Annotated in this window: 50 protein-coding genes, 1 tRNA gene and 2 pseudogenes; 20 read left to right on the top strand and 33 right to left on the bottom strand. The window is 66.8% G+C overall.

Going from position 1 to position 52,450, the window contains the following annotated elements; genetic code table 11:
* Positions 1-111 precede the first annotated feature (111 nt).
* Positions 112-621 carry a GtrA family protein gene (locus tag ACTQ49_RS12050; protein ID WP_441828082.1) on the top strand — a complete coding sequence of 170 codons (510 nt, stop codon included), beginning with the start codon at positions 112-114 and terminating at the stop codon, positions 619-621.
* A gap of 60 nt (positions 622-681) precedes the next feature.
* Positions 682-1,641 (top strand): ADP-ribosylglycohydrolase family protein, encoded by a 960-nt coding sequence (locus tag ACTQ49_RS12045; RefSeq protein WP_441828081.1) that lies wholly within the window; start codon positions 682-684, stop codon positions 1,639-1,641.
* Positions 1,642-1,658: 17 nt separating this feature from the next.
* Here the strand turns inward: ACTQ49_RS12045 and ACTQ49_RS12040 are convergent, their stop codons facing one another.
* The 13 genes from ACTQ49_RS12040 to ACTQ49_RS11980 all read right to left on the bottom strand — a co-directional run bounded on the left by ACTQ49_RS12040 (position 1,659) and on the right by ACTQ49_RS11980 (position 16,957).
* On the bottom strand, positions 1,659-4,856 hold the full coding sequence (locus ACTQ49_RS12040; RefSeq protein WP_441828080.1) for an efflux RND transporter permease subunit: 3,198 nt from the start codon (positions 4,854-4,856) through the stop codon (positions 1,659-1,661).
* Positions 4,857-4,950: 94 nt separating this feature from the next.
* Entirely contained in the window at positions 4,951-5,874 is a 924-nt protein-coding gene (locus ACTQ49_RS12035; protein ID WP_441828079.1) for an NAD(P)-dependent oxidoreductase, read from the bottom strand.
* A gap of 59 nt (positions 5,875-5,933) precedes the next feature.
* Positions 5,934-6,476 carry a hypothetical protein gene (locus tag ACTQ49_RS12030; protein WP_441828078.1) on the bottom strand — a complete coding sequence of 181 codons (543 nt, stop codon included), beginning with the start codon at positions 6,474-6,476 and terminating at the stop codon, positions 5,934-5,936.
* Positions 6,477-6,489: 13 nt separating this feature from the next.
* Positions 6,490-7,782 carry an ATP-dependent Clp protease ATP-binding subunit ClpX gene (gene clpX, locus ACTQ49_RS12025; protein WP_441828077.1) on the bottom strand — a complete coding sequence of 431 codons (1,293 nt, stop codon included), beginning with the start codon at positions 7,780-7,782 and terminating at the stop codon, positions 6,490-6,492.
* A 94-nt stretch (positions 7,783-7,876) separates the two neighbouring features.
* Positions 7,877-8,542 carry an ATP-dependent Clp protease proteolytic subunit gene (locus ACTQ49_RS12020; RefSeq protein ID WP_441828076.1) on the bottom strand — a complete coding sequence of 222 codons (666 nt, stop codon included), beginning with the start codon at positions 8,540-8,542 and terminating at the stop codon, positions 7,877-7,879.
* An 8-nt stretch (positions 8,543-8,550) separates the two neighbouring features.
* Positions 8,551-9,117 carry an ATP-dependent Clp protease proteolytic subunit gene (locus ACTQ49_RS12015; protein WP_441828085.1) on the bottom strand — a complete coding sequence of 189 codons (567 nt, stop codon included), beginning with the start codon at positions 9,115-9,117 and terminating at the stop codon, positions 8,551-8,553.
* Between the two features lie 128 nt (positions 9,118-9,245).
* Positions 9,246-10,493 (bottom strand): AI-2E family transporter, encoded by a 1,248-nt coding sequence (locus tag ACTQ49_RS12010; protein WP_441828084.1) that lies wholly within the window; start codon positions 10,491-10,493, stop codon positions 9,246-9,248.
* Positions 10,494-10,726: 233 nt separating this feature from the next.
* Positions 10,727-12,376, bottom strand: a complete 1,650-nt coding sequence (gene tig / locus ACTQ49_RS12005; protein ID WP_441828075.1) for a trigger factor — start codon at positions 12,374-12,376, stop codon at positions 10,727-10,729.
* Between the two features lie 230 nt (positions 12,377-12,606).
* Positions 12,607-12,677: transfer RNA gene (locus ACTQ49_RS12000), tRNA-Gly, on the bottom strand.
* Positions 12,678-12,777: 100 nt separating this feature from the next.
* Positions 12,778-13,716, bottom strand: a complete 939-nt coding sequence (locus ACTQ49_RS11995; protein ID WP_441828074.1) for a hypothetical protein — start codon at positions 13,714-13,716, stop codon at positions 12,778-12,780.
* Positions 13,713-14,651, bottom strand: coding sequence for a hypothetical protein (locus ACTQ49_RS11990; RefSeq protein WP_441828073.1), 939 nt, complete (start codon positions 14,649-14,651; stop codon positions 13,713-13,715). The genes ACTQ49_RS11995 and ACTQ49_RS11990 overlap by 4 nt, the downstream gene beginning before the upstream one ends.
* A 91-nt stretch (positions 14,652-14,742) precedes the next feature.
* Complete coding sequence (locus ACTQ49_RS11985) at positions 14,743-16,134, bottom strand: DUF2130 domain-containing protein (protein ID WP_441828072.1); 1,392 nt, start codon at positions 16,132-16,134, stop codon at positions 14,743-14,745.
* Between the two features lie 121 nt (positions 16,135-16,255).
* Positions 16,256-16,957, bottom strand: a complete 702-nt coding sequence (locus ACTQ49_RS11980) for a GAD-like domain-containing protein (protein WP_441828071.1) — start codon at positions 16,955-16,957, stop codon at positions 16,256-16,258.
* Between the two features lie 158 nt (positions 16,958-17,115).
* Between ACTQ49_RS11980 and zupT the strand changes: the two genes are divergently transcribed.
* From zupT to ACTQ49_RS11965, 3 genes are read left to right on the top strand one after another with little or no spacing between them, the layout of a single operon-like run.
* On the top strand, positions 17,116-17,901 hold the full coding sequence (gene zupT, locus ACTQ49_RS11975; protein WP_441828070.1) for a zinc transporter ZupT: 786 nt from the start codon (positions 17,116-17,118) through the stop codon (positions 17,899-17,901).
* A gap of 33 nt (positions 17,902-17,934) precedes the next feature.
* Positions 17,935-18,600: an alpha-ketoglutarate-dependent dioxygenase AlkB family protein gene (locus ACTQ49_RS11970; protein WP_441828069.1), complete on the top strand. Its 666-nt coding sequence runs from the start codon at positions 17,935-17,937 to the stop codon at positions 18,598-18,600.
* A 30-nt stretch (positions 18,601-18,630) separates the two neighbouring features.
* A complete protein-coding gene (locus tag ACTQ49_RS11965; protein ID WP_441828068.1) occupies positions 18,631-18,975 on the top strand; it encodes a TraR/DksA family transcriptional regulator in 345 nt (114 codons plus the stop codon).
* A 20-nt stretch (positions 18,976-18,995) separates the two neighbouring features.
* On the opposite strand, the gene ACTQ49_RS11960 is transcribed toward ACTQ49_RS11965, so the two are convergent.
* The 5 genes from ACTQ49_RS11960 to ACTQ49_RS11940 all read right to left on the bottom strand — a co-directional run bounded on the left by ACTQ49_RS11960 (position 18,996) and on the right by ACTQ49_RS11940 (position 23,140).
* Positions 18,996-19,694 (bottom strand): DeoR/GlpR family DNA-binding transcription regulator, encoded by a 699-nt coding sequence (locus ACTQ49_RS11960; protein ID WP_441828067.1) that lies wholly within the window; start codon positions 19,692-19,694, stop codon positions 18,996-18,998.
* A 22-nt stretch (positions 19,695-19,716) separates the two neighbouring features.
* Positions 19,717-20,889, bottom strand: coding sequence for a nucleotide disphospho-sugar-binding domain-containing protein (locus tag ACTQ49_RS11955; protein WP_441828066.1), 1,173 nt, complete (start codon positions 20,887-20,889; stop codon positions 19,717-19,719).
* 59 nt (positions 20,890-20,948) lie between these two features.
* Positions 20,949-22,346, bottom strand: coding sequence for a class II fumarate hydratase (gene fumC / locus ACTQ49_RS11950; protein ID WP_441828065.1), 1,398 nt, complete (start codon positions 22,344-22,346; stop codon positions 20,949-20,951).
* Positions 22,347-22,416: 70 nt separating this feature from the next.
* Positions 22,417-22,836 carry an alpha/beta fold hydrolase gene (locus ACTQ49_RS11945; protein ID WP_441828064.1) on the bottom strand — a complete coding sequence of 140 codons (420 nt, stop codon included), beginning with the start codon at positions 22,834-22,836 and terminating at the stop codon, positions 22,417-22,419.
* Between the two features lie 55 nt (positions 22,837-22,891).
* A complete protein-coding gene (locus tag ACTQ49_RS11940; RefSeq protein ID WP_441828063.1) occupies positions 22,892-23,140 on the bottom strand; it encodes a mycothiol transferase in 249 nt (82 codons plus the stop codon).
* A 47-nt stretch (positions 23,141-23,187) separates the two neighbouring features.
* Between ACTQ49_RS11940 and ACTQ49_RS11935 the strand changes: the two are divergent.
* Positions 23,188-23,841, top strand: a pseudogene (locus ACTQ49_RS11935) (helix-turn-helix transcriptional regulator); the annotation flags it as partial.
* A gap of 175 nt (positions 23,842-24,016) precedes the next feature.
* Here ACTQ49_RS11935 and ACTQ49_RS11930 read toward each other — a convergent pair.
* Genes ACTQ49_RS11930 through ACTQ49_RS11920 form a run of 3 tightly spaced genes read right to left on the bottom strand, consistent with a single transcriptional unit; the run spans position 24,017 to position 25,130 of the window.
* Positions 24,017-24,766, bottom strand: coding sequence for a DUF2599 domain-containing protein (locus ACTQ49_RS11930; protein WP_441828062.1), 750 nt, complete (start codon positions 24,764-24,766; stop codon positions 24,017-24,019).
* A 42-nt stretch (positions 24,767-24,808) separates the two neighbouring features.
* Positions 24,809-24,949, bottom strand: coding sequence for a VOC family protein (locus ACTQ49_RS11925; RefSeq protein ID WP_441828061.1), 141 nt, complete (start codon positions 24,947-24,949; stop codon positions 24,809-24,811).
* A complete protein-coding gene (locus ACTQ49_RS11920) occupies positions 24,927-25,130 on the bottom strand; it encodes a hypothetical protein (RefSeq protein WP_441828060.1) in 204 nt (67 codons plus the stop codon). Before ACTQ49_RS11920 ends, ACTQ49_RS11925 begins: the two co-directional genes overlap by 23 nt.
* A gap of 33 nt (positions 25,131-25,163) precedes the next feature.
* Between ACTQ49_RS11920 and ACTQ49_RS11915 the strand changes: the two genes are divergently transcribed.
* On the top strand, positions 25,164-25,580 hold the full coding sequence (locus ACTQ49_RS11915; protein WP_441828059.1) for a hypothetical protein: 417 nt from the start codon (positions 25,164-25,166) through the stop codon (positions 25,578-25,580).
* Positions 25,581-25,807: 227 nt separating this feature from the next.
* Here ACTQ49_RS11915 and ACTQ49_RS11910 read toward each other — a convergent pair whose 3' ends face one another.
* The gene (locus ACTQ49_RS11910; RefSeq protein ID WP_441828058.1) at positions 25,808-27,034 is read right to left on the bottom strand and encodes a hypothetical protein; all 1,227 of its coding nucleotides are present in this window, start codon (positions 27,032-27,034) and stop codon (positions 25,808-25,810) included.
* A gap of 141 nt (positions 27,035-27,175) precedes the next feature.
* On the opposite strand from ACTQ49_RS11910, the gene ACTQ49_RS11905 reads away from it, so the two are divergent.
* From ACTQ49_RS11905 to ACTQ49_RS11875, 7 genes are all read left to right on the top strand, one after another.
* Positions 27,176-27,802 carry a type IV toxin-antitoxin system AbiEi family antitoxin domain-containing protein gene (locus tag ACTQ49_RS11905; protein ID WP_441828046.1) on the top strand — a complete coding sequence of 209 codons (627 nt, stop codon included), beginning with the start codon at positions 27,176-27,178 and terminating at the stop codon, positions 27,800-27,802.
* Positions 27,799-28,431 carry a nucleotidyl transferase AbiEii/AbiGii toxin family protein gene (locus tag ACTQ49_RS11900; protein WP_441828057.1) on the top strand — a complete coding sequence of 211 codons (633 nt, stop codon included), beginning with the start codon at positions 27,799-27,801 and terminating at the stop codon, positions 28,429-28,431. Before ACTQ49_RS11905 ends, ACTQ49_RS11900 begins: the two co-directional genes overlap by 4 nt.
* A 178-nt stretch (positions 28,432-28,609) precedes the next feature.
* Positions 28,610-30,316, top strand: coding sequence for a SpaH/EbpB family LPXTG-anchored major pilin (locus ACTQ49_RS11895; protein WP_441828056.1), 1,707 nt, complete (start codon positions 28,610-28,612; stop codon positions 30,314-30,316).
* A gap of 72 nt (positions 30,317-30,388) precedes the next feature.
* Positions 30,389-31,081: a hypothetical protein gene (locus ACTQ49_RS11890; RefSeq protein ID WP_441828055.1), complete on the top strand. Its 693-nt coding sequence runs from the start codon at positions 30,389-30,391 to the stop codon at positions 31,079-31,081.
* 53 nt (positions 31,082-31,134) lie between these two features.
* Positions 31,135-34,830, top strand: a complete 3,696-nt coding sequence (locus tag ACTQ49_RS11885; RefSeq protein WP_441828054.1) for a DUF7507 domain-containing protein — start codon at positions 31,135-31,137, stop codon at positions 34,828-34,830.
* A complete protein-coding gene (locus ACTQ49_RS11880; RefSeq protein WP_441828053.1) occupies positions 34,827-35,750 on the top strand; it encodes a class C sortase in 924 nt (307 codons plus the stop codon). The genes ACTQ49_RS11885 and ACTQ49_RS11880 overlap by 4 nt, the downstream gene beginning before the upstream one ends.
* Positions 35,747-36,367 carry a class F sortase gene (locus tag ACTQ49_RS11875; RefSeq protein ID WP_441828052.1) on the top strand — a complete coding sequence of 207 codons (621 nt, stop codon included), beginning with the start codon at positions 35,747-35,749 and terminating at the stop codon, positions 36,365-36,367. The genes ACTQ49_RS11880 and ACTQ49_RS11875 overlap by 4 nt, the downstream gene beginning before the upstream one ends.
* Positions 36,368-36,721: 354 nt before the next feature.
* Here the strand turns inward: ACTQ49_RS11875 and ACTQ49_RS11870 are convergent, their stop codons facing one another.
* The 7 genes and pseudogenes from ACTQ49_RS11870 to ACTQ49_RS11840 all read right to left on the bottom strand — a co-directional run bounded on the left by ACTQ49_RS11870 (position 36,722) and on the right by ACTQ49_RS11840 (position 42,673).
* Positions 36,722-37,486, bottom strand: coding sequence for a transposase (locus ACTQ49_RS11870; RefSeq protein WP_441828051.1), 765 nt, complete (start codon positions 37,484-37,486; stop codon positions 36,722-36,724).
* Positions 37,487-37,732: 246 nt separating this feature from the next.
* Complete coding sequence (locus ACTQ49_RS11865; protein WP_441828050.1) at positions 37,733-38,011, bottom strand: transposase; 279 nt, start codon at positions 38,009-38,011, stop codon at positions 37,733-37,735.
* 482 nt (positions 38,012-38,493) lie between these two features.
* Positions 38,494-39,402 (bottom strand): nucleotidyl transferase AbiEii/AbiGii toxin family protein, encoded by a 909-nt coding sequence (locus ACTQ49_RS11860; protein ID WP_441828049.1) that lies wholly within the window; start codon positions 39,400-39,402, stop codon positions 38,494-38,496.
* Positions 39,399-40,364, bottom strand: a complete 966-nt coding sequence (locus ACTQ49_RS11855) for a type IV toxin-antitoxin system AbiEi family antitoxin domain-containing protein (protein WP_441828048.1) — start codon at positions 40,362-40,364, stop codon at positions 39,399-39,401. The genes ACTQ49_RS11860 and ACTQ49_RS11855 overlap by 4 nt, the downstream gene beginning before the upstream one ends.
* 446 nt (positions 40,365-40,810) lie before the next feature.
* The gene (locus ACTQ49_RS11850) at positions 40,811-40,888 is read right to left on the bottom strand and encodes a hypothetical protein (protein WP_441828083.1); all 78 of its coding nucleotides are present in this window, start codon (positions 40,886-40,888) and stop codon (positions 40,811-40,813) included.
* A 158-nt stretch (positions 40,889-41,046) separates the two neighbouring features.
* Positions 41,047-41,328, bottom strand: a pseudogene (locus ACTQ49_RS11845) (nucleotidyltransferase family protein); the annotation flags it as partial.
* A gap of 118 nt (positions 41,329-41,446) precedes the next feature.
* Positions 41,447-42,673: a hypothetical protein gene (locus ACTQ49_RS11840; RefSeq protein ID WP_441828047.1), complete on the bottom strand. Its 1,227-nt coding sequence runs from the start codon at positions 42,671-42,673 to the stop codon at positions 41,447-41,449.
* Between the two features lie 141 nt (positions 42,674-42,814).
* On the opposite strand from ACTQ49_RS11840, the gene ACTQ49_RS11835 reads away from it, so the two are divergent.
* From ACTQ49_RS11835 to ACTQ49_RS11820, 4 genes are read left to right on the top strand one after another with little or no spacing between them, the layout of a single operon-like run.
* Entirely contained in the window at positions 42,815-43,441 is a 627-nt protein-coding gene (locus ACTQ49_RS11835; protein ID WP_441828046.1) for a type IV toxin-antitoxin system AbiEi family antitoxin domain-containing protein, read from the top strand.
* The gene (locus ACTQ49_RS11830; RefSeq protein WP_441828045.1) at positions 43,438-44,316 is read left to right on the top strand and encodes a nucleotidyl transferase AbiEii/AbiGii toxin family protein; all 879 of its coding nucleotides are present in this window, start codon (positions 43,438-43,440) and stop codon (positions 44,314-44,316) included. Before ACTQ49_RS11835 ends, ACTQ49_RS11830 begins: the two co-directional genes overlap by 4 nt.
* 39 nt (positions 44,317-44,355) lie before the next feature.
* Positions 44,356-44,520: a hypothetical protein gene (locus tag ACTQ49_RS11825; RefSeq protein ID WP_441828044.1), complete on the top strand. Its 165-nt coding sequence runs from the start codon at positions 44,356-44,358 to the stop codon at positions 44,518-44,520.
* On the top strand, positions 44,520-45,623 hold the full coding sequence (locus ACTQ49_RS11820) for an ArdC-like ssDNA-binding domain-containing protein (protein WP_441828043.1): 1,104 nt from the start codon (positions 44,520-44,522) through the stop codon (positions 45,621-45,623). The genes ACTQ49_RS11825 and ACTQ49_RS11820 overlap by 1 nt, the downstream gene beginning before the upstream one ends.
* On the opposite strand, the gene ACTQ49_RS11815 is transcribed toward ACTQ49_RS11820, so the two are convergent.
* The 3 genes from ACTQ49_RS11815 to ACTQ49_RS11805 are packed head-to-tail and all read right to left on the bottom strand — an operon-like array spanning position 45,598 to position 48,546.
* A complete protein-coding gene (locus ACTQ49_RS11815; protein ID WP_441828042.1) occupies positions 45,598-46,923 on the bottom strand; it encodes a DUF4232 domain-containing protein in 1,326 nt (441 codons plus the stop codon). The genes ACTQ49_RS11820 and ACTQ49_RS11815 overlap by 26 nt on opposite strands.
* Positions 46,920-47,723, bottom strand: coding sequence for a serine hydrolase (locus ACTQ49_RS11810; RefSeq protein WP_441828041.1), 804 nt, complete (start codon positions 47,721-47,723; stop codon positions 46,920-46,922). The genes ACTQ49_RS11815 and ACTQ49_RS11810 overlap by 4 nt, the downstream gene beginning before the upstream one ends.
* Positions 47,716-48,546 carry a LysR family transcriptional regulator gene (locus ACTQ49_RS11805; protein WP_441828040.1) on the bottom strand — a complete coding sequence of 277 codons (831 nt, stop codon included), beginning with the start codon at positions 48,544-48,546 and terminating at the stop codon, positions 47,716-47,718. Before ACTQ49_RS11805 ends, ACTQ49_RS11810 begins: the two co-directional genes overlap by 8 nt.
* A gap of 83 nt (positions 48,547-48,629) precedes the next feature.
* On the opposite strand from ACTQ49_RS11805, the gene ACTQ49_RS11800 reads away from it, so the two are divergent.
* Both ACTQ49_RS11800 and ACTQ49_RS11795 read left to right on the top strand, forming a co-directional pair.
* Positions 48,630-50,495, top strand: a complete 1,866-nt coding sequence (locus ACTQ49_RS11800; RefSeq protein ID WP_441828039.1) for a penicillin-binding transpeptidase domain-containing protein — start codon at positions 48,630-48,632, stop codon at positions 50,493-50,495.
* Entirely contained in the window at positions 50,492-52,015 is a 1,524-nt protein-coding gene (locus ACTQ49_RS11795) for a transglycosylase domain-containing protein (RefSeq protein ID WP_441828038.1), read from the top strand. Before ACTQ49_RS11800 ends, ACTQ49_RS11795 begins: the two co-directional genes overlap by 4 nt.
* Before the next feature lie 36 nt (positions 52,016-52,051).
* On the opposite strand, the gene ACTQ49_RS11790 is transcribed toward ACTQ49_RS11795, so the two are convergent.
* A partial coding sequence (locus ACTQ49_RS11790) for an integrase core domain-containing protein (protein WP_441828037.1) occupies positions 52,052-52,450 on the bottom strand: 399 nt, incomplete at its 5' end.

Below are 52,450 nucleotides of genomic sequence, written 5' to 3'. Positions count from 1 at the left end.
GAAACGCCACCTCATCCGCATCGTGTTCACCACCCTCAAGAACCCACCCAAGACCACCCAAGCAGCCCCCGGGACTTGCATCCCACTGGCCGCTTGACATAGGAGAAACGCGTGACAGCAGTGCCGCCACCCACACGCATCGCCCGCCTGCGCGCGGCCTTCGACCGCGTGCGCGACGCACTGTGGGGTGTCCTGCCCACTCCCCTGCGTCGGCTCATCCCGGCAACCTTGGTGGGCTACTGCCTGATCAACCTGTTCACCTTCAGCACCGACATGGCTCTGCTGACCCTCGGCTATCGAGTGGTAGGGATCCCCTACGGGTGGGCGGTGAGCATCGGCTACATCGTGGCACTGGGGCTGGCCTATGTCCTCAACCGCGCCCTGAACTTCGAGTCGAAGTCCAAGGTGGGCGGCGAACTGGTCCGCTACGTCGTGGTCGTGGTGGTCAACTATTCGGTGCTCGTGCTGGGCCTTTCCTGGGCCCTGCACCGCATCGGCGTCCAGTTCCAGCTGGCTCGTCTCTGTGCAGCGACGGCCGAGGCGATCTTCATGTACACGATGATGCGCTTCGTCGTCTTCCGTCGCGCACCGCAGGCCCAGCACCACGACGTCAGCTGTTGATTCCCGGTGCTTGGTGCGGTTCGACCCGACAGGGACCTTCGGTGATGCAAACCTTGCGTCATGGAAACGCTGCCAGTCCATCCTGACCGGAAGCGTCGCATCCAGACGCTGCTGGGAATTGCCTGCGCCGATGCGCTCGGGGCCGCAACCGAGTTCCGCTCCCCCGCGGAGATCGCCGCCCAGTTCAGCCCCGATGACTTCGCCTCCTTTCAGCCGGGCAGTCCCTTCGGGTTCGAGCCCGGTGAGGCCACGGACGACACCCAGATGCTCGTGGCCAGACTGCTGCGCCCCGGTGACCCGTTGGGCGCCTATCGCCGCTGGCTGGCCGGTGGGCCCCCCGACGTTGGCAATCTCACCCGCGAGGCCCTGCAGCGCGGCGGGCTGCAGGCATGGGAGAGCTCGGGCTGTCACTCCGCCGGCAATGGCGGGCTGATGCGCGTGGCCAGCGTCTGGATCGAAGGGCTGGTGAGTGAACCGCTGATCGCCGCTGCCATCCTGGACACGGCCCTGACCCACATCGACCCGCGGTGCACTGCCGCCTCGACGGTTCTGGTCGCTGCGATGGACCGACTCGCGCATGGCGACGACTACCGAGACGCCTGGCTCGGCGCGCTCGAGGACGTGCGGCGCCAAGATCTCCCGGCCCTGCTCGCGAGCCTGGGGATCACGGGCCCCGGGGCGCAGCGGTGGCAGACCTCGGCTGAAGGTTTTGGGCTCGTCGAGAGGGCAGTGCTCGACGGGCTCGCCGGCACGCCGTGTCCCCAGAGCGGATACGTGCTGCACACGCTGCAGTGTGCTGTCCAGCACGGCGCCGCCCGCACCTGGTCGGACGGTGTGGTGCCGGTGGTGATGGGCGGGGATGACGCCGACACCGTCGCCGCCGTGACAGCAGCAGTCCTCGGCGCCCGAGGGTTGACGGCCCCAGACAGACTCACCGGCTCTGTCCGGCTGGGAGCTGACTGGGACGGCTGGCAACGCACCTGTCTACTGGCCGACCACGTCGAAACTCTGGTGCCCTGAGGAGCCCAACCCCCTCATCACTTCCCGCGGCGCGGTGGGGCGATGGGAGCATCTGCCACCGTCGACGCGCCACCTGCTCGCTCCACGCGCCGGCTCCGACGCTTCTCGATCCGGCTCTCCACCAGGTGATAAAGGACCGGAACCAGCAGCAGTGTCAGCAGGGTTGAACTGAGCAGCCCTCCGATCACGACGATGGCGAGCGGCTTGGAGATGAACACACCGCCACCGGACAGGCCAAGGCCCATCGGAACCATCGCGAAGATCGTTGCCAGTGCGGTCATGATGATCGGCCGCAGTCGCTGACGAGCTCCCTCCACCAGGGCGTGGTCGACGTCATCGCCACGCTCGCGGTAGTGGTTGACCAAGTCGATCAAGACGATGGCATTGGTGACAACGATCCCGACGAGCATCAGCAGGCCAATCATGGCGGGGACGCCCAGCGGTGTATTGGTCACCAGGAGGGCCAGGATCGCGCCGACGGCCGCGAAGGGAATGGAAATGGTCAGGATCAACGGCTGCACCAAGCTCTTGAAGGTGGCAACCATGACCACGTAGACGATCGCGACGGCTGCCAGGAGCGCCAGACCCAGCTGGCGGAAGGCCTCGCCCTGTTCGGTGGCCACACCACCCAGCTGCGCGTCGGCGCCGGCAGGCAAGGTCACCTCGTCCAGCTTCTTCGTCACCTCGCCGGTGGTGGCGCTCAGGTTGTCGCCAACCGGTGTCAGGGAAATGGTCACCGATCGCTGGCCATCGGTGTGGTCAATCTCCGGAGCGACCGTATTGCGCGTGACGGTCGCGATGTCTGACAGCTTGACCACCTGGCCCGTGGGGGTCGCCATGACAGGAACCGACTTCAGCTCATCGAGGCCCTGCGGTACGTCGCTCGCCTGCAGCACGAGGTCAATGGTGTCGCCACCGGGCTGCTCCACCTTGGCCACTGGTTGGGGTTGGAGGATGCCGCGCACCACTTGGCCGACGGCCTGCTCGCTCAGGCCGAAGCCCGCAGCCTTCGCCTTGTCCACCTGCACCTGGACCTGGGGCTGGTCCGCTGCCAGCGTCGAGCTGACATTCGTGGTGTCCGGCACCGTCTTGAGGGCCGCCAGCAGCTGGTCATTGGCCTTGCGCAGGGTCTCCTGGTCCGGCGCGGTCAGCACCACCTCGACGTCGCCGCTGCCCATGCCCTGGTTGGCGGACACCGTGATCTCACCGGTGGTCTGCAGGGGGTCCATGGCGGAGCGCACCGCACTGGCCAGGGCGCTCTGATCGGCCTCCTTGTCCGTCGTCACGGAGAAGGACGCAATACCCGCACCCGCCCCGCTGAACATGGCCTCGACACCAGAACCCCCGATGGTGGTCTGGACGGTCTCCACTCCATCGATCTCCAGCAGCGCCTTCTCAACCGCCGCCGCGCGCTTGCCTTGTTCGTTCAGGGCCAAGGCGGGCGGAAACTTCTGCTGCACGGTGAGCGTGTTCATGCCCGCGCTGCCCAGGAAGTCCGTCTTGAGGGTGCTGCCCAGGGCCACGCTGCCCGCCAGCAGGGCGAAGGCCAGCAGCACGGAGATCCAGCGGTGCCGCAGGGCCCAGCCCAGCGCGGGCAGGTAGGCCCGCTGCAGCCATCCCTTGCGCTCACGCTCCTGTGCCTGGGCCTCCACCACGTCCGGATCCACGTCGGACTGCTCGTCGCTGAGGAACCAGTAGGACAGGACCGGGACGATGGTCAGGGCCACCAGCAAAGAACCCATCAGTGCCATCGTCATGGTGAAGGCGAAGGGCCGGAAGAGCTCACCGGTCTGGCCTCCCACCAGACCGATGGGGAGGAAGACCGCCACCGTCGTGATCGTGGCTGCCGTGATGGCGGTGGCCACCTCACGCACGCCCACCAGGATCGCCTGCATCTTCGGCAGTCCGTAGGACAGGTGACGCTTGATGTTCTCCACCACGACGATCGAGTCATCGACCACACGTCCCACGGCCATGGTCAGGGCGCCCAGGGTGAGGATGTTGAGGCTGTAGCCACCCACCCGGAGCCCGATCAGGGTGAGCAGCACGGAGACCGGGATGGAGACCGCCGTCACCAGCGTCGAGCGGATGCTGCGCAGGAAGGCCAGGATGACGAGCACGGCCATGACCAGACCGAGTCCACCCTCCACCAGCATGTCCTTGATGGACTGCGTGATGAACGGTGCCTGGTCGAAGACCGTCGTGAACTCAGGCTGGCTACCCATCGCGGTGGCGATGCCGGGCAGTGCGTCATTGATGGCCTGGGACACTTCAACCGTCGAGCGGTCCGGAGTCTTGGTGATCGCCAGCGAGAGGCTCGGGGTGCCATTGGTCCGGGAGATCGACGTGGCAGGGGCATCGGCCTCGACCACCGTGGCGATCTCCCCCAGCGTCACGGCCTTCGGCGTCGCGGCCGGCGTCGCACCCGGCCCCTCGATGGGCGCTTGCGTGGGAGCCTGGGTGGGCGGCTGCGCCTGACCCACGAGCGCAATCTGCGCGACCTGCTTCGCCGAGTCGAATCGTTCACCCACCGTGACGGCCAGATCCTGGTCGCCATCCTTGAGCGAACCACCCGAGACCAACCCACCGGACGCCACGATGGCCTGCTGCACCTGCGCGCGCGTGAGCCCGGCGGCGGCCATCCGCTTGTCATCCAGGGTGACCTGCACCTGCTTGACCCGGGCACCGGCCATGGTCACCTGCCGAACGCCCGAGAGCTTCTCCAGCTCCGGGATGGCGATCCCCTGCAGACGCTGCGCCAGCTCCTCGGGGGTGCCCCCGTCGGTGACGGCCAGGACCTGGACCGGCATGTCATCGAAGCTGCCGGTGAAGACCTGCGCATCTGCCTCCTCGGGCAGCATGCCCTTGATGCGACTGACGGCGGCCTGCAACTGCTGCTGGACCTGCGCCATCTCCGAGCCGTACTCGACATTCACGGTCACCGTGGACATACCCGTCGACGATGTGGACGTGTAGCCCTCCAGACCCTGCAGCGAGAGCACCGCCTGCTCAATTGGCGTCGTGACCCGCTCCTCCACCACCTGCGGGCTGGCGCCCGGGTAGCTCGTCATGATGAAGGCGCTGGGGATCTCCAGGGAGGGGATCAGTTCCTGCTTCAGGTCCCGCGCGGTCAGACCGCCGAAGAGCATCACGAAGACAGTGATGAGCGCGATGAGCGCCCGATTCCTCAGGCTGAGTCTGGCCAAGCTGTCCATCGAGGCTCCATCGGAACTAGGGGGAGGTCAGGTCGTCGATGCAGACCCTACCGCCCCGCTCCGACAGGACTGGATGGCCGCCCCGCTTCGGTGCTCACAGGACCCGGTGCTCGAGAGGCTCCCCCGCCCGTAGGCGCTCCACCTGGGCCCGGACGAGTTCCACCACGCGGGACTGCATGCTGTTGCTCCGCCCACCGACGTGGGGAGTGATGAGGACACCCGGCAGATTCCACAACGGATGGTCCGCGGGCAAGGGTTCCGGGTCCATCACGTCGAGCGCAGTGCGGATCCGGCCGTCGCGGACAGCTGCGACGAGGGCGTCGGTGTCCACCAGGGGACCCCGGCCAATGTTCACCAGGAGGGCATCCTGCTTCATGCGGGCGATCATCTGGGCGTCGAAGAGGTGATGCGTCTGCTCGGTCAGCGGCGTGGCCAGAATGACGATGTCCGCACGGCCCACGAGCTCCGGCAGGTCCTCGGGGCCATGGATCGGACCGTGCTCGTCCTCCCGAGCCCGCGAGGCGCTGCGCACCACCTCCACCTCGAAGGGCACCAGTCGCTCACGAATCGCCGAGCCAACCCCGCCGACGCCCACCACCAGGGCGGTCAGCCCCTGCAGACCGGGGCTGAACCGCTGCACCCAACTGCCGGACTGCTGCTCCGCAAGGTAGAGGTGGAGGTCTCGCTGCGCAGCCAGCACCAGGGCCAGCGTGATCTCAGCGGTGGAGCCTTCGTGCACGCCGACCGCATTGCTGAGCGAGACACCCGTCGGCAGATAGCGGTCGGCATTGTCATAGCCCAGAGCCTGGCTCTGGACCGCGGCGACCTCCTCGTTCTCGAGCACGGCAAGCAGGCTCGCCGGGCCCATGTACGGGAGAACTGCCAGATCGATCCGGCCAAGCCCCGAGGGGCCCTCCATGGGCCAGACCTCCAGACGCACGTCGTCGGGAACGACCGCGCGCACAGCTTCACGCAGCTCATCGGTGGGCAGGGTCACGACCAGCGAGGTGTCACTCATGACGCCATTGTGCCGTGAAAGGCAAATCAGCCGGGCCGAACCCTGACCTTGCGGACCTGTCAGGTCAGGCTTCGGGCAGCCTTGTCTGCCCGACGGGTGGCGATGGCCTGCCCGACGCCATAGACCAACGCCCCCAGGACCGGCGCTGCCACCAGCAAGGCGGACAGGGGCGCCAGCCCTGACCACGTGAGCTCTTGACTACGAACCGTGACCAACAGGCCCACCAGTACGACCACATTGACCAGGACTGAAATCAGGTAGCACACCCTGAAGAGCTGATTGCGTTCCCGCATCCGTCCACTGACGATGATCGTCGAGAGCAACATGCAAACTGCGACCACGAGACCGACGATGAACCAGACCCGGCTCCCGTCGCGCAGCAGTGCCATGCCACCGGCCAGCGCCGGAAAGGCGGCCAGGCCCGCCAGCAGGATCCCGGACACGCCACTGCCGATGGAGCGCTCCTGCGCCTCACGGTGGCGGGCCTTGAGTTCCTTGCGGCTTGGCGGTCCAGACTGAACGGGCTCGGAGCGCCGCACCTCCTCGATGGGCTGCCCGTCCAGCTCGGGCTCACGATTCTCGGCAGGGGGTGTGGACGTCACCAAAGTCTCCTCGTCAGGCGCTCAGTTCTCCGCGGTGGGCCAGTCGGCTCTTGTTCCGCGCCACCAGAGTAGGGGTCGCCTCGCCCCTGACGCACGCCCCGGTCACGACGACCTGACTGATCGTCTCCTGGCTGGGCACGTCGAACATGACGTCCAGCAGGGTCTGTTCCAGGATGGACCGCAGTCCTCGGGCCCCGGTGCCGCGCTCCAGCGCCTTGAGGGCCACCGCCTCCACCGCATCCTCGGTGAACTCGAGCTGCACACCGTCCAGCTCGAACATCTTGCGGTACTGCTTGACCAGCGCATTGCGCGGTTCGGTGAGGATCCGTACCAAGGCATCCTTGTCCAGCGGTGCCACGGTGGCGGTCATCGGGAGACGGCCGATGAACTCCGGGATCAGTCCGAACTTGTGCAGGTCCTCGGGCGAGACCTGACTGAACGGGTCCTTGAGCTCCTCACGAGCAGAGGGAGCCGTGTTGAAGCCGAGCGGTCGCTTGCCGATGCGCTCGTTGATGATGTCCTCGAGGCCGGCAAAGGCGCCACCCACGATGAACAGGACATTGGTGGTGTCGATCTGGATGAACTCCTGGTGCGGGTGCTTGCGGCCTCCCTGCGGAGGAACCGACGCGACAGTGCCCTCCAGGATCTTCAGCAGCGCCTGCTGCACGCCTTCGCCGGAGACATCGCGCGTGATCGACGGGTTCTCGCTCTTGCGGGCCACCTTGTCGATCTCGTCGATGTAGATGATGCCGGTCTCGGCCTTCTTGACGTCGTAGTCGGCAGCCTGGATCAGCTTGAGCAGGATGTTCTCCACGTCCTCGCCCACATAGCCAGCCTCCGTGAGCGCGGTGGCGTCCGCCATGGCGAAGGGCACGTTGAGCATCTTGGCCAGGGTCTGCGCCAGGTACGTCTTGCCGCATCCCGTCGGCCCGATGAGCAGGATGTTGGACTTGCCCAGCTCGACCCCGTCGTCCTCCACCGAGCGACGAGCCGGCGGCGTGGTGGCCGCCGCCTGCACACGCTTGTAGTGGTTGTACACCGCCACGGCCAAGGTGCGCTTGGCGGAGTCCTGACCGATCACGTAGGAGTCCAGGAAGTCACGAATCTCAGTGGGCTTGGGCAGATCGTCCAACAAGCCGAGGTCGGCTCCCTGGCTGAACTCCTCCTCGATGATCTCGTTGCACAGATCAATGCACTCGTCGCAGATGTAGACGCCCGAGCCAGCGATCAGCTTCTTCACCTGCTTCTGGCTCTTGCCACAGAAGGAACAGGTGAACAGATCACCCGATTCACCGATGCGCGCCATGTCTTGGTCCTTTCACGTCTCCAGCCAGACTAACCGCCGCCGGGCCACGCTCGCGGGAAGTCCGCAGAGGTGGCCCGGCGCGATCAGGCGAGCGTCAGTCGAGATCCTTGAGCGAGGTCAGGATGTCGTCGACGATTCCGTACTCGACGGCCTCCTGGGCCGTCAGGTACTTGTCGCGCTCGATGTCGCGGCTGATCTTCTCGACACTCTGGCCGGTGTCATTGGCCAGCATGGTCTCCATCAGGCTGCGGATGCGCAGGATCTCATTGGCCTGAATCTCCAGATCGGAGCTCTGACCGTAGCCGCCTTCAGTGGCGGGCTGGTGGATCAGGATGCGCGAGTTGGGCAGGGCCAGGCGTCGGCCCTTGGTCCCCGCGGCCAGCAGCACGGCCGCAGCGGAGGCAGCCTGGCCGAGGCACACGGTCTGCACCTCGGGCTTGATGTAACGCATCGTGTCGTAGATCGCCGTCAGCGCGGTGAACGAACCGCCCGGGCTGTTCAGGTAGATCGTCACCGGACGCTCGGAGTCCATCTGCTGCAGGCACAGCAGCTGCGCCATCACCGCATTGGCGATCTCGTCGCTGATGGGGGTGCCGAGGAAGATGATGCGCTCCTCGAAGAGCTTCGTGTAGGGGTCCACACGACGCATTCCGTAGGAGGTGCGCTCCTCCCACTGGGGGATGTAGTAGTCCATCGACGGTCCGGCCGGGGCCATCCCGCCGGGCATCGCCGGCATGGACATGTTCATGGGCATGGTCATGCTGGTCCTCACTGGTTCGGCGCGTCGGCGGAGATCTGCGACGCGCGCTCGTAGACGTGGTCGATGAAGCCGTACTCCTGGGCCTGCGCCGCGGTGAACCAGCGGTCGCGGTCCGAATCGGCCTCGATCTGCTCCAGCGGCTGTCCGGTGTGCTGGCTGATCAGCTCCGCCATCTGCTTCTTGATGTGCAGCGACTGCTCCGCCTGGATCCGGATGTCCGAGGCGGTGCCGCCGATTCCGCCCGAGGGCTGGTGCATCATGATGCGACTGTGCGGCAGGGCGTAGCGCTTGCCCTTGGTGCCAGCGCTCAGCAAGAACTGCCCCATGGAGGCGGCCAGGCCCATGGCCACCGTGGCCACGTCATTGCTGATCCACTGCATGGTGTCGAAGATCGCCATGCCAGCGGTCACCGAACCACCGGGCGAGTTGATGTAGAGGTAGATGTCCTTGTTCGGGTCCTCCGCGTTCAGCAGCAGGAGCTGCGCGCAGATGGCATTGGCGTTCTCGTCCTTCACCTCGTCGCCGAGGAAGACGATTCGGTTGGCCAGCAGTGCCTGGTAGACGTTGTCGGTCATCCCGAAGCCACTGCCGACGCCACCAGCGGCGCGGATCGTGTGGTCAGTTGCGAAATCGTTCACCCTTGAAACCTACCCGGTGCCGGTGACAAAACAATGCACGTTGCCCCTGATCGCGGACGGCGTGCTCAATCCCACTGCGGGTGAGCAGTCTCGGGCAGCGGCTCGCCGTCGCTGACCCGGGACGAGATCAACGTGTTGACCCATCGGGCGGCGGGATCCACATCCACCAACAGTGCCTTGACCAGCAGTGAGAGAGGTAGGGCGATCAGGGCGCCCAGCCCGCCGAAGACCCAGCCCCACAGCAGCAGCGATAGGAAGGACAGGGTGGGTGTGAGCCCCACGGCATCACCCGCAACGCGGGGCTGGATGATCGATTGGATGACGAAATTCACGATGCTGTAGGCAGCCACCACCAGGACTGCGGGCTTCCAACCGCCCTCCACCAGGGCCAGCAGCGCGGGCGGCACGAGTCCGATCACGAAGCCGATGTTGGGGATGTAGTTGGTGAGGAAGCTGAACATGGCCCACACCAGAGCCAGGGGCACGCCGACCCCCACCAGGATCACGTAGTCCACGACGGCGACGATCAGGCCGAAGACGGTGCTCACCAGCCAGTACTTGCGAATGCCCTGGGCGAAGATCTGCAGTCCACGCACGAAGCTGGGATGCGTCCTCTCCGCTGCCGCCAGACGGTCCTCCACGATGATGGCGTCCATCACCATGAAGATCAGGGTTGTGAGCACGACGACAGCCAGGGTCGCGACGCCGCTCGCATTGCTGACCAGCCCCGTCACGACGTCAAGCACACTGTTCGGGTCGATTCCCTTCAGTGACTGCATCAGGACCGAGCGGTCGAAGCCCATCTGTTCGAGCAGGCGCAGGGACTCGTTGTACAGGGTGGTGAATTCGCGGTTGTACTTCGGCAGCTCTCCCACCATGGCCGCGACGCCGTAGCTGAGGCCGAAGATGATCAGTGCCAGCACCACGAGGACGGTCACGCCGGCAGCCACGGCCCCGACCCACCGTGGCGCACCCCAACGCACCAGCCGACGCTGCACGGGATAGGCAGTGATCATCAGGTTGAGGGCGAAGAAGACGGGCGCCACCAGACTGGCCAGTTCCTTCAGCTCGCGCAGACCGACGAGGGCTGCCGCGATGGCCACCAGGACGACCACCATCCGGGGGGTGACCACTCTGCCGTGGGTCCGTGAGGAGTCCGACACCTGTGCGGACCACTGCCCCGCACCCGGTTCCTGACGCGACGGGGTCGACGGAGAAGCAGCGTGCTCGTGCACCACGACCCGGCCACGCGTCGCAGCCGTGCGATCAGTGACCCGGGCCGCTGCCTGCTCGGGAGTCTCGGGACCGTACATCACACCCGCGTCGACGGCCTCGTTCCGCGTGCGATCAGCCGTGCGACCCACGGGCCGCGGTAGGCGCTGACGAAGACTTTCAAGCACGTGGAACTCCTGGAGTTGGTTCGGCATGGGGCCCGTGCAGCGGACCCGCCCGGTGTCAGGGATCAGGAATGCAACTGGGCGCCGCGCGGTGTGCGCGGCGCCCAGTCTAGGCGTCAGTGGCCCTGGTGCAGGCCAGGCCGGTCCGATCAGGCCTCGTCGGCCTTCTCCTCTGCGGCGGCGGTCTTCTTGGCAGCCGTCTTCTTGGCCGGAGCCTTCTTCGCAGCCGCCTTCTTGGCCGGAGCCTTCTTCGCAGCAGCCTTCTTGGCGGGAGCCTCGTCGGCCGCCTCAGACTCGTCGGCCTTCTCCTCCGCGGCAGCAGTCTTCTTGGCAGCCGTCTTCTTGGCCGGAGCCTTCTTCGCAGCCGTCTTCTTGGCGGGAGCCTTCTTGGCGGGAGCCTTCTTGGCGGGGGCCTTCTTGGCGGGAGCCTCGTCAGCCTCGTCTTCGTCATCGCTGTCCACGAGGGAGCCGTCCGGACCCATCTTGTTCAGGTCGATGACCTTGCCGTTGGTGTCGGCGATGCTGGCGGCATTGACCATCTCGGCCAGGGCCTTGGAACGACGGATCTCCTGCATCCACTCAGGCAGGTGATTGTGCTCCTGCATGTGCTGGATCTCCTGCTCGGGGGAGGTCCCGTTCTGCTGCGCCTTGGTGAAGATCATCTGGGTGAGCTCTTCCTGGCCCACCTCGTACTCATTCTCATCGGCCAGCTTGTCGAGCACGATCTGCGCCTTGAGGGCGTCCATCGAACGCTTCTCAATCTCGGCCCAGAACTCGTCCTCGGTCTCCGCAGTCTCGTCCTCCGCGTCCTTCAGGTACTGCTCGACGCTCAGGCCGGCGGCGCCCAGCTGGCGCAGCACCTGCTCCTTGCGGGCCTCGATCTCGGCCTCGACGATCTTCTGCGGCAGCTCGAACTCGGTCTGCGCGATGACAGCCTCGAGCACCTTGTCACGGGCATCGGCGGCCTGCTCCAGACGAGCCATGTTGTCGAGGCTCTTGCGCAGGTCGGCGCGCATCTCCTCGGCGGTGTCGAACTGGCTCACCATCTGGGCGAACGCGTCGTCGATCTCCGGCAGCTCCTGCTCCTGCACCTTGGTGACGGTCACCTTGATGTCGGCATCCTCGTCGCGGTGGGCGCCGCCCAGAAGCTTGGAGGTGAAGGTCTTGTCCTCGCCCACCTTCAGGCCGGTGATGGCCTCGTCCATGCCCTCGAGCATCCCGCCCGAGCCCAGCTTGTACTGGATGCCCTCGGCGGTGGCGTCCTCCAGGACCTCGCCATTCTGCGAGCCCTCGAGGTCGATCGTGACGACGTCGCCATCCTGGGCAGCGCGGTCCACGTCGGTATTGGTGGCGAAGCGCTGACGCAGCGTGTCGATGCGCTCCTCCAGGTCCTCGTCCTTGACCTCGGTGGGCTCCACCTCGACGGAGATGGACGAGAACTCGGGCAGGTCGAACTCGGGGCGGACGTCAACCTCGGCGGTGAACTGGACGTTCTTGCCGTCCTCGAGGTTGGTCACGTCGATCTCGGGCTGGCCCAGCGGAACCAGCTTGTGCTCGACGATGGCCTGGCCGTAGGCCTCGGGCAGCGCGTCGTTGATGGCCTCCTGCAGCACCATGCCGCGCCCGAAGCGCTGGTCGATGAGGGCCGCGGGAACCTTGCCCTTGCGGAAGCCGGGAATGGTGACCGACTGGGCGATCTCCGCGTAGGCCTTGTCCAGGCTCGGCTTCAGTTCCTCGAAGGGCATGTCAATGGTGAGCTTCACCCGGGACGGGCTGAGCTGCTCAACAGTGCTGGGCACAGGTTCTCCTGATCGTCGAAAATTGCGCAAATGGCAGACCGCACAATCCTAGCGACCGCGCGGTCATCGGCAAACCGGGCGCGCTCGGGGAGGCCCAGCAGGCTCAGTGCCGCGCCAACAGGCCTTGCCATCGACCTATTGCACGCAGCCAGTGTGGTCACCCGTGCGCCAGGCGGCAGAATGCGAAAAAGGAGGACCCGGCGCGACGTGCGCCGGGTCCTCCTGTGCGGAGCGGATGACGGGAATCGAACCCGCGTAGCTAGTTTGGAAGACTAGGGCTCTACCATTGAGCTACATCCGCAGGCCTTTGGAAAAGGCTCGGAAAGCTTAGCCCACAACACGGGAGATTGGCCAATCCCCCAGCGCCACGCCGGATCCCCCACGAATCACCGGTGGGCGAATCACCGGTGGGCGACCAGAGCCGGGGCCGCGATGATCGCATCACACTCCCCCACCACTCCTCGACGGGCCTGCGCCAGCCAGAAGGCCTGCGACTTCGCCCCCCAGTAGTCAGCTCCCCGGTCGTAGACGGTGCGTTCCTCGGCCAGTTCTGCCTGCGAGGGGCTCTGCGCCGCCCGGAGCATGCCCGAAGCCATGCATTCAACTTGCAGGGACTGGCGTCGGTTCATGACCTGCGTGTCATCATCAACGCCCATGAGCAGGACCCAGTGTCCTTCCGGGAGCCGCACCTGGTGCTGCAGGGTCGCCGCCGTCATCCTGCCCAAGGTCATCGCGATGGTCGAAGACTCCCACAGCCCCACCCCGAATCGGCGATGCAGGTAGAAGGTGCCGACGCCCGGGTCCCAGGTGACCGTGTGCTCGTCGGAGCAGGCTTGCGTCCCACGCCACTGGGCCAGGCCGCAGTGCCGCAGGTCAATGGGCTTGACGTGCTCAGTGCCGTGGGCCTCCAGCCATGGGCGCCACGCATCCAACAGGCAGTTCACGTAGACCTCCGAATGCCGCTCGATCGCGGCGAAGGTGGTTGGCGCCGCCACCGGAGCCACACAACGGTGGTTGGGGAATCGGGTTGACTTCAGGGCCAGAGCCAGCTGCTGACTGGCCACATCGACGCCGGAGTAGTCCACTTCTGGCGACCCCTTGCCGTCGTCATCCCCGAAGTCCAGTGTCTGGAAGCTGGGTCGGTATGGCGTCGGTGCGGAGGCTCCTGCCCCCACTTGGCCCCGGGAGTTCCCAGCGCCCTCCGGTGACCGTTGACCGGGCGGAGCCGCCCGCTGCGCCACGAGGCCCAGTGCGGCACAGCCGGCCAGCACCAGGGTGACCACCACGATTCGTCCACGCAGGGTGCTCCTCATCCGTCCGCGCCGTGTGCTGCCGCTCATTCCTGACTCCGGTACATGAGCAAGGCGTCGCTGGCCAGGTGGGCATTGCAGTCCCCAACCCTGTTGCGCGCGGCCTGCTGGGTCCAGAAGCGCTGACTGGTCCGGTCCCAGTGGACGTCGTCACTGCGGTAGAGCCTCTCGAGGGCCTTGCGCTGCACCATGTCGCCACCCTGCGACTGGGCCACGATCCCGACGGACATGCACTCCACCTGCAGTTCGGAGCGTCGCGAGAGGCGCTTGGGGTCCGGATCCGCAACGCCCATCAGGAGGACGAGTTCGCCACCCGCCCGGGGACGCAGCTGGAACTGCAGGCAGTGGGACAGCTCGTGGGCAATGACCATCTCGAGGTCGAAGGAGTCGTAGCGCGGCGGGCGGGCACGGCTGGCCAGGTGGATCACGTTGTCCTGCCCGGCCCGGCCGAAGAAGGTGTCCGGCTCCGAGCAGCCATCACCACCCGCATGCTCAGGGCGACCGCAGTGCTGCACTACCGGTGTTTGCAAGGCTGCCGCGCCATGTGTCATGGCCCATTGCTGCCACGGATTCATCAGGCACTCGACGTAGCGCTCGGCCTGGCCTTCCAACTCATCCACATCCGCAGACGGCGTGCCCAGTGAGCAGGTGTGGGCTGGGAACGGGGCCTGGTAGAGCTGACGCGCCAGCTCCAGTGACGCCGTATCGACGCCGCTCAGATCCCGCACGGAATTCTTGGTGCCCACCTGCCAGGTGCCCAGTGGCAGCTGCTGGAAGCTGGGCACGAACAGCGCGGTCGCATCGGGCTGGGGCGGTTCGGGCGAGTTGGACCGCGTAGGCGTGGACTGCCCAGAGGTTGACGCTGAGCCCTTCGGAACCGGAGCGGGTTGTGGCCACGGCACGGCGACCGCCACGAGGACCAGCAGCACGAGACCGGTCAGGAGGAGTACCTCATGCCTCTTCATGCCCGCCCCACCTCCAGCGTCGCCACGCCCCATTCTCCCTCGCGCGCGGAGCCTGGGGCGATGCCCTGTTCCACGGCGACACGAGTGTCATTCAGATCAACGTCTGGTCATCCTCTGCCGCCGGAAGCGCTGGCCGCGATGCCGCCAGATCGTCGAACTTCTGCTTCATGGTCGGATTCTTGCGGGTCAACTTCTTGATCGTGACGTCCTGCGCCTTGTTGTTGGCCAGTCGTAGGTTGTTGTCGGCCCCCAGGAGGTTCTCCTTGGTCTTCTGCAGAGCGGCAATGGACTTGTCGATCTGGTCGATGGCCGTCGTGAACTTGCGGGAAGCCAATTCGTAGTTGCGGGCAAAGCCCGTCTTGAAGGTCTCCAGGTCATTCTCGAAGTTGGTGATGTCAATGTTCTGGGCCTTCACCAGCTCCAGCTCCTGCTTGTAGGCCAGGGAGTTCTGGGCGGCATTGCGCAGCAACGTGATCATCGGGATGAAGAACTGCGGACGGATCACGTACATCTTCGGGAAGCGGTGCGACATGTCGACGATGCCACTGTTGTAGAGCTCGTTGTCCAGCTCCAGCATCGAGACGAGAATGGCGTACTCGCAGCCCTTCTCGTTGCGGTCCTTGTCCAGTTCCTTGAGGAAGTCCTCATTGCGGTGCTTCGTCGCGGTGGTCTCGTTCTCGTTCTTCATCTCGAACATGATCGAGACCGACTCGACGCCATGGTCATCAAGATCCCGGAAGATGTAGTCGCCCTTACTGCCGGTGCGGGCGTCATTGTCCTTCTCGAAGTAGGCGCGCGGGAAGGCGGTGTGGCGCAGCCGATTGAACTCGATCTCGCAGTGTTGTTCCAGAGTCTCACCCACCATCTTGGTGGACAGCCGCGCCTTCATGTCCCGCAGCCGTTCGATGGCCTCGTCGCGCTCCTTCAACTGGGCGTCGTAGCGCTCCTTCATGCTGCGTTCTGCCAGTTCCTTCTCGAACTTCGAACGATCGAGGTCATTGCGCAACTGGTCGCGTTCCTTCTCCACCGCCTGAACCGCCTGGGTGATCGCGAGTTCAGCCTTGGTCCCCGACGCCTGCAGCTCGGCCCGCAGTTCCTGCACCTCAGACTGCTTCTGTGACCTGAGCTCCTGGACCTGCGACTCGAGCTGGGCGCGCACAGCCTGCAGTTCCGCCGCCGCCCTGGACTGCTCCGCCTGCAGCGCAGCGTCGAACTCCGCCTTGGAGACCTTGGCGGTGGCCTCGAGCTGTTGCCTCGCCGCGGCGAGTTCCGCGGCGACGGCCGCCTTCTCCTCCTCCACCTTCGCGAGGGCCTGCGCCACCGCCAGGTCGCGTTCGGATCGGCGTTGCTCCTCGGCCAGCTCCAGCCGCTGTGCGACGGCCTTCTCGAACTCCTTGTCGCGTACCTGCTGCAGGATGTGGGCGTAGCCAGCCTCGTCGATGGTGAATGCCGTGTGGCACTGGGGGCAGACGACCTCATTCATGATGCGCTCCTCGAATTCTGCGGGGGATGGTCACCAACACATCGAAGGCTAGACGGCGCCACTGACAGTTCTGCAATGTCTCGCAAAGGTGCGATACCTCCAGAGAGTCAGGGCGCGGGATTCAGGAGCGTGAGTCGCAGTCCGGTCGAGGGGTGATCTCGTCCGGGTTCTGGAAACCCAACCGAGGGCCGCCACCGAACTGCAGATAGATCTGTTGCGATTCAAGTGCACCACCCGGTTCAAGCGCCGTCGACACATAGGCACCCCCGATCGTGGGCGCGGGGACGTAGAACAGTCCCTGGGTGAGGTCCGGCACAGAACCGCCCCGCCCCAGCCACTCCATGAAGTGCCGATTCTCCAGGGCTCGCTCCTGGAAGTCCCGGTCACCGAGACTGCCCAGGACGGCCCGGGGATCCTCAGGCCTGTTGTGGGACACCAGGTCCAACACACCAAGGCGCCATTTCACACAGATGAACGCCTGGGCGGGGCCATGCCAGAAGATGGTGTCATCGAGGGCCGTGTTCATCAACGCAACCGCCCCCTCATCTGGGTCGAGGACGCCGTCGGGTGAGATGCGCTGGGGATCGAGCACCCGCAGGTAGCCATCTCCCACGAATCCCTCACCATGAACCCGCCACATGTCCAGGACGGCGTCAGGAACTCGGCCACGGAAGCGGGCGATGGTCTCCTCAGGCATCGCACGAGTGGTCTGGAAGCGCTCGAAAACGGCCCCACCCTGACCTGGGCCACCCACCACGGGCTTGACCAACTCTGGCTGATAGGCCTCGGACACCGACTTGCGTCGCCGACTGAACAATCCCATGGGGGACCCTCCCTGTTGGACGTTTCCTCAACGCTATGACGTCCCGGGGGCGGAGCGACGAGCGCGCTCATCCTCTTCAGTCGTTGCCCAGCGTCATGCGTCGTGTCGGGTCTTGCCAAGCCCGGACAGAGCCAGGCAACTTCACGTACCGTTGGTCCATGCAGAGCGGGATCATCGGCGCGGTCGCTTTGACCGTTCTCGCTGGCCTGGCCACGGCTCTGGGCGGACTGGTCGTCATCGGGCGGCGGGAGGTTTCCACTCGCCTGCTGGCCTCGGGGCTGGGGCTTTCAGCCGGCGTGATGATCTACATCTCCTTCATGGAATTGCTGCCCACCGGCATCGAACACCTGGGCGGTGGCGCCTGGGGGGTCCTGTGGTTCTTCGCCGGGATCGGCCTGATCCTGCTGATCGACCGTTTCGTACCCGAATCTGTCAACCCGCACGAGCCATCCGGTCTGCCCGGATCCAATGACCCTGAACTCGCACGCCGCGGTGCTCTCATGCGCACGGGTCTGGTCACCGCGGTGGTGATCACCCTGCACAACCTGCCGGAGGGCTTCGCAACACTCGTCACGAGCCTGGAGGACTTCCGCGCCGGTGCAATGATCGCGGTCGCCATCGCCATCCACAACATCCCCGAGGGGATCGCGGTCTCGGTGCCGATCTATGCGGCCACCGGATCGCGAGCGAAGGCCTTCTGGTATGCGGCAGGATCTGGACTCTCGGAGCCGCTGGGCGCCATTGTGCTGTACCTGCTGTTGGCTCCCTTCATCACTCCCGCGCTGCTCGGCGCCTGCCTGTGCGCCGTGGCGGGTGTGATGGTCTTCGTCAGCCTCGACGAGCTCCTGCCCTCGGCCCAGAAGTTCGGCGAGCACCACGCAGCCATCTACGGCCTGGTGGCCGGAATGGCCGTGATGGCCGTCTCGCTCGAGCTGCTGTCCTGAACCGCCCTCAAACCCCGAGGCACCATGGTTGGCATGGAATCGCTGTTCGGTGACGAACCCTGCCGGCCCACCGTCGCCCTGCCGCCCGGCGCGCACCACGTGCCAGGCTTCCTGACGCTCGAACAACAGCGCTGGCTCGTCGACCGCTTCCACGCATGGGGCCGCGGGCCGGTCCCTCCCCGCTATCCGCGGGTCGGTGGTCACCCGATGAGTGTGCAGAGTGTCTGCTTGGGCTGGCACTGGACACCGGGACGACTGACGCGAGAGGCCATCGACCAGAACGGCGAGCGGGTGCCGCCTGTCCCGGACTGGATGGTGCGTCTGGGACAACGCGCACTGCTCGCGGCCGACGGCTACGAGGAGCTGGCGTCGGCCTATCAACCTGATTGCGCCCTGGTGAACTACTACGACGACGACGCCCGGATGGGCATGCACCAGGACAAGGACGAACGCTCCCCTGCCCCGGTGGTGTCCATCTCCATCGGGAACAGCTGCCGTTTCCGCTTTGGGAACACCGAAACCCGCAACAAGCCCTGGGTTGACCTGGAACTGCGTTCGGGTGACCTGTTCGTCTTCGGTGGCCCCTCACGAATGGCCTTCCACGGGGTGACCAAGGTGATCCCCGGCACCGCCCCCGCCGGATGCGGTCTGACGACGGGACGCGTCAACATCACACTGCGCGTCACGGGTCTGGCCTGACGCGATGGCATGACGAGCTAGGGTCTGGGCATGTCAGAGCTGCCCATCGACGACTCCGGCACGCGTGCCGAACTGGAGGCGAAGGCCACGGAGCTGCGCACCCAGATCGCTGACCTGACCCGTCCGCCCGAAGGTGGGGCCACCATCGGCTTCGGGAAGCGGATCGGAGAGGGCACCACCCAGGCGATCCAGCAGATGGCCGACGCGTCCACCGCGCAGACCCTCGCCGAGGTTCTCGACCAAGTGGAGCGTGCCCTGACGAAGATGGACTCGGGCACGTACGGGCTCTGCGACGAGTGCGGCACACCCATCGGAGACGCTCGGCTCGAGTTCCGCCCCTGGTCCGTACGCTGTGTGGACCACGCCGACGGGTGAAGACATGAGTGTGTCGCCCATCACACCGCCAGGTGCACGATGACCCCGGCTGCGCGGAACTCCTCCAACGCAGACTCCGGTGCATCCGGTGTCGTCACCAGATCATCCAGGTCATCCATGGTGCCGAACCGGAAGCTCGAGGTGCGGACCAACTTGTCCCCGGTGGCGGCCAGCACCACCCGGGCTGACGCCTGGACGATCGACTTCTTGATCTGCGCATCCTCGTGGGTTGTGACCGTCAACCCGTGCACAGGGCTGGCCGAGCAGGCCCCCATGATCGCGACGTCGGCGCGAAAGCCGTCCAGAGCCGCCACGGCAGCCGCTCCCCCACATCGCAGGCTGACAGGTGTGACCGGACCGCCCGGAGTGACAAGGGTGGGCGCGTCGGACTCACCGAGGGCCACGGCTGTACGCAGGGACAGGCACATAGCGGTGATGGGCCTGCCGACGAGCGCTTCGGCGACGGCAACCATGGTGGATCCGTTGTCGAGGACCACGGACATGTCATCGGCAATGATGGTCGCCACGACCTGGGCGATGGCGGCCTTCTGTTCGGCATTCTCTGCGGAGCGCAGACTGTAGGGCAGCGGCCGGCCGCGCAGGTCGATCGCCACCGCGCCGCCGTGAACCCGTTTCAACAGCCCCTGGCCCTCCAGGTCTGCGAGGTCGCGGCGGATGGTGATGGGCGAGACACCGGTCAGGGAGGCGAGGGAATCCACGGACCAATAGTGCGGCCACTGCTCAGACCAGCGCCTCCAGCGCCCTGACCCCCGCCACGGGTCCGGGCGACGAGACGAAGGCCGCACGCATCCGGGCAACGCCGGCCTGGAGGTCCGCCTCGGTCCGAGCCCGCTCGGCCGCCACCCGGACCGACTCCACGGTGAACTCCGCCCTGGGCAGCACCAGCCCGGCCTCGAGGGCCTCCAACCGGTGTGCGTTGAAGAACTGGTCGGCACCCATCGGCGTCAGCACCGGCACGACGCCCAGCCCGACGGCGTCGGTTGCCGTCCCGAATCCGCCGTGGGTGAAGCACACATCGGCCTGCTCCAGGACCATGGTCTGTGGCACGAACGGACGCAGGATCACGTTCTGCGGCACGACACCAACCTCACTGACCCGCGCCTGGCTGCCGGTGGTCATCACCACGAGGGCATCGGAGCCGTCGAAGGCGTCCGCGATGGTCCGGAAGAAGGGCACCCACGAGTTGAAGACCGTGCCGAGCGTGGCATAGATCACCGGCCCATCGTGGTCCCGCACCCGATCCATCGGGAAGCTCGGGTCCTCGCGGCGCTGGGTGGGGCGGGGGCCCAGGTACAAGCCGTCGAAGTCCTCCGCGAAGGGCTGGTAGTCACGTGCCGCGACGGTCATGTTCAACGATCGGGACCGGGGACCCAGCAGCTCGATGATGTCGCCCTGCGCCCTGCCGAAGACGCCGCGGCCCGCCACCTGTCCGGCCACCCGACGCAGTGCCGGGGTGCCCAGCACGCGACGCGCGGGTTGAGGCATCGTCGTGCAGATCTGGGCGAAGTAGCCCGCCGTGCGGTCGTTCTGGAAGAAGACCGGCAGGTGTAGGGCGACGGGCCGGTCGAGCGCCCGCTCCACCTCGTCGAGCCGAGGTTGCATGCCGGCTCCGATGAGGGCGTCATAGCGGTTCCCGAGCCGGATCATGGCGGCGGTCATGTCGTCGAAGATGCGGCGACCCTGACTGGCCAAGGACCAGGGCGACGTCAAGGGCCCCTCCAGCTGGAAGGCGTACGGCACCAGGGTGGCACCCGCCGCCTCCACCGCCCCACGGAAGTGTTCGCTCAGCAGGACATCGACGTCGTGACCGGCAGCGGTCAGCTCCGCCACCAGGGGCAGGACGGGGTTGACCAGCCCGAAGGCGGGGATGCCGGAGACCAGGAATTTCGCCATGACGTCAGGCTACGGGCATCCCCAGCCGTTGGTCCCCCGCGGGGGCTCGCTGGCCGGCGTCAGCTGGGCCGGGTCATCTCCTCGGGAACCACCCACTGGTCGAACTGCTCCGCGGTCAACAGATCCAGCTCCAGGGCCGCCTCCTTCAGCGTGCTGCCGTCGTGGTGGGCCTTCTTGGCGATCTTGGCGGCGGCGTCGTAGCCGATGTGCCGATTCAGGGCGGTGACCAGCATCAGATTGCTCTGCAGGTGCTCGGCGATCACGTCGCGGTTGGGTTCAATGCCGACGGCGCAGTGGTCATTGAAGCTCACGCAGGCGTCGCCCAACAGCTGGATGGACTCCAGCACGGACCAGGCCATGACGGGCTTGAAGACGTTGAGCTGGAAATTGCCCTGACTGCCGGAGAAGGCGACCGTCGCGTCATTGCCGAAGACCTTGGCCGCCACCATGGTCAACGCCTCGCTCTGGGTGGGGTTCACCTTGCCCGGCATGATCGAGCTGCCCGGCTCGTTCTCCGGGATCAGCAGTTCACCAATCCCCTCACGCGGGCCCGAGGCATACCAGCGCACGTCGTTGGCGATCTTCATCAACGCCCCCGCCAGGGTACGAAGGCTCGCCGAGACACCCACCAGGGCATCGTGGGCACTCAGTGCGGCAAACAGGTTCTCGGCCTGATGGAAGTCCAGACCCGTCTCCTCGCTGATGTACCTGGCCGTGAAGGCGCCAAAGTCCGGGTGGGCGTTCAGCCCGGTACCGACGGCGGTTCCACCGATCGCCAGACCGCGGGCCTGCTCATCGGCGTGACGCACCGCAACCAGAGCCTCGTCGATCTGCGCCACCCAACCGCCGACGACCTGGCCGAGCCGTACCGGGGTGGCGTCCTGCAGGTGGGTCCGACCCACCATCACCACGTCGTCAAAGCGTTCGGCCAGCTCGGCGAGAGTGTCGCGCAGCTTGGTGACGCCGGGATACAAGGTCTCCTGCAGTTCGCTGACCACCGCGATGTACATGGCCGTGGGGAAGGTGTCATTGCTGGACTGGCCGCGGTTGACGTGGTCATTGGGATGCACGGGCACCTTGGACCCCATCTGACCACCCGCGAGTTCGATGGCCCGGTTGCCGATCACTTCATTGGCATTCATGTTCGACTGGGTGCCGGAGCCCGTCTGGAAGACGACGAGCGGGAACTCGGCGTCGAGATCGCCCCGGATCACCTCGTCGGCAGCACGGACGATGAGGTCCGCCACGTCGTCGGGCAACTCCCCCAGCTCCGCATTGGCCCGGGCAGCGGACTTCTTCAGCACGCCCAATGCCCGGATCAGGGCGCGAGGCAGGACGAAGGTCGGGCGACCGATGTCGAAGTGGTGCAGGCTGCGCTCGGTCTGGGCGCCCCAGTAGTGATCGGCAGGCACCTCAATGGTGCCCATGCTGTCGGTCTCGTGACGGGTGTTCATCATCGCTCCTTCGTGGTGACGTCCTCATCTGGACAGCGTCCCGGGAGCGCAGGACATTCCCGGCGAGCTCCCGTCAGCTGCGAGTCAGCTCGTCGATGATCTCCGCCAGCCTGAGCGGCGCACTCACCATGGGCCAGTGTCCGGAATCGATGTCCACGTATTCGAGGTGCGCGACCTTTTGGAGCTCCGGCACGCCGTTCTCGATCCACGCCTTGGCATCCTCCGGGGGGAACTCCGGGCAGATCTCGGTGACAGGAACGTCGAAGCGTGCCTCGTCGGAGTAGTGCACCACGACGAGGGCTGTTTCCCCGGCGAGGGAATCGATGGCCGCCAGCACCGCGTCGATCTGGTCGTCGAGCGTCGCATCAGTTCCGTCTCCCTGCCCCGGCAGGGCCAGCGCCACGGGTTCGTGACCCTTCCCACGCACGTGGGTGACCACCTCATCCCAGATGGATGCGTCCAGCCACAGGCCGGGAATCAGGATGATGTGCATGGACTCTCCTCGAGCTGCGCTGCTTGCCTGGTGGTGCTGAATCGTGCGGACGTGCTCACTGGACAGGTTCCCACGGTGTGACGAAGTCATTGCCCGGCAGACCCTCGCTCGCCAGCCACAGTTCGGCGGCCCGTGCGCCGTCGATCTCCTCGCGGATGATGTCGGCGTGACCCGCGTGGCGGGCAAATTCCTCCACATGGTGAACGTACAGGTAGCGCAGCTTCGCCGGCCGGGCCGCGTCCAGCTGCACCTCGAGGAAGTTGCACAAGGTGGTCCGTTCGTCGTCGATCTGGGGCAGGTACATGGCATTCCTTGGGTCGTCGGGCGCTGATGACCTGACTCAACCAGCCCATGCGGACAGTTCTTGTCCGCAGCGGCCGCCATGATGGGGCCATGAGCCAGACCACCCACCGCGTGCTGCGTCTGCTCGACCTCCTGGAGTCCCGCACCTCGTGGCAGGCCGCAGACCTGGCCGCGCGGCTGGGAGTCACCGAACGCACCGTTCGACGCGATGTGACGCGCCTGCGCGAGCTCGGCTACCCCGTGGAGGCCGACCGCGGTCTGGATGGGGGCTACCGGCTCGGCGCCGGCCGCCGGCTGCCACCCCTCATGTTGGACGACGACGAGGCGGTGGCACTGGTGGCATGTCTGCGGATGGCGGCGCTCACTGGACAGGACTCGGTGGGTGAAGCCGGGTTGAGGGCGCTCACCAAGCTCGATCAGGTCCTTCCTCCCCGGCTCCGTGCTCTGGCCGGTGCCCTGCATGAGGCGACGCGGAGTCTGCCCCGCACGCGTCCGGCGGTCGACTGGCAGGTGCTCTCACATCTGGCCGTCGCGCAACGCGACCATGCCCTGGTGCGCTTCCGCTACCAACGTCCCGACGGAACTCTCACCGAGCGCGAGGTGGAACCGGCGCGCCTCATGACTCAGGGCGAACACTGGTACCTGCAGGCCTTCGATCGGCTCAGGGATGACTGGCGGGTCTTCCGACTGGACCGGATGAGCGATGTGGCCGTGACCACCTGGACCTTCCAGCCACGGGAGCCTCCCTCCGAGGACTGCCATCGCGACATCCCCAGCCGCTACCCGTGCGTCGCCTGGGTCGAGCTCGCGGTGGACGCCGACCGACTGGCCTGGCAGCGGCCCCCGGCTGGGCAGGTCACTCCGAGACCTGAGGGGCTCAGCCTCCGTCGGGCACCGCGCCGGGATTGCAGCGAGCGGCCACGGTGGCGGGATAGCCGACGTCGGGGCGCGCCGGCTCCAGGAACCAGGCCTCCTTCGTCGCAGCGAAGGCCACGTGGCACACGAACTGGTCCCGCATGCCCGGGCTGTCCGCCTCCGGGACGGTGTTCAGTACCTCCGTCCACAGGGCCTGCTGGGCCGCCGATGTGGACCACATCCGCACGGAATCGGCCGGTTCGATCCGCAGTGACTTCTCGTCCCCACGCTGAACCCACCGGGCGGTGAGCAGCGGGCGGGACTCTCGAACGGAGACGGCCCCAGCGGGCATGCTCACGAGCAGGTCGCCGGCTGACACCTCGGCACGGCTGCCCTCGGGCAAGGAGATACGCGAGGCGAGACCGTCCTCCCGGACGATGAACCAGCCACCCGGCGCCTGCTCGACGGAAACCAAACCACCCCCGGTCAGCTGCTGTACGGCAGCAAGGCCCGGGCTGGTGAACTGCCAGAACCGTCCACCTGCCGGCCCGGAGCCGGTCACCTCGACGGGAGGTCGACTGGGTGTTGGAGTGCTGCTGGGTGTTGGAGTGCTGCTCGGTGTTGGCGTGGCGCTGGGGCTCGACGTGCTGGATTCCACGGACCGGGCACAGCCCGCGATGCCGAACAGGGCCGCCAGCGCCACCAGCGCCGCGCCCCGCGCGAGCACCCGGTGGTCACGCGCTCGGCCAGCGAGCTTTCGACTGCTCTTCACCCTGACATCCAACCCGATCGTCGGCCAGCGGTGAAGCTCCGTTCAAACCCAGATTGCCAGGCAGAAGGGATGGCCTGCCGGGTCCAGCAGCACGATCCACTTGCCCTCGGAGCCCTCGGGCTGGGGCTCGGCCAGCGTCGCCCCCAGCGAGATGGCCCGGTCACCCGACGGTCTCGGGGCCACAGACCAGCAGTCCCCGCCCCTGGAGCCACATCACCTCGACGCACCCATCGTGTGCTATGTCCACGGCACCCGTCATGGTCGCGTCCCAGCGACAGACCAGGAACTCCTGCAGCTGCTCTGGCGCTCGTCGTGGGCGGTAGGCGCCCGGCGCCAGCTCGGCGGTCGAGTCACCCGTCGACATGATCAGTCCCCGCCGCTGCTAACGTGCCCATTCATGCACTCAGACAACCACACGTCGATCTACGACGTTGACATCGTGCACGTTCACGCAAGCAGCGAGGCGATCAGTCGCGGTGGGACGGTGCAACGACTGGGGCACACGCTCCTGTTCACCCCGTCGGGCATCGGATGGCCCTTCATGGTCCACATCCACCACGACGACGCAACCGTGGAACTGCCGTTCGGGGCGCGCCTGGGAGTCGGAGCCGACAGCATCGCAGGGCAGCCCCTTCTGGACGTGATCCGCGCCATCCTCGATGGAAGGGCGGAGGTATGGATCACCGCCGAGGATGGCCGGCTGCCCAGCGCGCACGCCATTCGGGTGTCCTGGGGCGCCAACGGCATCGCGGCTGGAGCGGTGGGCACCGGAGTACGCATCGTCGCGCCCGGTTGGACTGCGGCTCAGAACTGACCGCCTCCGTGCGGTGCACATCGGCTCCGCCCGCAATGCCCCACAACAGCCACAGCGGACGAGGACCCCGTCATCGCTGCCGTCACAACATGGCGGGCGCACCGGTGAGTCCCCGGGCTCACGAGGGCGATTCAGTTGCCTGGCATGACTCGAACCTGCCCACAGGTCGAAGTCTCCGGACATCCCGGGGCGATTCACCATGCCGTCCTGAGGTCACTGCGGCCAGCTCACCTCGCCAGCCCGGCCGCATCGAACTCCTGCTGCAGCCGCGGACGACGGCGATGGACCTCGCGCAACTCACGAACGACGGCATCGAAATCATCGCCTTGACCAGCGGCGACGGCGAACCGCCGGGCGCGAACCAGGAGACTCGCCGCGACACGGTAGTGCCGCGCACCCGTCTCACGGAGCTCATCGTCGGCCAGCCGGACCAAGACAGGCACAGCCTCTTCGGGGTGGGAAGGGCCCCTCGCCTCAGCCAGCTCGCCCCACAAGCCAGCGCCCACCAGGTCCGCGTGCTCGTGGGCCACCTGCCACGCGGAATCCACATCAGCCAGCTGACGCAACAGGAAGGCCACGGCCTCCCACGGGCGCCTCTTGAGGCGTCCAACCACCTGCTGCTGCAGTCCCGGCCATCTGTCGCCCGCGGCTGCGTGCACCTGCGCCGCGGTGCTCTGGTTCGGCCATCGCTCAAACAGCTCCAGGCTGGAGGGCAACACCTCGCCGGGGCGGTGTTCTGCCAGCAAGTCCAGCCACAATCTGCCTGCCCGAAGGGCCTGGTGCTCGGGCGGCATCAAGGCCGCCCGCCGGGCCCAGTCAATGGCCCGCTCCACGTCCGCGATCTCAACGAATGCCTCAGCCGTCTCCAGCGCCCACGCCGAAACCGACCCGTCCCTGGCGTGAGTGGCGATGATCGCCTCCACATCACGATCCAGCACGGCGAGCCGGCGGGCATTGTGCTCCAGCACGAACCGTTCATGCGAGTAGCCGTCGCGAGCCTGCGCACACCCAGCCAGGTCGGACTGTCGTCGGGCCAGTTCCGCGCGGTAACGCGCGATGCCCGCTTCCCCCAGCACCGGCGCGTAGGCCACCGGATCCAAGGTGAAAAAGTCGCACTCCTCGTCGAATTGGAACTTGATCATCCACGCCACCAGCCGTCCCGGCGACACCTTGGCCGCCGTTGCCGTCACCGGATGCAGCGCAATCAGACGCTGACAGGCATCCCCGATGATGCCGGCCGAATCATCGGCACGCATGATGATCCGCAACGACGACATCAACGCCCGCTGACACACGTCATGGACCACCGAAGCATCCACGACTCCCACCGCCCCCTCAAGGATGTCAACCGCCTCATGCATCTGGTAGCCGTGCTCATTGGCCGCCCGATACCGATGCAGGTCACCACTCGAGCGGATCAAGGGCAAGACCTCGTCGGCCAGCTCGCTTCGCATGCATCCATCCTGCCACCAACGACATTCATGGCACACCCCTGGCAATTCGCCCTGCACCACAGGGTCACGAAACCTCGCTCACACCCATCAATATGCATCCAGACCCCTACAAGGTAGTCTTTTGCATACAGGAGGTGTGATGTGAAGACGACAGGTGTCCCGGCCGCCCTGGCCGCTGCCCCGCTGCGCACAGTGCGCCCCGTGATGTTGCGCGACCTGTACGCCAACCCAGAGAAGGAGCTCCTACGCCTGCAACGCGCCGGACGTGTCGTGCGCATCGCCCCAGGCACCTACACCGTCAAACCCGACGACATCGACCCTGACATGCCCTGGCGACCCAACCCCGAGGAAGCGGCAATGGCCTACGCCACAGCCCAGTATGGCGACCGAATCCCCGTCCTGTATGGCATCGGCGCCGCCCGCTTCCACCACGCCATCCCCCGAGCCATCGCCACCACAGTCATCGCCGTCCCGCAGCAGCACCGGCCCGTCGTCCTCACCGACCAGACAAGGGTGACGTTCACCACCACCGACGTCGACGCACTCGACGCCCGGCTAGAGACCGGCCGTCTGGGCGCCTTCCTCGTCACCACCCCCGAACAGACCTTTGTCGACCTGATCGCCCGACCCCAGCTTGGGGGCCTGTCCAACGAAGCCACCGCAGCCGTCAAGGCCTTGGCTGCGCACGTCGACCCCGAAACCGCGTTGGGTATCGCGAACCCACGAGCGAGAACCCTCGCCCGGGCTGTCGAGGAGGCACTGCCATGACCACCCCAGAACACGACCACACCCCTCCTGCTCGGCGCTCCCCCAGAGTGACACGGCAACCAGCCACCGCCGGGCCGCACAAGCTCTCGGACGCGGATGCGCGTCGCCAGATGGAGCACTACGGCGTTCCCCGCGAGTCGATCGAGCACGACTTCGTCATCTCACATGTCCTGGCGGCCATCGCTCCCCTGCGCGACCAGTTCGTCTTCTACGGCGGAACTGCACTCAGTCGCACGATCCTTGATGGCCTGCGTCTCAGCGAAGACATCGACCTACTCTCCATCGGACCCCGCCCAGCCGCGGCCCAGGCACTGGACGGCGCGATCCGCACACGACTGGCCCGAACCTTCGGCCGCATCACGGCAGAACCCTCCCTCACCACGGCGAAGCGAGACACCGACCCCTGCATCTACCGGATCGGGAACACCGCGCTGCGGATCCAGCTCATCGATGGACGCAACTACATTCCGCTTCCCCACTGCACCACCCTGGTCCATCAGCACTACCACGGCCTGCCAAACATCGAGCGCAACACCCTCACCCCAGAAGGATTCGTGGTGGCCAAGACCATGGCCTGGAGTGACACCACCCGCAACGCACCCCGCGACCTCTACGACCTGTGGGCTTAATGTGCCATTGCAATCAAAACGCTGAAGCCCTAATATATGTAGTTCGTCATAGATAGCCGAGCTCGGCTGACGTGGTAGCGAGGGGATGCCTTCGCTGCGGTATTCGCCCAGGCAGCAGCCGGGCTGACCAGTGTCACTTCGGATCTTCCCTAGTGCTCGACAGATGTAGGTATCACCCATGAGTTTCACCAAGTTCTCCGCTGCCGGCATGGCTGCCCTCGCCCTGACCCTCGGATCGGTCTCCACCATGGCCGTGCAGAGCACGCCGTCCATCGCCGCACCCACCCCGAACCCCGATCCGAAGGTCAACCCGTCGACCATCAACGCGGATGGCACCTTCGAGCTCAACATCACCAAGTACCTCGGCGGCACCACAGGCAACACCAATGACGGCACCCAGCAGACCATCGCGGGCCGCGACCTGCTGCAGGGCGTCCCGTTCGACATCTACCAGGTGGGCGGCGTCGACCTGACCACCAACGAGGGTTGGACCGCGGCCACCGCCCTGCAGGGCCACACCATCACTGCCGCGGAGATCTCCGCCGGACAGATCGTCGTGGGCGGCGTCACCTACCCGCTCACCAAGGTGTCCACCGTCACCACCGACGCCAATGGCAATGCTGTCTACGACGGCCCCGCCGGGCTCTACCTGATGAACGAGAACCTCGCGGGCGCCACGGTCACCAATGTGACCACCGGCACCGTGATCCCGGTCAGCAGCATCACCCCCACGCTGCCGGCCCTGGCCACCCTCCCGATGACCAACCCCACCGACACCAGCCAGTGGATGGACACCGTCTACGTGTACCCGAAGAATGCCTCGGACACGATCACCAAGGCCGTCGACGACAAGCAGACCGTCACCGGTGACCAGACCACCACCGCCGTCGCGGACAAGGTGGCCACCTTCACCCTGACCGGCACCATCACCCCCAGCCTCACCGGAACCCAGATGGGCTCCTACGTGATGATCGACCAGCTCGATCCCCGCCTGGCCTACAAGAGCGTCGACTCCGTCACGGTCGGCGGAACCGCCCTGACGCAGGGCACGGACTACACCGTCTCCGTCGTCGACGCCGACGGCACCGCCGGTGGCGAGTACGTCCAGATCATCATGTCGCCCTCCGGCCTGGACAAGCTGTCCGCCGCCAAGGCCGCCGACACCGCCGCCACCGTCGAGGCCAAGCTGAGCACCACCATCCTGGTGGAGGGTGACGGCACCATCCAGAACACCGCCAGCCTGCTGCCCAACCAGACCGCGGTGGACCAGGTGCCCGGCCAGACCCCCGGCACCCCCTACACCCCGCCGACGACCCCGCCCACCGAGGTGCCCGGCACCCCCTCGGACCCGACCGTCAGCAAGTACGGCGACCTGACCCTGACCAAGAAGGACGGCAAGGACGGCTCCCTGCTGGCCGGCGCACAGTTCAGCCTGTTCAGCGCCCTGCGTTCCACCGTCGGCGCCACCGCCACCGACCAGCAGGTCTGCGACGCGGCCACCGTCGACCCGGCCAATGCCATCATGACCGGCATCACCACCGACGCCAGCGGCACCGTCACCGCCAAGGGCCTGCAGCAGTCCGACTGGTACGACAATGCCCAGCAGACCGACACCATCGTCTACTGCCTGGTGGAGACCAAGGCGCCGAGCGGCTACAACCTGCTGGCCAAGTCCGTGCCCTTCACCATCACCCAGGTCTCGTCGACCGGTGCCACCCTGCTGACGGTCAACAACGAGAAGACCAACCTGGCGAACAGCCTGCCGCTGACCGGCGGGACCGGCGCGGCTGCGCTCGGCATCGGCGGCGTGCTGCTGCTGGGCGCCGGCATGACCCTGGTCGTCGCCAAGAAGCGTCGTGACGCCGCCGAGGGCGTCGAGGCCTGATCCACCCCAAGGGAGGGGGCACCTGGATCTGATGCCCCCTCTCCCCTCCCCCTCTTGCAGATGGATGGACCCATGAGATGGACCAAGGCCCTCGTGCAGATGACGCTCGCCCTGATGGCGGCCTGCGTGCTGATGCCCGTCGCCGCGGCCGAGGCGGTCGATGACGGGAGCGTCACGATCGTGGCGCAGCACAACACCGACGCGGGCGCCGTGCCCCGCAGCGGGATCGAGTTCACCATCGGGCTGGTGCCCGGCGTCGATCCGACCACGCCTGCCGGTCGGCTCCAGACGGAGGCACTGCGCCTGGCACTGCCCACTCGACGCCCATCCGTCACCAACATGCGGACCTTCGCCGCAACCGACCTGGCCGGTCGCACGGCAATCCACGGCCTGGCCGACGGGGTCTACCTCGTCCACGAGACGGGGATCCGCTCCGCCGGCCGCCTGGTCGCCGACCCCACCCCCTTCCAGGACATCCTGGTCTCCCTGCCGATGAACGCCGCAGGGCAGGCCCCCACCCGCAGCCTCAAGGTCATGCCCAAGCCCATGGTCCTCACCCCCGCGGCGTCGGCCACCCCCCACCCGTCGCAGGCACCGACGACCATCGCGCCGGCCACCCCCCGGATCAACTCCGGCGGCGGCGCGGACCTCAGCCGCTGGTCCCAGTGGCTCACGATCCTCGGCGGCATCGCACTGGTCGCCGGCGCCTTCGCCGCCACCCGCCGCAGTGAGCAGGACGAGGCGAAGCCCGAGGCCACGCCGTGAACGACGGCTCGACATCCCACACGCAGTTGGCACGACAGTCAGGAATGCAGGACATGGTCACCACCCACACCCCCAGGGCCAGAGCCCGCATCACGGGAAGGCGCCCGTCGCTGGTCCTCGCGCTCCTGCTCGGCCTCGTGTCCTCGCTGGGACTGTTGGCCGGAACCCTGCCGGCCAGCGCCAACACCGTCACCGCCACGGGGACCATCACCGGTGGCACGTGGGTGTTGACGGACACCACCAGCCCCGCAGTCTTCCCGGCCGCGGGCGGCACCATCACCCACACCATCACGATCGAGAACAAGAGCGGCGTCTCGACCGACCGCACCGCCGACATCCTCATCGACAAGGCCAACATCTCGGCCGGCTGCGACGCCGGCAGTCTCAAGTGGGCCGACGGAACCACCACCTGGCCGCGGGCCGTCTGGGGTGGCACCAAGGTGGTGGCCACCTGCACCCAGACTTGGGCGGCCAACACCACGGGCAAGGAGATCACCCTGAAGCAGCCGGTGACCATCACCGGTGCCAAGCGCAATGGCGTCACCCTGGCGAACCTGACCGTGACGCAGCCGCTGGCACAGCCGTCGTCGACGCCCACCAGCACCAATGCCCTGACCGGAGTGAGCAATGGCTGCACCCTGACCAGCTTCGGCGTCAACAGCGGCTCGCTGTCGTCGGTGTGCTGGCTGGCCACTGCCGGCTGGGATCCGATGACCATCGGCAAGACCACCGGCACCCAGACCGTGGTGGTGCCCAATGCCGACGGCACCCCGTCCGACTGGACGCTCACCTACACCGTGAGCTTCACGGGCAACGACTTGAAGCTCACCACCTACAACTCGCCCACCTGGAGCGGCGCGGCCCTGGGCATGAGCAACTACGGCGGCGCCAACATCCCGTCCTTCTACAACACCGGCACCGGCATAAACACCAGCTTCCCCCAGATGATCCAGGGCGGAACCGAGACGGTGACCCTCAACAACCTCAAGCTGGTCAACACCCGGACCGGCGCCACCGCCACCAGCGGGTGGGGTCTGGTGATGGCCGATGCCGAATCGACCAACTCCCAGGTGGACATCCCCGAGGTCTTCAAGATGACCTCCAACAAGCCCATCCAGAACTTCCTCGGCACGGGAGGCTCCCTGGGCCTGTACCACGTCACAGACTGCGCCGACACCGGGTGGGGCACGACGACGGTCAGCTGCACCGGCACCGGCAACAACTACACCAAGGCCATCGTCGGCTATGCGGACGCCCCGACCACCGCGGCCATCTCCCTGACCACCAGCAACTACTCGATGCAGGGCGGCGCCTTTGGCATCTCCCTGCCCAATGTCGAGATCAACAAGGACGTCACCGGCCGCGTGAACCCGACCGACCAGTTCCAGGTGCAGGTCAAGGACTCCGCCTCCACCGTCGTGGCGGCGGCCACCACCACCGGCACGGCCGTCCTGGACCCGGCCACCGGCACCCACCAGGCAAGCACCGGACCCAAGGCGGTCCTGGCCGGAAGCTATGGCTTCGAGGAGCTCTCGGTGGGCGGCACCGACCTGACCAAGTACACCCAGACGTGGACGTGCACCGACCGGTCCGGCCTGACCACCACCGCGCCCACCTTCGCGGGCGCCACCAGATCCGCGACGCTCGTCTCGCAGGGAACCACCACGGTCGGCATGGGACAGATCATCAGCTGCACCGTGACCAACACACCCAAGCCGCGGATCACCCTGGTCAAGAACCTGCTGCGGGCCAGTGCGACGGACCAGACGACGCTGAGCGTCAAGAACGGCACCACCACGCTGGCCAGCGCCACCACCACCGGAAGTGACACCACGGCCACCACCACGGCCACCACCGGCGTCGTCACCATCAACCCCACCAGCGGCACCACCTACCCCGCGATCACCCTGGGGGAGACCACCGCGAACGCTGCGGGCTACGTGACCAGCTACACCTGCACCAATGGCACCACTGGGGGCACCACGGTGGGTTCCGGCACCGCCACCAGCCTCACCATCACGCCCAAGGGCAATGACGACATCACCTGCACCTGGACCAACATCCCCAAGCCCAGGATCACCCTGGTCAAGGAACTGACCCGCAATGCGGCCACCGACCAGGCCACCGTCAGTTTCGCCAGTGGCGCCACCGTCTTGGGCACCACCACCACGACCGGCAGCACCGTGGGAACCAAGGTCACGGCCACCACCGGCATCGTCACCCTGGCCGCGAATGCCGACGGCAGCTACCCCGCGCTGTCCTTCACCGACGTGATGAGCGCCAATGCCGGCAACTACACCTCCACCTACCAGTGCACCAACACCACCAGCGGGGGCACCACCGTCGCGCTTGCCACCGGCACCAGCTTTGCGCTCACCCCGAAGGTGGGTGACAACATCACCTGCACCTTCGTCAACACCGCCAAGCCGGCGCTGAACATCACCAAGAAGGTCAACTCCGTCTCCCCCGTCGCGGCCAACGGTGACTTCACCGTCGTCTACGACGTGGTGGCCCAGAACACCGGCGCCGTGCCGGCCACCTACGGGCCGATCATGGACACCCCGGCCTTCGCCTCCAACCTGGCCATCACCAAGGCCGAGTGGAGCATGAGCGGCAGCAACACCTGGACCACCCTGACCGGTGCCGCCCCGTACACCATCGGCACCTCGAGGACCCTGGCGGCCGGAACCCGCGACACCTACCAGGTGCGGATCACCTTCCACGCCACCACGGCCACCGCCACTGCGGCGGACACCTGCTCGGCCACGCCGAAGCCCGGCGAGGGGCTGTTCAACTCCGTGACTGCCACAGGGGAGACCGGCACCACCGCGGACAACTCCGCCTGCGCCTCCGTCACCCCGCCCACCCCGACGCTGGACCTGCAGAAGAAGGTCAAGGGGGTTGCCGACACCAACGGCAATGGCATCACCGACGCCGGTGACGTGATCAGCTACAGCTTCACCGTCACCAACACCGGTTCGGTCACCCTGGCCCCGGTCACCGTCACGGACCAGCTGCTGGGCCTGACCGACATGGCGTGCGCCGCCAGCCTGGCCCCCGGCGCCTCGGCCACCTGCGACGCCACGAGGACCTGGACCATCACGGCAGCCGACGTGACCGCCGGCTCCGTGGTGAACAAGGCGATCGCCACCGGAACCCCGCCGTACACCGGAACCGACAACCCGCCGGTCAACTCCCCCGAGCGCAGCACCGTCACGCCGGTCGCCCCGCTGGGCAGGGCCGTGGTCACCAAGACCGACGCGACCTCCGGCGCCACCCTGTCCGGAGCCGTCTTCTCCCTGTTCCAGACCACCTCCACCGCCTGGGACGGATCCACCCCCGCCCCGGCCAGCGACGTCTGCCGGACGGCCACCGCCCCCGGCAGCACCCCCGTCGCGACGGGCCTGACCACCGGCTCCGACGGCAGGGTCACCCTGACCGGGATGCGCCTGGCCGGCTATGACTACGCCGCCAACCAGCCCACCGTCGCCGGCTCCGCCTACACCGTCTACTGCCTGGTGGAGACCACGGCACCCGCCGGGCACGAACTGCTGGCGGCGCCGGTCACCTTCACCGTCGAGTCCTCCACGACTCCGCAGCAGGTCACCGTCACCGACGTCGTGCACAACCTCGGCAACGCGCTGCCCAGCACCGGCGGGCACGGGGTCGGACGCGGACTGGCCGGCCTGCTGCTGGCCGCGCTGGCTGCCGCCCTCGTCGCCTCCCGTCGTCACGGCCGGCGCGCGTGAGCAGCACCCCCACCACTGCTGGAGGGACGGCGGTGCGACGCCGGGAATGGCCCTACCGGGTCGCCGTCGTCGCACTGCTGCTGGCCAGCATGGGCGTCACCCTCTTCCCCGTCGTGGGCACCTGGTTCAACGACTGGAAGGCCGCGCAGCACGCGCGCCATGCCGTGGAGGAGCAGTCCCGCTCGCCGCTCAACGCACAGTGGCTGGCCAAGGCCCGCGCCTACAACGCCTCCCTGCCCGCCAATGCCATCAGTGACCCGTGGACCGGCAGTGATCCGGGCAAGGACCCCAAGTACCGCACCTACCTGGCCCAACTCGCCGAGACCGACGTGATGGCCAGCCTGCGGATCCCGAGGCTTGACGTCGTGCTGCCCGTGCGGCACGGAACCACCGAGGCGGTCCTGGACCGGGGCGCCGGGCACATGTACGGCAGCTCGCTGCCCGTCGGCGGCCAGGGCACCCATGCCGCCCTCGCCGCCCACCGTGGCCTGCCCAACATGAGTGCCTTCGACCGGCTGCCCGAACTGCGCGTCGGGGACCAGTTCTTCTTCGACGTCGCCGGCCAGACGTTCGCCTACCAGGTGACCCGCACCGACGTGGTCCTGCCCACCAACCTCAAGCCGCTGGCACGCAATCCGCACAAGGACCAGGTGACCCTGATCACCTGCACCCCCTACGGCATCAACAGCCACCGCCTGCTGGTCACCGGGGACAGAATCCCCCTGTCCCAGGCTCCGCAGGCCACCCAGAGGGACCGATTCGTCCCGCACGTCCAACCGTGGATGCGGATGCGACTGGGACTGTCCGCCCTAGCCCTGCTCCTGCTCGGATGGCTCGTCGTTGGATGGGTCCGGGAGGACCGGCGCCGTGCCCGTCGGAAGCGCCAGGCCCGCCGCGCCGACGTGCCGGGTGCGGCATGAGCACCACCACCCGCTGGGCCATCCGCCTGGTCGCCGTGGCGGCGTCCCTGCTCCTGGTGGTCCCCGCCGCGCAGCGACTGTGGCATGCCGACGACGCAATGCCCCTGCCGGGAAGCACGTGGAACCTGCCCTCCGCCCGGACAAATCCCCGGGCGGCGACACCCCCCACCAGCCGTGAACCGCGGATGGTCTTCATCCCGGAGCTGGACGTCGCCGTCGGATTCCACGACACGACGGTCACCAACGGATGGTTGGACCTCGACGACTCCCTAACCACGGGTGTCCACCACGCCAACGGCTCCACCCTGGACAAGGGCGCCTTCCTGGTGGCCGCGCACGTCAACAGCCGCAACCTGACGCTGTCCCCCTTCGCCAGGCTCTGGCAGGTTCGTCCCGGGACCCAGATCTGGGTGAACGACGCCAAGGGCAGGCCGCACGCCTTCGTCACCACCGCCCTGTCCAGTCACCCCAAGCAGGCCCTCCCCCGGCGGATCTTCCAGCCCGACGGAGAGTCCAGGCTGGTACTGGTCACCTGCGGAGGCAAGCTCACCGTCCTGCCCGACGGGTCCCGCCAGTACGCGGACAATGTCATCGTCGAGGCCCTGCCGCTGCCCTGAAGCGTCGCAACGCGCGTCGTGGCAAGGGAACGGGCATCGCGCCATCCAGGATGGCGAGGTGCTACATCATCGAGACGCGATGACCGTTGCCACCCAGCGTAGACATGGACAGTGAAACCACCGACTGCCATCCAGTCTATGGACACAGCGCTGATCTTCTCGAACAGTCGTGCGTTCACACGCCGGCGTGCTCTCTCGAGGAGACCTAGCGGATCGCCGAAATCGTTCTGTTGCAGGTACGGAAGGCTTCGCGGAGGCAGTTTCTGCTGCTGTGGCGCATCGCCGCATCACCCTGGCTGAGCTCGTCGAACAGCTCGCCGAACTGGGTACTCCAGTCTCGATGGCCACGCTCAGCTATTGGGCCAATGTGTCCCGCGTCAAGCTTTCTGGCAGGATTTCGGGCTCGGGAAAGTTGGGGATGCTGGGGTCGGCCAGACCGCGGTGGACGTCCGGGGGCCGGTTCCAGGACAGCGCTTGGTGCGGGCGGATGGTGTTGAACTCGGCCCGGTAAGCATCGGCCTCACGGGCCAGGTCGAGCGCGTCGTCGATCTGTTCGCGGTAGAGCCGCTCGTACTTCAGGCTCTGGAAGGCCCTCTCGCGGACGCCGTTCTGCCCGGGCGTCCTGACACGGGTCCGGACATGACGCAGCTCCGGGTGCGCGGTGATGAAGTGCACGAAACGGAACGAGCGGAATGGGCCGCCGTTGTCGGTGACCAGCGTGATCGGGACGATCTCACCCGTGTCGGGGTCGGTCAGATGGTCGACCATGGACACGCCGCCGTCGAGCATCGCTTCGGCCTCCGCCAGCGCAAGTTCGACCCCGGCGATGGCGTCGTGCTGGTTCGCGGTCGGGGACCAGTGCCAGCCAAACTCGTACTTCGAGTAGTAGTCCGCAACACCGGCGACTCGCCACGTTCCGCCGCCGGTGGTCTCGTACTCACTGAAGTCGAACTGCCAGACCTGGTTCGGCCTCGTGGGTGGCGCGGCGAACGCGGCCTTGCGCTGCTTGGCAAGTTCGCGGCGCTGCTTCTGGTAGTCAGAACGGAGCAGGAGGTCTTCGTCGGCCATGATCCGCAACACCGTCGACGGCGAGACGAGGTGCCCGTCGTGACGGACCATGGCCCAGATCAAGTGACGCCCCCAAGCAGGATGCTTGCTGGCCATCGCCACCACAGCCGCTCGGTGCTGGTCACGTGATGGGGCCGGCCACGGCCCCTTGACCGGTTTGCCGGCCCGGGCTCGTGCTTGCCAGCGTCGCCACGTTCGTTCGGGAATGCCGAGCAGTTCGCAGAACCTCGAGGTCGACATTCCCGCCTCTTTCCGGATTACCTCGAGGTCTTCGAAGGGCCCAGGCGGCCCTCCGCGCTACAACTTCTGGACACGCAATTCGACTGCTGCTTCGCCGAGCGCGAGGGTGAGGTCCTCGACCTGGGCCTCGAGTTGGGCTTCGCGGGTCGACGGGCCGGACTTCCCGGCCGCGAGTGCGGTCTTGCCTGCTTCGAGGAACTCGGCCTTCCATCGGCCGATCGACTGCTCGGAGACCTTTTCCTTGCGCGCTGCTTCGGCCACCGACACCTCGCCGGACAGCACGCTCAGCACGATCCGGGTCTTGGTCTCCGGGCTGAACACCGGTGGTCGTCCCATGATCGGGTCCTCCTGCTCCCTAGACGCCGATCATGCCCTCATAACCGGCCTGCCAGAAAGCTTGACGCGGGACATTGACACCCTTGAGGGGAACGCAAGTCACTGGCGTTTCCCCCATCGCTGGTCGGTGATGAGGTGGTCCGCTTCGTCGTCATGTCGAGCCTCTCGTCGTGGGAGATACGTGGGAGATGAATGTCCACACAAGTCCCTCGGAGGCCCCTTGGTGCTGATCGGACCGAGACATGAAACAAGGCGTTCCCCCCTAGTCACCTAGGAGACACGCCTTGTGAGCGAAGTTCTTGAATTGGTCGGGGCGACAGGACTCGAACCAAGGGACTTCGCCCGCGTTCCCCCAGTTGACTAGGCGTTTCCCCCGTGGACCCGGAACCCATTGCGGCGCCGTGGGACATATGTGGGACACGGTGGGCGATGGTACACACCAGACAGCCACCTTCGGCAGGCTCATTTCGAGCATGACTCCCTCACGGCATCAGCAACCATGCGCCTTCGTCGGCTATCCACATCTTGCTCACGCAGGAACCATCAAGGACCGGGTCCAGGAACTTTGCCATGAGCTCTCGTGCAGCTGCGGCGTCGTACGCGCGGATGGCGGGGATCGTCTTCGCCTTGGCCGCATAGATGCGCCCCCATGCGGCGGGGACTATGAAGGCGCTGGGAAGGTCGAGTCTGCGCATCATGGCCTCGGTCGCCAAGGCAGTGCCTAGCTCGTCGCCGTTGATGTCGTGAGTGGTGGCGATGAGGACGAGGTCGACGAGGTCCTTCTCCCGCGACGATGGCCGGCCCTTGTGGCCTTCCAACGTCGCGCAGGCCTTGTCGGCGATCTGGTCCACCAGGGGATAGAGCCGGTAGGCAGCCGAGGGCAGCCGGGGCAGGTCGAGCGCATTGGCGGGGTGCTGGACCTCCGGCGGCACTGTGGTGGCCACCTTGACCACCAGATCCACGTTCAACCTCCCGCGCCTGGCGGCGCCAATGTAGACCTCGAAGCTGACGCGATAGCCCTCAGCGTAGGGCTGCTGGTCACCACCAAGGGTGGGCCGGTGGTCGACGTGCTCGAAACGGAACCAATCACCGAGATCACGACCGGCGGCCGCACGAAGCTCTGCAAGCGCATCGTCCAGGCCGTGACCCTTGAGGAACAGATCGAGGTCCGTCGTCGACCTTGCCGCGGGAACCCGGGCCAGCAGGCTGGCCCCGCCCTTCAGCATCCAGCCCCCGTCTGAGAGGAAGAGCCTGGTCAAGAATCTGTCAAAGTACGCCTGCTGGATCAAATCACCGACACTACGATCGGGATCCAACTTGGCTGCCTTCCGGGCGGCGTCCTTGATGGCGGCTTCTACCGCGACTGGCGTCGGGTATGGCTCGGGGCTCATGGTTCCAGCTTCCTCACTTGAGCCGGGATGCTGCTCGCCAGTGCTTCACGGATGGGCTGGAGCATCTTCGAGGTGGCTTCCTGCTGATCCTTCAGGACGTTCTGGGGGATGGTCATGACCGGCAGCGCTGGGGCAAACTGCTCTAGACCCGGAATCCTGACCGGTGTGACGACTGGTCTCATCGCCGCGATGACATCCTGACCCAGCAGCCCGATGAGGTCTGGCGTCGGGACCACAGACCTCATGGCCGCGAGATCGGGGAACAGGTTTTCCAGGACTCGGGCAGCCAGTTCCGGCGCAGAAGCGACACGGGCCGCGACGCTGTCGATGTCGAGGCCAGCGAGTTCCTCAACCCTGCGCAGGAGGGCAGCGCCGTCACCCTTGGGAAGCCCGTTGCGTTGAGCCAGTGGCGCCAGGAGCTCCTCCAGTCGGTCGCGGTTGACGGTCATGCGCAGGCTCGCGTCTCGGTAGGCATCGGAAACAGTGCTCAGGTCCTCGTCCGTCTCGACCAGGTCGGCGATGGTACGTTCCACCGTCGTGACGGGCAGGCCCCCGGCGATGGTGATGTCACTGTCGGGAAGCTTGCGTGACCGGTAGCGGATGTCGGTCTTCTGTGTCTGCCGACGTGCCGCGGTGGTGAAGCTCACTTTCGTGGGGCGAAAGTCGCCAATCTCGAGCAGGTTCGCCGCGGACGCCAGCGAGACGACAACCTCCGACCGATGGTGGGCCAGACGTTCATAGGCCAGCGCGGTTGGCTTCGTGGAAAGCCACGCAGCACGGAGCTCGTCAAGTTCACCAGAAGGAGTTCCGCCATCCCGGTAGACGCCATGGGCAAGCCTCACCAAGTCGCCCGTGTCAGCGAGCCGGCTCAGCTGCATGTGACTGACGCCGCGCGCAAGCGCCTGCCGAGACGTCACCAGACCCCACTGAGACCCGGTGATCTCGGCCAGCGTCCTGCGCACCTCACCACTCTTCATGCTGGAATACTAACATTCATTATGTTAGCAACCAAGCAGCTGCGCTAAGGTCGACAGGAGAGAGCTCCGGCACACAGGGCCTCCGATCGAGGTCCAAGTCCGGCGCCGTAGCATGCCAGTGCGCTTTCGGGGACTTCATCGTCCATCCCAGATCTTCCCAAAGGCGCTCGCACTGAAGACAGCGACTGCACGCTGCCACGCAGATACCCCGCCTCACCTGATCGTCAAACAGCTCCTCCTCGAAGCCGACGAACTCATCGCCCAAGGCACCCCTGACCACGAGGTCGACGACCTCATCACAAGCTCGGTGAGCACTGCCCAAACTTTGGAGTCCCCGCAGGGACTGCGTGCGGTAGCCTGGAACCAATCGTTCAGCCCGCCCCGACCTCGGTCGGGAGTGGGCTGGATCTCTCTCGGAGGTCCGGGCCAGCTCAGCCTCGTGAGTTGATGACGTCCCTCAGCGCTTCGAGCTGGGTATGGACGATGTCTTCAACCCAGGCGCGGTCAATGCGGAAGTACTCGTGGATGACGACATTGCGCAGACGCCGAGCTGTTCGTCACCGAAGTGCGTCGCGTACTCACGGCAACTTGTCGATGCTCGCAGAAATGTCGCTGAGCCGCTGCTCGTCCGACCGACTCCCAACGGCACCGCATCTGCCAGCGCCGTCTCCGCAACGCCGTCACGCAGAATCGAGGCCGTCACGACGTCAACCCGGCAGCCGAGCAGGCCGCCCAACTCCTCGGTCAGCCCCGCAATTCGGAGCAGGTCATTGCCTTGGCCGGGAACCAGATCAACCAGCACGTCAATGTCGTTCTCGGAGGTCGCCTCACCACAAGCCACCGACCCGAACAGGCGCGGATTGACCGCGCCATAGCGACGAAAGACCTCATCGATGCCCTGAGCATGCGCATCGAGACGCACGCGCGCATCCCGGCTCTCCACAGTCATCGTCATGAATCGATCCTAACCGGCACCCTGATGCTGCCGCCGACCTGCCGCACCTCGATCTGCAGCGCCTCACCCAAGCAGCGGCGTGGACCTTCCAGATGAGGTCACTGCGGCCAGCTCACCGTGCCAGTCCGGCCGCGTCGAACTCCTGCTGCAGCCGCGGACGACGGCGATGGACCTCGCGGATCTCACGAACGACGGCATCGAGATCGTCGCCTTGGCCAGCGGCGATGGCGAACTGCCGGGCGCGAACCAGGAGACTCGCCGCGACACGGTAGTGCCGCGCACCCGTCTCACGGAGCTCATCGTCGGCCAGCCGGACCAAGACAGGCACAGCCTCTTCGGGGTGGGAAGGGCCCCTCGCCTCAGCCAGCTCGCCCCACAAGCCAGCGCCCACCAGGTCCGCGTGCTCGTGGGCCACCTGCCACGCGGAATCCACATCAGCCAGCTGACGCAACAGGAAGGCCACGGCCTCCCACGGGCGCCTCTTGAGGCGTCCAACCACCTGCTGCTGCAGTCCCGGCCATCTGTCGCCCGCGGCTGCGTGCACCTGCGCCGCGGTGCTCTGGTTCGGCCATCGCTCAAACAGCTCCAGGCTGGAGGGCAACACCTCGCCGGGGCGGTGTTCTGCCAGCAAGTCCAGCCACAATCTGCCTGCCCGAAGGGCCTGGTGCTCGGGCGGCATCAAGGCCGCCCGCCGGGCCCAGTCAATGGCCCGCTCCACGTCCGCGATCTCAACGAATGCCTCAGCCGTCTCCAGCGCCCACGCCGAAACCGACCCGTCCCTGGCGTGAGTGGCGATGATCGCCTCCACATCACGATCCAGCACGGCGAGCCGGCGGGCATTGTGCTCCAGCACGAACCGTTCATGCGAGTAGCCGTCGCGAGCCTGCGCACACCCAGCCAGGTCGGACTGTCGTCGGGCCAGTTCCGCGCGGTAACGCGCGATGCCCGCTTCCCCCAGCACCGGCGCGTAGGCCACCGGATCCAAGGTGAAAAAGTCGCACTCCTCGTCGAATTGGAACTTGATCATCCACGCCACCAGCCGTCCCGGCGACACCTTGGCCGCCGTTGCCGTCACCGGATGCAGCGCAATCAGACGCTGACAGGCATCCCCGATGATGCCGGCCGAATCATCGGCACGCATGATGATCCGCAACGACGACATCAACGCCCGCTGACACACGTCATGGACCACCGAAGCATCCACGACTCCCACCGCCCCCTCAAGGATGTCAACCGCCTCATGCATCTGGTAGCCGTGCTCATTGGCCGCCCGATACCGATGCAGGTCACCACTCGAGCGGATCAAGGGCAAGACCTCGTCGGCCAGCTCGCTTCGCATGCATCCATCCTGCCACCAACGACATTCATGGCACACCCCTGGCAATTCGCCCTGCACCACAGGGTCACGAAACCTCGCTCACACCCATCAATATGCATCCAGACCCCTACAAGGTAGTCTTTTGCATACAGGAGGTGTGATGTGAAGACGACAGGTGTCCCGGCCGCCCTGGCCGCTGCCCCGCTGCGCACAGTGCGCCCCGTGATGTTGCGCGACCTGTACGCCAACCCAGAGAAGGAGCTCCTACGCCTGCAACGCGCCGGACGTGTCGTGCGCATCGCCCCAGGCACCTACACCGTCAAACCCGACGACATCGACCCTGACATGCCCTGGCGACCCAACCCCGAGGAAGCGGCAATGGCCTACGCCACAGCCCAGTATGGCGACCGAATCCCCGTCCTGTATGGCATCGGCGCCGCCCGCTTCCACCACGCCATCCCCCGAGCCATCGCCACCACAGTCATCGCCGTCCCGCAGCAGCACCGGCCCGTCGTCCTCACCGACCAGACAAGGGTGACGTTCACCACCACCGACGTCGACGCACTCGACGCCCGGCTAGAGACCGGCCGTCTGGGCGCCTTCCTCGTCACCACCCCCGAACAGACCTTTGTCGACCTGATCGCCCGACCCCAGCTTGGGGGCCTGTCCAACGAAGCCACCGCAGCCGTCAAGGCCTTGGCCGCGCACGTCGACCCCGAAACCGCGTTGGGTATCGCGAACCCACGAGCAAGAACCCTCGCCCGGGCCGTCGAGGAGGCACTGCCATGACCACCCCAGACAACAACACACCCCCTGCCCGCCGGCCACCCCGCGCCCGGGTGACACGCCAACCAGTCGCCCCAGCGAGCTACAAGCTCTCGGACGCGGATGCGCGGGCACAGATGCAGCACTACGGCGTTCCCCGCGAGTCGATCGAACACGACTTCGTCATCTCACATGTCCTGGCAGCCATCGCACCCCTGCGCGACCAGTTCGTCTTCTACGGCGGAACTGCACTCAGTCGCACCATCCTTGATGGCCTGCGTCTCAGCGAAGACATCGACCTACTCTCCATCGGACCCCGCCCAACGGTAGCCAAGGCGTTGGACGACGCGATCCGGACCCGACTGGCCCGGAGCTTCGGCAAGGTCACGGCCGAACCATCCCTCACTGCGGCGAAGCGAGACACCGAGGCCTGCATCTACCAGATCGGCGACACCCAGCTGCGGATCCAGCTCATCGATGGACGCAACTACATTCCGCTTCCCCACTGCACCGCCCTGGTCCACCAGCGCTACCACGCTCTGCCTGACCTGGAGCTCACCACGCCCACACCGGCCGGATTCGTGGTGGCCAAGACCATGGCGTGGAGTGACACCACCCGCAACGCACCCCGCGACCTCTACGACCTGTGGGCCTTGGCCACCGCCGGACACATCACCGCCGAGGCAGCACGCACCTATCAACGCATCGGCCCGACCGGCGGCTACCCCAAGCCCTGGAACCTGCCCACACGCACCCCATCCAGTGACAAATGGTCTGCCTCCTTGAACCACCAGTGCCAGCCGCAGGTCACTCCCCAAGAAGCCCACGACGTCACCCTCACAGCGTGGCACCGCGCCGTCACCGTTGCAGAGCAGTCGCCGCTCCAGACGGAGCACTGACCGGCCGGCACAGTCAGAACCCCCACGGCTTGGGTGGGCATGACACGCCCTGACGAACTGAGCGCCGATCGTCCCCTCGTCATCGAACAGCTGCTCCCCGAGGCCGACGAACTCAGCGCCGCCGGCGCACCCAACGACCAAGTCGACGACCTCATCCACGCCGCCCTGGAACTACTCACCGCCCAGACCCCGGCGGTGCGGTGATGGCCCGCCGACCACCCACCGAAACCCAGAAGGCAGAACGAGCCGAACAACTCGAGCACCTGCACGCACAGATCGCCAACAAGGCCGCCGACCTCACCACCACCGACCAGTGGCAGGCCTGGCTCCGAGTCGCCAGCCGCTTCCACCACTACAGCTTCAACAACACCATCCTGATCTGGACCCAACGACCCGACGCCACCCTCGTCGCCGGCTACACCACCTGGCAGAAGAGTTTCCACCGCCAGGTCACCCGCGGCGAACACGGCATCCGCATCCTCGCGCCCGTCACCCGCCGCCTCCCCAAACTCAAGCCCGACGGCACACCCCTCCTCGACGACAAGGGCAAACCCGTCATGGCCACCCAGATTGTCGGGGTCAAACCGACCAGCGTCTTCGACATCAGCCAAACCACCGGCGACCCCGTCCCCGAACCACCCCGCCCCGCCCTGCTCACCGGCCAGGCACCCGACGGCCTCTGGCAAGCCCTGGCCACACTCGTCGGCGACCGGGGCTTCCGCCTGGAGCGAGGCGACTGCCACGGCGCGAACGGCTACACCGACTACACCACCCGAACCGTGAAGATCCGCGACAACGTCGACGACGCCCAGGCCGTCAAGACCTTGGCCCACGAACTCGGCCACGTACTGCTCCACCAGCCCACCACCGACGCAGATCCGGTCTGTCGTGGCAGTCGCGAGGTCGAGGCCGAATCCGTCGCCTACCTCGTCACCGCCGCCCACGGCCTCGACAGCAGCCAGTACACCTTCACCTACGTCGCCGGCTGGGCCGAACAAGCACTCCCCCACCACCCCAACGGCACCACCATCGCCGACGTCATCCACACCACTGGCACCCGCGTCCTCAAGACGGCGCACCAAATCCTCGATGCCACCGCTGCACCAGACAGCACACGCTTCGTTGGCCAAGCCTTGGCAGAGACGGTCGCCCGCAACGTCGCGGCAGACCGCACGGCGATGCTGCCCGAACGCGCCGGCTCCCCGGTGGCATTCCCGGCAACGGCCATCTCGAGACCGGCCCACCAGGTTGAGGTGTCCGGCTGCTCCCCTGGGCGTGAGGTCAGTCCTGCAGCTCCACGTTCGTGACGGTGGCGGGCATCTGGGCGCCTCGTGAATGGACGGGCACCTTGCCTGCCGTCCAGCCGAGCCAGATCCGTGCGAACGGCGCTGTCGTGCTCGTCGTCCAACGCAGTTGCAGTTCGCGTCGTTGGCCGGGGAGCCACAGGCGGTCTCGGAGGTTGGTGGACACCGGCGTCATAGGAGAGGGCTGCGGGCTGTGGGTCGACTGAGCAGGCTGGTCGCTGGTGGTGCGCAGCCAGAGATGGTCGAGCTGGCACGGGAGATAGCTGTTGTTGCTGATGGCCAGGGTGGCGCCGCCACGATTGGGATTGGTCTGTTCATCCGAGGATGAGTGGACCGGCGACAGGGCTGCGGTGAGGGCGTCGGGCTGGCAGGTGGGGGCGACGAACTGTGTGACGCGGCCGACGTCGCCGAGGCTGACCTGGGTGGTCGGGGCGCTCCACGGGACCACCGTGATGCCTCCTGACTCGAGGTGGAAGGGCCGTCGCGGGGTGCCATAGCCGAAGTGGACCTGGACGGCGTCTACTCGCCCGGTCGTCACCTCGAGGGTCTGCGGTTGGTCTACCCCACCACTGGTCGGACGCCACGACAGGGTGGTGGTCGTCGACTCCCCCGGCTGCAGGCGGACCCGCTGGGCGCCACCTCCTCGGGACAAAACGCGGGCCTCTCCGCCGGTGATCAGCCGCAAACCCGGGCTGCCCACAACGTCGCACGGGGAGTCTGTCACGTTGCGAACCGACATCCTCAGTTCGTCGAAATTGCCGGCTGTGGACAGCTGGTCTGCCACCACCTCCACCTCGCCCGCGGGGCACACGTGGGTGAGGTCACCGGTGCCGGGCTTCGCCCACGGACGCTGGCCCTGAGCAGGAACTACTGGTGACAGGTCGTCCTCTGCGGGCGGAGTGGTGGGAGTATCCGCGGGGCAATCGGTGCCCTCCAGGACGAAGCGGTGGTCCTGGACGCGCACGGCGGCGCAGGCGTGCTCGTGGACGACTTCCGGCTCGAAAGGATCTGCGCCAGTGCGCGCCATCCACAGCGCCAGTGTGGGCTCGTCGCCTTGGTCCGGTAGGACACGGTATTGGAAGTCGTCCCACAGCTGCGGGTGGTCAACCCGGAAGACGGCGGGGTCAAGGACCTCCGCAACAGCCCCGGGAGCGCTGAGGTCTGCCCCGGCGGCCTTTTCCTCCCAGGCCCGCACCAAGGGTTGGTATCCGTCCATGTCATCCACGAAGGTGTGGCTGCTGCACCCGACGAGGGAAAGGGCCGCTAGTACGGCTGCGAGTCGAGCCCTGGGCCTAGTGGTCATCGGTTCCTCCTGAGGTGGTGGATCGCGCGGCGTGCTGCTTCTCCGATGGCGGCGTCGGTGCGGTGGTCGTCGACGTCGGTGAGGCGGTGGGTGAGGACTGCGACGAGGGAGTGCCGATCACCGGGGTAGGTGACCACGCCGATCTCGTGGCGCATGCCGCCGGCGGTGGCAGTCTTGCCCGCGACGTCGATGTCGGTGGCGGGGAAGGCCGCGGCCAGGCGCTGGTTCCACACCTGGCGGCGCATGAGGTCCCTGATGGTGGCGCACGAAGCCGGAGACGCTGCACGGGCGGTCCAGACCAGCTCGAGCATCCTGACCAGTGCCCGGGGCGTGGCGGTGTTCGTCGCGTCGGCCTCGAATGCGGCAGGTCCGTGGGATGTCAGCCGGTCGTACAGGTCACGCATCGGCTCTCGGACGCGGATTTCCTCCAGTCCCAGGCTCTCCAGTTCTTCGGCCATGGTGTCGGCGCCGACGGCGTCGAAGATTGCATCGCCGGCGGCGTTGTCGCTGATGGTGAGCGCCAAGTAGGCGGCGTCGCGCAGAGAGATCGTGACGGGATCGCACATGGCCGAGATACCGGTGGTGCCTACGCTGCGTCCGTCGGGCAAGAGGGTGACGCTGCGGCGCAGGTCGAGCTGGTCCCGGTCGGCCAGCCGGAAGGCCACCATGGTGGCCGCGACCTTCGAGATCGACACGATGGGCAGGGCCTCGTCCACGTGGCTGCCCAGCGTGGCACCCGTCGTCAGGTCGGTCACCTGCCAGGCGGCCTCGACCCCGACACGGGCGAACAGCTCATCCATGCCGTGCTCCCACCTTCGTCTGGGCAGCAGTGGCGAGCTGCTCGCCATGCTCCCCGACGACGTGCCAGACACGCAGCGCCCCCGGCAGGGGGTGCCAGAGGAGCTGGTTCGCCTCCGCGTCGACGCGATCGGTCACCAGACACGCGTCCTCGAGTGCGACCTGCACCACGGCAGTGGAATGCTCGACCCCCGCGTGCACAGCCGTGGCTGGGACGCCTTGGCTTATCAGCAGCGAGGCCAGGCTGTCCTGCTGCCAGTCGTCTTCGGCAAGCAACAGCACCTGCCCGTCGGCGAAGTCGCTGGGGTGCGGGATGACGCCTGCTGCGGCCAGGGCATGCCCCGGATGCAGCGCCAACCCGAGCGCGGTGCTGACCTCGTAGCTGCCACGTCCTGGTGCGACCACGAGGTGCTGGTCAAGGGTCTGTCCGCAGCGTTCCCGCGCTGGCAGCTGTCGGGGCACGATCCTGCGGTCCAGACGCTGTGACAGGTCGGCGGTCAGGTCCGTGACGAGCCAGATCGGCCACGTGTCGGGCAGGTCGACGCGGGCGACGGGGCGCTGTCCGGCATGGGTGGTGAGGATGTGCGGCAGATCGGCCGCCAGCTGGAGCATCGTGCGGGCTTCGGGGACCAGGAGGTTGCCCGCAGGGGTGAGTTCGATCTGTCGACGTGACCGGTCGAACAGTTCGCACCCCAGCTGGCCCTCCAGACTCTTGATGCGCTGCGAGAGCGGGGGCTGCGCCATCTGGAGGCGTTGCGCGGCGCGGCTGAAGGATCCCTCGTCGACGATGGCGAGGAAGTACTCGAGGTGCCGCAACAGATCCATACCCACCACTGTGCCCCGTTGATATGGGTCCTGTCCCATATCGGTCTTGGACTAGGACATGTCAGGTTTGCGGAGATGGTCGCATGGAGCAGACCATCATCCGTCGCCATCACCCCGTCACCCGGGCCGCGAACGCGCTCGTGGCCACCACTGTGGTCGTCTCGTGCCTGTCGGGCTGCTCCTGGGGAGGGCCATCGGCGAAGGACGCCGCCGCCAGCTTCGCCGAGTCCCTCGCCGGTGGTGACATCCGGTCCGTCTCCCCGGCGGCCCAATCCGACCTCGCGACGATCACGAAGGGCATGGACAGTCTTCGCCCCACAGTGACGGTTACGACGGCGGAGGAGGACGGCGACCAGGCACAGGCCACGCTGCACTTCACCTGGCCGCTGGCCACCGGGCAACTGGCCTATGACTCGTCCGTGCGCTTGACCCGCCAGGACGGGGTGTGGAAGCCGGTCTGGTCCCCCACCGTGGTCCACCCATCACTCACCAAGGACACGCGCCTCGCGCACCAGACCACTTGGGCCAAGCGTGCGGACATCACCGACGCGGACAGCGACCCGCTCATGACCTACCGCCCCGTGCAGCGCATCGGCATCAACAAGCCCGACATCCCCGCCAAGCAATGGCCCACCTCAGCGGCCGCGCTCGCCAAGGAACTCGACATCGACCCCAAGACCTACCAGGCCAAGGTCACCGCGGCCGGGAAGGCCGCGTTCGTCGAAGCCCTCGTCGTACGAGTAGATACCACTGACGGCCATGACCTGACCGGGATTCCCGGCGCCACGAGCATTCCTGACGAAGCCGTCCTGGGCCCCACCCGAACCTTCGCCACCGGGTTGCTCGGCACCGTCGCGCCCGCCACCGCAGAACAGGTCGCCGCGTCCAAGGGCGCCCTGCAGGGCGGCGAACTGGTCGGCCAAAGCGGACTGCAGGCCCGCTACGACTCCCAACTGCGCGGCAAGCCCGGCGAGCTGGTGGTGATCCGGGCACGCGCCACCGGCAGCATCCCGGACAAGGCCCTCTACCGCAAGGACGCCACCCCCGGCACACCGCTCAAGACGACGCTGGTGCCCAGCTGGCAACAGTTGGCCGAGAAGACACTCGCCACCACCAAACCAGCGTCGGCCATCGTGGGCATCAACCCCAGCAACGGGCACGTCCTGGCTGCCGCCACCGGCCCGGCCAACGCCACCTCCGCCGATGCGACCTTCGGCCGCTACGCCCCCGGCTCCACCTTCAAGGCCGTCACGGCACTGGCCCTGCTGCGCTCCGGGATGACCCCCGACAGCATGGTCAACTGCACCAGCACCGTGACCGTCGACGGGCGCCGCTTCAAGAACTACAACGACTTCCCCGCCGACCGGGTCGGCCGCATGACCCTGCGCGACGCCATCGCCCTGTCCTGCAACACCGGCCTGATCGCCGAGCACGCCCGCGTCGACGGCGCCAAGATCCGTGATGCCGCCGCCTCCTTGGGACTGGGACAGGACTACGACGCCGGACTGCCCGCCTTCTTCGGGTCCGCACCCGACCCCAAGAGCGTCGTCGGGCTGGCCGAATCCATGATCGGCCAAGGAATCATCGAAGCCAGCCCCATGGCCATGGCCACCGTCGCCGCCTCCATCCAGGCCGGACACACCGTACGGCCCGTCCTGCTGCCCGACCACCAGACGACCATCCCCACCGCACCCGAACTCACCCCTACCGAGGCCGACCAGCTGCGCGACATGCTCCACGCCGTCGTCACCCACGGATCCGGCCGGATGCTCACCGGCCTGGCCGACGGAGCCAAGACCGGCACCGCCGAATACGGCACCGACACCCCACCCAAGACCCACGCCTGGATGATCGCCTACAACCAGCAGGTAGCCCTGGCGACCATGGTCGTCGACGGCAACTCCGGATCGGGAACCGCCGGCCCCCTCATCGAGGCGATGCTGCGATGAGCCCCACCCGCCGACTCTGGAACCTGACCCTCTTCTTCGCCACCAGCGCCCTGTGCGGCGTCCTGGTCGCGGGCCTGGTCCTGCCACCCCTGCTGCTGGGAGCCGTCACCATCCGCGCCGTCGCCGAACAGTCCACCCAACTCGCCGAAGACCTCGCCACACCCCAACCCGCCGGCCGCACCCGCCTCCTGATGGCCGACGGCACCCACCTCGCCTGGCTCTACGACCTCAACCGCCAACCCGTAGCCCTCGACCAGGTCTCCCCCTGGATGGTCAAGGCCCAGCTCGCCGCCGAGAACCACCGCTTCTACGACCAGGGCCCCATCGACCCCATGGGCATTGCCCGCGCCACCCTCGGCAACATCACCACCGACGGACAAGCCGGCGGCGGCTCTGGCATCACCCAGCAATACGTCAAGATGCTGCTGGTCGAACAAGCCCTCCTCGACGACAACAAGGCCGGCATCCAAGCCGCCCAAGAACGCAGCATCACCCGCAAAGTCCGCGAACTGCGCTACGCAATCGGCGTCGAGCAAAAGCTCACCAAGGACCAGATCCTCACCGGATACCTCAACCTCGCCTACTACGGCGACGGCGCCTACGGCGTCGAAGCCGCCGCCCAGCACTACTTCGGCACCACCGCCAAGAAACTCACCCTCGCCCAAGCCGCACTGCTGGCCGGCATCGTCAAGAGCCCCACCGCCTACAACCCCGTCACTCACCCCACCGCAGCCCTGCAACGCCGCAACACCGTCCTGGCCCGCATGCAGGCCGTCGGCCTCGCCACCCCCAAACAAGTCGCCCACGCCCGCAAGGAACCCTTCCGACCCCAGACGGTCACCAGCGTCCGCTCGGGCTGCACCGGCACCCGAAATCCCTTCATCTGCGACGCCGCCCGCCGCGAACTGCTCACCTGGCCCGCCCTCGGCCCTGACGAACAAGCCCGCCGCAACACCCTGCACCGGGACGGACTCACCATCCGCCTCACCACAGACCCGGAGCTGCAGGACCAGACACAGCAGGCCATCAGCGACACCATCGCCCCCGCCGACCCGGCCATCGCCGTGATGAGCACCGTCCAACCCGGCACCGGACGCGTGCTGGCCATGGCCCAATCCAGACCCCAGATGGGATCCAAGAAGGGCCAGACCTGGTACAACCACCCCCTACCACTGGCCGACGGCGGCGCCGAAGGCTACCAAGCAGGCTCCACCTTCAAGACCTTCACCATGGCCGCAGCCTTCGACCAAGGCCTCACCAGCCACCTCACCTACGACAGCCCCGCCTCCATCAACCTGTCCGGGATGACCTTCGACACCTGCAACGGCCCGTTCACCTTCACCGGCAACCACACCGTGTGGAACCTCGCAGACCAGAAGTTCGGCCGCATTCCCATGACCACAGCCGCCCAGAAGTCCGTCAACTCCTACTTCATCCAGCTCGAACAAGCCGTCGGCCTGTGCCGACTCGCCCACACCGCCGACGCCGCCGGCATCACCCGCGCCGACGGCAAACCCTGAACCGCCCCGGGGTGTCCGGAGACTTGGTTTGGTGGCTCAGGCGGTGAGCTTGGGTCGATGGTAGTGCAGGTCCTCGGCCTGCATCGGGGTCAGGTCGTCCAGGGCCTCGTGGGGGCGGATGGTGTTGTAGAAGTCAACCCAGCGCAGGGTCTCGAGTTCGACGTGCTCGACGTTGCGCCAGGGGCCCTCTGGGCGGATCAGCTCGGCCTTGAACAACCCGATCGTGGACTCGGCCAGGGCATTGTCGTAGGGGTCGTGGTTCGACCCGACCGATGGATCGACTCCGGCCTCGACCAGCCGCTGGGTGAGGGCAAAACTGACGTACTGCGACCCGGCATCCGTGTGATGGACCAGCCCCGTGAAACTGGTGACGCCTTGCTGCTGACGTGACCACAGGGCCTGCTCCAACGCGTCCAGGACCAAGTCGGTGGTCAT

The organism is Luteococcus sp. Sow4_B9, assembly GCF_052116585.1.
In the GTDB taxonomy this organism is placed as follows: domain Bacteria; phylum Actinomycetota; class Actinomycetes; order Propionibacteriales; family Propionibacteriaceae; genus Luteococcus.
This window is presented reverse-complemented; position numbering and strand designations above follow the sequence as displayed.

Coding starts and splice junctions, on each gene's coding strand:
- ACTQ49_RS12045 (WP_441828081.1), top strand. CDS start 682: ATGGAAACGCTGCCAGTCCATCCTGACCGGAAGCGTCGCATCCAGACG.
- ACTQ49_RS12040 (WP_441828080.1), bottom strand. CDS start 4,856: ATGGACAGCTTGGCCAGACTCAGCCTGAGGAATCGGGCGCTCATCGCG.
- ACTQ49_RS12035 (WP_441828079.1), bottom strand. CDS start 5,874: ATGAGTGACACCTCGCTGGTCGTGACCCTGCCCACCGATGAGCTGCGT.
- clpX (WP_441828077.1), bottom strand. CDS start 7,782: ATGGCGCGCATCGGTGAATCGGGTGATCTGTTCACCTGTTCCTTCTGT.
- ACTQ49_RS12020 (WP_441828076.1), bottom strand. CDS start 8,542: ATGACCATGCCCATGAACATGTCCATGCCGGCGATGCCCGGCGGGATG.
- ACTQ49_RS12015 (WP_441828085.1), bottom strand. CDS start 9,117: ATGACCGACAACGTCTACCAGGCACTGCTGGCCAACCGAATCGTCTTC.
- ACTQ49_RS12010 (WP_441828084.1), bottom strand. CDS start 10,493: ATGTACGGTCCCGAGACTCCCGAGCAGGCAGCGGCCCGGGTCACTGAT.
- ACTQ49_RS11995 (WP_441828074.1), bottom strand. CDS start 13,716: ATGAGCGGCAGCACACGGCGCGGACGGATGAGGAGCACCCTGCGTGGA.
- ACTQ49_RS11990 (WP_441828073.1), bottom strand. CDS start 14,651: ATGAAGAGGCATGAGGTACTCCTCCTGACCGGTCTCGTGCTGCTGGTC.
- ACTQ49_RS11985 (WP_441828072.1), bottom strand. CDS start 16,134: ATGAATGAGGTCGTCTGCCCCCAGTGCCACACGGCATTCACCATCGAC.
- ACTQ49_RS11980 (WP_441828071.1), bottom strand. CDS start 16,957: ATGGGATTGTTCAGTCGGCGACGCAAGTCGGTGTCCGAGGCCTATCAG.
- zupT (WP_441828070.1), top strand. CDS start 17,116: ATGCAGAGCGGGATCATCGGCGCGGTCGCTTTGACCGTTCTCGCTGGC.
- ACTQ49_RS11970 (WP_441828069.1), top strand. CDS start 17,935: ATGGAATCGCTGTTCGGTGACGAACCCTGCCGGCCCACCGTCGCCCTG.
- ACTQ49_RS11965 (WP_441828068.1), top strand. CDS start 18,631: ATGTCAGAGCTGCCCATCGACGACTCCGGCACGCGTGCCGAACTGGAG.
- ACTQ49_RS11955 (WP_441828066.1), bottom strand. CDS start 20,889: ATGGCGAAATTCCTGGTCTCCGGCATCCCCGCCTTCGGGCTGGTCAAC.
- fumC (WP_441828065.1), bottom strand. CDS start 22,346: ATGATGAACACCCGTCACGAGACCGACAGCATGGGCACCATTGAGGTG.
- ACTQ49_RS11945 (WP_441828064.1), bottom strand. CDS start 22,836: ATGCACATCATCCTGATTCCCGGCCTGTGGCTGGACGCATCCATCTGG.
- ACTQ49_RS11940 (WP_441828063.1), bottom strand. CDS start 23,140: ATGTACCTGCCCCAGATCGACGACGAACGGACCACCTTGTGCAACTTC.
- ACTQ49_RS11920 (WP_441828060.1), bottom strand. CDS start 25,130: ATGTCGACGGGTGACTCGACCGCCGAGCTGGCGCCGGGCGCCTACCGC.
- ACTQ49_RS11915 (WP_441828059.1), top strand. CDS start 25,164: ATGCACTCAGACAACCACACGTCGATCTACGACGTTGACATCGTGCAC.
- ACTQ49_RS11910 (WP_441828058.1), bottom strand. CDS start 27,034: ATGCGAAGCGAGCTGGCCGACGAGGTCTTGCCCTTGATCCGCTCGAGT.
- ACTQ49_RS11900 (WP_441828057.1), top strand. CDS start 27,799: ATGACCACCCCAGAACACGACCACACCCCTCCTGCTCGGCGCTCCCCC.
- ACTQ49_RS11895 (WP_441828056.1), top strand. CDS start 28,610: ATGAGTTTCACCAAGTTCTCCGCTGCCGGCATGGCTGCCCTCGCCCTG.
- ACTQ49_RS11890 (WP_441828055.1), top strand. CDS start 30,389: ATGAGATGGACCAAGGCCCTCGTGCAGATGACGCTCGCCCTGATGGCG.
- ACTQ49_RS11885 (WP_441828054.1), top strand. CDS start 31,135: ATGGTCACCACCCACACCCCCAGGGCCAGAGCCCGCATCACGGGAAGG.
- ACTQ49_RS11875 (WP_441828052.1), top strand. CDS start 35,747: ATGAGCACCACCACCCGCTGGGCCATCCGCCTGGTCGCCGTGGCGGCG.
- ACTQ49_RS11870 (WP_441828051.1), bottom strand. CDS start 37,486: ATGGTCCGTCACGACGGGCACCTCGTCTCGCCGTCGACGGTGTTGCGG.
- ACTQ49_RS11865 (WP_441828050.1), bottom strand. CDS start 38,011: ATGGGACGACCACCGGTGTTCAGCCCGGAGACCAAGACCCGGATCGTG.
- ACTQ49_RS11860 (WP_441828049.1), bottom strand. CDS start 39,402: ATGAGCCCCGAGCCATACCCGACGCCAGTCGCGGTAGAAGCCGCCATC.
- ACTQ49_RS11840 (WP_441828047.1), bottom strand. CDS start 42,673: ATGCGAAGCGAGCTGGCCGACGAGGTCTTGCCCTTGATCCGCTCGAGT.
- ACTQ49_RS11830 (WP_441828045.1), top strand. CDS start 43,438: ATGACCACCCCAGACAACAACACACCCCCTGCCCGCCGGCCACCCCGC.
- ACTQ49_RS11825 (WP_441828044.1), top strand. CDS start 44,356: ATGACACGCCCTGACGAACTGAGCGCCGATCGTCCCCTCGTCATCGAA.
- ACTQ49_RS11820 (WP_441828043.1), top strand. CDS start 44,520: ATGGCCCGCCGACCACCCACCGAAACCCAGAAGGCAGAACGAGCCGAA.
- ACTQ49_RS11815 (WP_441828042.1), bottom strand. CDS start 46,923: ATGACCACTAGGCCCAGGGCTCGACTCGCAGCCGTACTAGCGGCCCTT.
- ACTQ49_RS11810 (WP_441828041.1), bottom strand. CDS start 47,723: ATGGATGAGCTGTTCGCCCGTGTCGGGGTCGAGGCCGCCTGGCAGGTG.
- ACTQ49_RS11805 (WP_441828040.1), bottom strand. CDS start 48,546: ATGGATCTGTTGCGGCACCTCGAGTACTTCCTCGCCATCGTCGACGAG.
- ACTQ49_RS11800 (WP_441828039.1), top strand. CDS start 48,630: ATGGAGCAGACCATCATCCGTCGCCATCACCCCGTCACCCGGGCCGCG.
- ACTQ49_RS11795 (WP_441828038.1), top strand. CDS start 50,492: ATGAGCCCCACCCGCCGACTCTGGAACCTGACCCTCTTCTTCGCCACC.